Consider the following 56501-nt stretch of genomic DNA (forward strand, 5'->3'; position numbering starts at 1 on the left):
AATTCCTCGCGGAATTCCACAAGACCTATCCGCGCGTGGATTTGCAGATCGAAGTGATGCGCTCGTCGGACATCATCTCGTCACTGCTGCAAAAAACGGCCACTGCGGGCCTCGGTCTATGCCGAACGCCCGTCGACAAACTCGAACAACGTTGTTTTCTACGGCAAAGGTATGCGCTTTTTTGCGGGCGGCATCATCGGCTGTTCGGGCGGCATGCGCTGTCGATCGATCAGTTACTCGCGGAAAACTTCGTGTCGTTCACCAGCGACCAGATCGGCGACAGCCTCTCGCCGCTCACCGTGTTTCGCGATCAGCGCGGCTTTACCGGACGTATCGTGGCGGCTTCGCCGAGCCTCGACGAAGTGCGCCGGCTGATCTTTGCCGGATATGGCATCGGCTGCCTGCCCGAGCACATCGTGCGCGACGACCTCGCGCAGCAACGGCTATGGCGCCTGCCGCCTGAAGAGGGGTTGGTCGACGTCGACATCGATCTGCTGTGGCTGCGCGCACGCAAGATGAACGCGGCCGAACACGCCTTTCTCGACGGCATGGAGCGCACGATGCAACGCTACGCGCTGCCTGAGCGGCTCGCGCCGCGTTGACTGAGGATTGGCCCCGCGGTTCACCGATTTCCGCGTTTGCGGAGCAATGCGATCTGCGCGGCCACACTTGCCAGCACGGCCAACGCGCCCAGCGTATCCAGAATAGTCGACCACACGATCCAGCCCTCCTTGATTCGCTCCCGGCACTTCCTGATCAAACGAAGATGCGCGCCAGCAACTGAATGCCGAGGCCGAGCAGACAGATAAAAAACCAGCGACGGAAGGTCTCCGGACTGATGCTCCCTCGCACCCGCTGCCCGATCCCCATGCCGATCAGGGCGGGCACCACGGCGAACAGGGATTCGCCCAGATCGCCGACGGCAAACGCGTGCTCTCGCGCGAGTCCGATGGCGAGCGCAATGGTGGATACGGTGAAGGACAAACCGAGCGCCTGAACCAGATCCTCTTTCTTTAACGCAAGTCCCTGAAGATACGGGACCGCCGGCACGACGAACACGCCCGTGCCGCCGGTGACCAGGCCGGTGAGCGCGCCGATCGCCGGCGACAGCCAGTGCTCATGCCGCGCCGGTACCGAGAGGCGCCACGCCATCAATCCGGCCACGGCGTAGAGCGTCAATGCAGCGCCCAAACCCGCGACGGCCCATTGCCCGCCCCCGCCGGCAATGAACGACGCAGCCGCCACCGTCCCGGCGACAATGCCGGCCATCATCAGCCACAGACGCTTGACCAGCGCCCGCACGCTGGGCCCCGCGAACAGTTGCCAGACGTTCGTCACGAAGGATGGCAGCAGGAGTATCGCGGCGGCTTGCGCCGGCAGCATCAGCGTGCCGAGCACGCCCATGGCGACGGTCGGCAGACCCATGCCCGTCACGCCCTTGACGAAGCCGGCCACGACGAACGTCGCGGCAACCACGCTCACGCGCATAGCAAAGGAAGAGATCATCGGGACGGTGTTCTGAATGTTATGTCCACGATTTTCGATTGCCGCTGCGTCGCGCACAATGCGTAAGATACGTACTGTGACTTAGGCTATGCCTAAGGCTCAGACTCAGTTGCAGTTGTACGTCCAACTCAAACCCGACTCCATGCGCTTCGATCTGATCGATCTCCGTCTCTTCCTGCACATCCTCGAAACCGGCAGCATCACGCATGGCGCGGCGCGTGCGAACATGTCGCTGCCTTCGGCCAGCGCACGTTTGCGCGGCATGGAGGAAGCATTGGGCGTGCCGTTGCTGGAGCGGGGCCGGCGCGGCGTAGAGTCCACCGCGACAGGCGATACGCTTGCGCATCATGCGAGACTCGTGCTCGGCCAGATCGGCCGGATGGAAGGCGAGCTCGGCGAACATCAGGCCGGGCGCAAAGCGTGCATCCGTCTGTGGACCAATACTGCTGCGATCACCGAGTTTTTGCCGTCCGCGATCGGCCTGTTTTTGCGCGATCACCCCAACGTGCAGATCGATCTGAAAGAGCGGCAAAGTACCGAAACCGTGAAGGCGGTGCTGGCCGGCACGGCGGAGATCGGCATCATCTCGGATGCCGTCGAACACGGCGCGCTGCAGACACTGCCCTTCGCCGTCGACAAACTCGTGCTGGTCACAAGCCGTGACGATCCGCTGGGCGCGCGGCGCCGCGTAACGCTTGCAGAAGTGGCTGACCGTGAATTCATTGGCTTGAGTACGAGCAGCGCGTTGCACGCGTACCTTGGCGAACGCGCGCTGCTATCCGGGCAGCCGCTGAGCGTCCGTGCCCACATGCGAACCTTCGACAGCATCTGCTGCATGGTCGAACAGGGCGCGGGCATCGCCATCGTGCCGGCCACCGCCGCGAAACGCTATCGCAGCACGCCAGGCATTCGCACGATCGAACTGACGGACAGTTGGGCCACGCGTCAGTTGCTGATCTGCATGCGCGACCTGAACACGCTGAAACGGCCCGAAAAGGCACTCGTCCGGCATCTGGCAGGGGTCTGAGGATCGCGAGGTGGCTCGGTTCGCGTCCAATTATCAATCAGACTTATTTCGTAGACGATTTTTAATCGATTTGCCTGATTGATCGTGGTTTCTTATCCTTGAAGCACAACCGGACACCGTGCAATGCATGCGACGTCCGCTCTGCTCCTCTCTGTCCTTTTGACGGCAAGATCATGGAAAGAACCACCCTCAACGTACGTGTCGACAGCGTGCGTGACGAAGCGCACGGCGTGCGCTCGTTCAGCGTATCGCGCCTGGACGGGCAACCGTTCGACCGCTACGAACCCGGCGCGCACATCGACGTTACCGGCCCCTCGGGGGTCACTCGGCAATATTCGCTATGCGGCGACCCGGATCATCGTGAAGCACACCTGTTTGCCGTCAAGCGTGAAGACACGTCGCGTGGCGGCTCACGCTCGCTGCATGAGGACGTGACTGTAGGCTGCGAACTGACGATCGGTGCGCCGCGCAATCTGTTCCAACTCGCGGCAGACGCAAGCGACCACATTCTGATTGCGGCGGGCATTGGCGTGACGCCGCTGCTGAGCATGGCCTATCGCCTGCTCAAACAGAAACGGCCCTTCGTATTGCACTATTTCGCGCGCAGCGCGGAGCATGCGGCATTCTTGCCGCTGTTATCGCGCGCACCGTTCACTGATTTCGTGCGATTTCATTTCGGCGTTGAGCGTGAGCAACTGGATACGGTGCTGGCCGAATGCGTCGCAAACTCGCACGAAGGCACGCACCTCTATACCTGCGGCCCGGCGCCCTTCATGGCGCGTGTGGTGACGGTCGGCGAAACGCGTGTCCCTGCCGAGGCGATACATCTCGAACGTTTCGCCGCCGAGCCCGCTTCGGCGACTAGCAGCGAATCGAACGCGCTCGATGCGTTCGACGTGCAGATCGCCAGCAGCGGTGCAACCGTACACGTGGATAAACACACGACGATCGTCGCGGCGCTGGCTTCGATCGGCATCGAAGTCGATACGTCATGCGGCGAAGGCGTGTGCGGCACTTGCATGGTCGACGTGGTAAGCGGCGCACCCGAGCATCGCGACCACTGCCTGAGCAAAGCTGAAAGGGCAAGCGGCAAGGTAATCTGCTGCTGCGTCTCGCGCGCCACGTCACCGTTGCTGGTGCTCGATCTCTGAGACTCAATCTTTAATGCAACCCGGTGCTGCATTCGCAGCACCTTCTCCGCCGCCCTTAGCGGTCGTCGTCGCGAATCGACGACGCATGCCGGCACAGCGCACGCACCTCGACGTCCATATACGGAAACAGCGGCAACTGGCTCAGCACGTCATGCAGGTGCGCGGGGCTATCGACATCGAACACGCTGATGTTTGCATAGCGGCCGGCGATGCGCCAAAGGTGACGCCATACGCCCTCCTGCTGCAGCTTCTGCGACATCGCTTTCTCATCGGACTTAAGACGCGCGGCGCGTTCCGCGTCCATCTCGGGCGGCAGGTTGACGGTCATTTCAACGTGAAACAGCATGCTTGCTCTCCTTTTCTGATCGGTAATAAAAAACCCTGACTACCCGGCAAACTACGCCGCGCAGCCAGGGTTATTAGATCCATGTGGTACGTCTATGCCTCTAAGGCATCAGAGCGACAACGCCTCAGGCTTCGGCGCGCGGACGTTCCACTTCTGCGCCCGGCAGATTGTCGCGCTCCTTGAATAGCGTGAAGTCGAAATCGATCAACGCAAACTGGCCTTCCACGCCATAGGGCTTGCCTTCCGCACCCTCGGCCTGCTTGACGGCCGGCACGAGGCCGTCGCGCGTGGCGAACGCGAAGTCGTCCCACAGATACGGATCGCCGTCGATGTTGATCTGTGTGGTCAGCTTGCGGAAGCCTGGCGTCGAAACGAAGAAGTGGATATGCGCCGGACGATGCCCATGACGGCCCAACTGATCGAGCAGCAACTGCGTCTGCCCCTGCGGCGGCACCGAGTAGCCCACCGGCACCACGCTGCGGAAACTGTACTTGCCTTCGGCATCCGTGCGAATCGAGCGGCGCAGATTGAAGGCCGGCTGCGATTTGTCGAAGTACGAGTAGTTGCCCAGGTGATTCGCGTGCCACACTTCAACCAGCGCGTTCACCAGCGGCTTGCCGTCTTCGCCGAGCACGCGGCCGCGCATCACCAGCGTCTGACCGGGATCGGTGCCGTCATCGAGGCGTGCATGCCCCTCGGACACCGGTGCGCCCGCCACATACAACGGACCTTCGATGGTGCGCGGGGTGCCGCCTTCGATGCCGGCCTTGGCTTCCGCTTCGTCCAGACGCAGGTCGAGAAAGTGCTCGAAGCCCAGGCCCGCTGCCAGCAGACCGAGTTCGCCGCTCTTGCCCGCGTCGCCCAGATAATTCAGCGCGGTCCAGAACTCGGCCGGCTGCACGTCGAGGTCTTCGATCGTATAGAACAGATCCTGAATGATGCGGTTGACGATCTGCTTGGTGCGCGGATTGCCTTCATGGGTGGCGCTGTCGTTGATCTTCTGCAACAGTGCGTCGATGGATTGCTTGTTCATGGGGTATCTCCTTCGTTTGATGTGCTTGGCGGCTAGCGAATGAGCCGTCAGTTCGTGGTGACGCTTGCGCCTTTGCGCGTATCGCGCCGCAAGCGGTCGATCTTGTTCCAGTCGAGCGTGATGCCAAGACCGGGCCCTTGTGGCAGATGCAAAGCAAAATTCTCGTAACGCAGTGGTTCCGTGAGAATCTCTTCGGTCAGCAGCAACGGCCCGAACAGTTCAGTGCCCCACTTCAGTTCGCCGAAGGTGCTGAAGAGTTGCGCCGAGGCGATCGTGCCCACCGCGCCTTCGAGCATCGTGCCGCCGTACAGGTCGATGTTCGCGGCGAGCGCAATGGCCGCCACGTTCGCGGCGCCGGCCAGGCCGCCCGATTGCGCGATCTTGACGGCGAAGACGTCGGCCGCACGCGCACTGGCGAGGGCGAAGGCATCCGCCGGGCCGTGCAGTGCTTCGTCCGCCATGATCGGCACCTGAGCGAGATCCGTCAGACGTTTGAGGCCCGCGCGATTTTCCGCGGCGATCGGCTGCTCGATCAGTGCGATACCTGCATCGGCGAAACGCTTGCCGGCCCAGATCGCTTCGGATTCGGTCCACGCCTGGTTCACGTCGACACGCACTTCGCCGCGTCCTGCCAGCGCTTTCTGAATCGCCACGACGTGCGCAACGTCGTCCGCCACCGCGCGCGAGCCGATCTTCAGCTTGAATACGCGATGGCGCTTTGCTTCGTACACGCGCTCGGCTTCGTCGATATCGCGGGTCGTGTCGCCGCTCGCGAGGGTCCACGCAACATCCACGGAATCACGTACGCGGCCGCCGAACAACTCCGACAAGGGCACGCCGAGGCGCTGCGCCTGAGCATCGAACAAAGCGGTTTCAACCGCGGATTTGGCAAAGCGGTTGCCCTGAAACAGCGCTCGCAGCTTCGCCATCGCCGCGCCCGGACGGGTCGCGTCCATGTCTTTGAGCAGCGGCGCGAAGTACGTATCGATGTTGACCTTGATACTTTCCGGGCTTTCCTCGCCGTACGCGAGGCCACCGATGGTCGTGCCCTCGCCCACACCGACCACGCCGTCGGCGCAGCGGATACGCACCAGCACCAGCGTCTGGCAGTTCATCGTTGCGACCGAGAGCCGGTGCGGACGAATCGTCGGTACGTCGACGAGAATCGTCTCCACGCTCTCGATCTTCACGGGTGTTGCTATCATTCGTTGCCCTCCTGAACTGCTTTACCGGGAGCCCCATAGTAAAAACAAACCCGCGAAGCAGTCCAACACCGATTTCGACTACTTCCATACCTTAGGGGTATGCATGGAACTTCGCCAACTCCGCTACTTCATTGCGGTCGCGGAAGAAATGAACATCACGCGGGCCGCCAATCGCCTGCATATGACGCAACCGCCGCTTAGCCGCCAGATCCAGCAGATCGAGGAAAGCATTGGCCTCCCGCTGTTCGAACGCGGGTCGCGGCCGCTGCGGCTGACCGAAGCCGGCCGCATTTTCTATGCACAGGCCAAGCGTTTGATCGACGAAGCCGACGAACTCGCACCGCTCACGCGACGCCTCGCGCAACTGGCCGAGCGCATCGTGATCGGTTTCGTGCCGTCCACGCTCTATGGCGCGCTGCCCGCGGTGATCCGCGCGTTTCGCGAGGCGGCGCCGCATATCGAGTTGTCGCTGATCGAGATGTTCACGATCGAACAACTCGGGGCCCTCAAAGGCGGCCGTATCGACGTCGGCTTTGGCCGCTTGCGTTTCGACGATGCGCAACTGGCGCGCGAAGTGCTCGTTGAGGAACGGATGATTGCCGCACTGCCGCAAGACCATCCGCTCGCACGCCAGAAGAAGCCGCTGACGCTTGCCGCGCTCGCGCAGGAAACGCTGATCGTCTATCCGAGCACGCCGCGGCCGAGCTATGCGGACCAGCAACTATCGGCGATGCATGACCATGCGCTGGAACCCAAGGCCGTTCATGAAGTGAGGGAATTGCAAACCGCGCTGGGGCTGGTCGCGGCGCAAGTCGGCGTGTGTCTCGTGCCGGAAAGCGTGGAGGGTTTGCGCGCACATGGCGTGGTGTACCGGACGGTGCCGACCGCCAATATCGCGTCGCCGATCATCATGAGCCGCCGACTGCAGGATGAGTCGCCGACGACTACGTTGTTGTGTTCACTGGCGCGGGAGTTGTTCAAGCGGGTTTGACGGAGGCGTGCGGCCCGCAAGCGGCCAGTTGTGCGGCCTTCCGGGCTGCCCGTAAGGCCTTCGCGAAGCATACCGCGCGGGCCCATCTCAACGCTCGTCGAACCGCCGCACGATATCCGCCATCAAATTGCGCAACCACACGTTGCCCTCGTCCTGATCGAAATGCTCGTGCCAATGCATCGTGACTGCCGCCTTCGGCAACGTGACAGGCAACTCGTAGAGCTGAAAGCCACCGTCCCGATTGAAAATCTGCGCAAGACGCCGCGGCAGCGTCGCGAATAGATCCGTCACGGCCAGCACGCTCGGCAAGGCCACGAAATGCGGCAATTCCAGCGCAATGTGCCGGCCGACACCTTGGGCGCGAAACGCGTCGTCGAGCGCATAGTGGCTGTGTTCGACCGATGTGATCTGCACATGTGACGCATCCACAAACGCCTTCATACTCAGCTCTTTCGTGCGCGGCAAGCCGCGCCGCTTGCGCGTCATGCAAACGTAAGTCTCCTCGAACAACGATTGATGACGCGTGCGCGCGGTCAGCGTCGGCAGATTGCCGATTGCAAAATCGAGCCGGCTCGCGCGCAACGCATCTTCGATTTCGGCTACCGGCAGAGGCTCGATACGCAATTTCACGCGCGGCGCCTGCTGGTGCAATGCCTCACAAATCGGCGGCAAGTACGCCAGTTCGCCTGCGTCGGACAGCGATAACCTGAACGTGCGCGTGCTCACCGCTGGATCGAAGTGCTCCGCGTAACGCAGTGCCTCACGCACCGTATCCAGCGCCCGCGCGACGATGCCCGACAGTTCGAGCGCAATCGGCGTGGGCTGCATGCCGGCGCGTGTGCGAATGAACAGCGGATCGTCGAACAAGGTTCGCAAACGCCCCAACGAGTAACTGATCGCCGGCTGCGATAGCGCAAGCCGCTGACCGGCCCGCGTGAGGCTGCGCTCCTCGACGATCGCCTGGAAAACGCGCAGCAGATTGAGGTCGACGTGGTCCAGCGAGTTCATCGAGATATCCATGAGATTGATCTTATATTTTATTTTAGATCAATTTGACGCATATCAGTCGGTGGACGAGACTGTGCTTCATCGACCACCCCACCACCACAATGATGAGCGATTCCTCATATCAGACCGTTGACACGAGCGCGTTGTACCAGCGCGCGCAGGCCGACCGCGTCGCCCCGTCGCTGTACTACGACCCGGCGGTTTTCGAAACCGAACTCGAGCGCATTTTCTACAAGACGTGGATCTGGGTCGCGCACGAAAGCGAACTGCCGAATCCGGGCGACTTCCGCACCACCACGATCGGCCGCCAGCCGGTGATCGTGGTGCGCGACAAGAGCGGCGCCGTCAACGTGCTGCAAAACCGCTGCCGCCATCGCGGCGCGACGGTGTGCGAGCAGCACAAGGGCAATGCGAAAGGTTTCACGTGCCCCTATCACAGCTGGACCTATGGCCTCGACGGCGCACTGCGCGCACTGCCCTATGGCGATGGCTACGAAGGTGTGATCGACAAGGCCGAGTTGCCGCTCGCCAGTCTGCGCGTGGGGATCTATCAAGGTCTGATCTTCGCAAGCTTCAATCAGGAGATCGAGCCGCTCGACGATTTCCTCGGCGGCGCCAAGCCGTGGATCGACCTGTTCATGAAGCAAGGCGCGGGCTATCCGATCAAGGCCAACGGCGAACATCGTTTCCGGTTCAACGGCAACTGGAAAATCCAGCTCGAAAACACCACCGACCTGTATCACTTCCCGGTCGTCCACAAATCGTGGATGAAATCGATCGATGACGAAACCGCCGCCGCGATCACGAGTTTCATGACGAGCGACGAGGCGTTCTGCCGCTCACTCGGCAACGGCCATAGTCTCGCTGTGCTGGTGCCGGAACTCGTCGATCTCGACAAGGACGACGGCGCACCGATCCCCGAGCGCTTCGAAGAACTTGCCGCGACGCTCGCGAAAAAGCACACGCCCGAGGAAGTACGCCGTATCGTGCGCTCGCTGATGGGTGTCGGCTTCAACCTGAATCTGTTTCCGAACCTCGCGCTGTCGATGGCTTTTTTCCGCGTGCTGCGGCCCATCTCGGCGAATGAGACGGAAATCCGTCACGTCGCCCTTGCAATGGACGGCGGCCCCGAAGAAGCGAACCGCGTGCGTCTGCGCATTCACGAACACTTCCAGGGCCCATTCGGTTTCGGCAGCCCCGACGACGCCGAAGCATGGGAGCGCGTGCAGCGCGGCTCGCATGCCGGCCCCGATTTGCCGATCCTCGTGAACCGCGGCCTGAATCGCGAGAGCACGGCGCCGAACGGCGAAAAGACCGCCCACGCCACCGACGAAACCGGCATGCGCGAAGCGTACGCACAATGGCGCACGATGATGGAGCAAGCATGATGGACAACAGGAACACGCTTTTTTCGCAGCAGACTTTTGCCGGCGCGATCGAACTGATCTGGCGGGAAGCCGAACTACTGGACCGCAAGGACTATCGCGAGTGGCTTTCGCTGTGGGATCCCGCAGGCTTTTACGTGGTGCCGATCGATCCCGCGACGACCGACTTTGCCGCCACGCTGAACTACGCGTACGACGATCAGGACATGCGCGAAAAACGCGTGCAACGCATGACGTCCGGCTATTCGGCGTCGGCTAGCGACGCCGCCCGCACCGTGCGCACGGTCTCGCGTTTCACACTGACGAGCGATGCGAGCGACGAGGTCGAAGTGAGCTCGGCGCAAATCATCGTCGCGTACAAACGCGGCAAGTCGACCCTGTTCGCGGCGGATCTCTCGCATCGCATCAGCTTCGCGAGCGGCGAGCCGCGCATCGTGCAGAAGGTGATCCGTCTGATCGATTCGACCGAGGCGCTCAGCGCCATCGGGTTCCTTCTGTGATTGACGACGATTCGTTAGCGTCCCTTCTCCTTACAAGCGAACCAGCGAGCACGACGATGCCAAACGACACGCTTTCTCCCACGGCCGTATCATCCGCCGCGCCCGCGGCGCCTGCGACCTCGCGGACACTGCGGCGGATCATCGTCGCCTCCGTGCTCGGCAATGCGCTCGAGTGGTACGACTTTTTTCTGTACGGCACCGCCGCAGCCCTGATCTTCGGCCCGTTGTTCTTCCCGCTGCACGGCGACCCGTTGATGGGCACCCTCGCCGCCTTCGCGGGCTTCGCTATCGGCTTTCTGGCGCGGCCGCTGGGCGGTATCGTATTCGGTCATATCGGCGACCGGCATGGCCGCAAACGCGCACTTGTGGTGACGCTGATGATGATGGGCGTAGCGACTTTCGGCATCGGTTTGTTGCCGACGTTCTCGCAGATTGGTTTTCTGGCGCCCGCCGCGCTCGTCTGTTTGAGGGTCGTGCAAGGCATCGCGTCCGGCGGCGAATGGGGCGGTGGTGTGCTGCTCATTAGCGAGAGCGCACCCGCCAATCGTCGTGGCTACTACGCGTCGTTCAGTCAGTTGGGTGTGGCAGGCGGTTTCGTCCTGTCGGCAGCCGCGTTCTATCTGGTGCAGCGACTGCCGGTCGAGAGTTTCATGTCCTGGGGTTGGCGCGTACCGTTCCTCGCGAGCGTGCTGATCTTCGGCGTCGGTGTGTATATTCGCCGGAGCTTGCCTGAGAGCCGCGACTTCACCGCGGCTAAACCGAAGCACATGCCCGTGCTGACCGTGCTGCGCAATCACCCGAAGCAGGTGTTGCAGGCGATGGGGCTGCGTGTCGCTGAAAACGGCGGCACGTATATTTTCCTGTCGTTCGTACTGGTGTATGGCAAGACGATCGGCGTGCCGGTTTCGGTGATGCTCGGTGGCGTGATGATTGCCATGCTGCTCGAACTCGCCACGATCGTGCTGTGGGGCCGGCTATCGGATGTGATCGGACGCCGGCCGGTGTATATGATCGGCGCGCTCGGCCTGGTCGTGATTGCGTTTCCGGCGTTCTGGCTGATCGATACGCATGAGCCGCTGCTGGTGTTCCTGTCGCTCGCACTAGGCTTGCCCTTCTGCCACGGTGCGATGATCGGCACCCAGCCCGCGTTGATGGGCGAACTCTTTCCAACCGAGGTCCGCTATTCGGGCATGGCGCTAGGCCACGAAATTGCGTCAGTGTTCTCCGGTGGACTCGCACCTCTGGTTGCTATCGCGCTGTATTCAAAGGTACATGCGTCGTGGCCGGTCGCGTTAATGCTGATCGGTTTCGGCCTCATTACCGCGATCACGCTCGCGACCATTCCGAAGAACATCAACAGGACGCACGATTGAGATGCGATCAGCGGCCAGGTGCGACATCGAGTGGCAGCGTAAAACTGCATTGGAGCCCGCCCTGCCGTGCCGGTTTAGCCGAGATTTCGCCGCCGTGCCGCGTGACGATGTTCTTGCACAGCGACAAACCGATGCCATTGCCCCCCGCCTTCGACGAAGAAAACCCGTCGAACAGCCGGCCGTGCGCTTCGGCGGGCACGCCTGGGCCGTTATCGATCACCTGCACGAGCGCGTATTTGCCGCGCAGACTGGTGACAAGGCGCAACTCGCCGCGTCGTGCAGCGGCAGTCGTGCATTCCGTCAACGCCTCGATCGCATTGAAGGCGAGATTCAGTATCACCTGGCCGATCAGCACGCGCTCGCAATACACCGGCAGCGACTCGTTCGTCTGCTCGATCGTAACCGCTACGCCCGCCTCTTTCGCACGCAATTCGATGAAGTACGCAACATCGGCGAGCACCTCGCGCAAATCCGCGTGCGTCTCGCTCGGCTCACGCTTGACGATGTAATCGCGCACGCTCTTGATGATCACTGCCGCGTGCTCGGCTTGACGATCGGCGCTACGCAGGCCCCACAACACGTCGTCGACGGAACCGGGTTGCGCGAGCCGCCGGATCGCGCCTTCAATGAAATTGCGCACCGCGGCGAGCGGCTGGCTCAACTCGTGCGCAATAGCGGTCGCCATTTCGCCCATCGCGTTGTAGCGACCCGCGTATTCCAGCAGCCGTGCTTCGTTGCGGCGTGCCTCTTCGACAGCGACTTCGTCCGTGATGTCGCGGAAGTGCAGCAGACGGCCGTTGAGGTCGTCTTCGATCTCGATTCTCCTGCACGTGATGCGCAACCAGCCCGGCGTGCCGTCGCGTCGCGTGATGCGATAACGCTGCGGTGCCGAGGGTTGGATGCGCGGTGCGCTGGCGAGCTGTTCGAGCAGCCTGTCGCGATCAGACTCGCTGCAATAGTCGAGCACGTCGCCCATCGGCGCGCCCTCCTCCAGACCCAGCACGCGCCGGCCGGACTCACTGACGAATTCCACTTCGCCCGCGGGCGTCAGTACCGCGACGCCTTCACCAAGATCCTGCATGAACTCGCGCAGCCGCGACTCGTAGCGCCGCAGCGTCTGCTTGAGCGAGTCTTCGACGCTGATGTCGCGAAACTGCACCATCACCACCGCGCGCTCGCGCAGCGGCACATGGGTGGCAATCGCCTCGGACAGCATATCGGCCCCCGTGCGCGAGCGGTAACACCACTCGTAGACCTGCGGGCCTTCGGTGATCGCACGGTCCATTGCGCCGACGCCGACCTCGCGCCGGTACTTCGGCACCGGACGGGTCATGTCTTTCGCCTTGAGCGGCAGCAATTCTTCAAGCGTAAAGCCGAGCGCTTCGCAGGCCGCGCGATTGGCCCATACGATCGCCTTCGTTTCGGCGTCGTGCAGCAACACGCACAGCGTGAGTGCATCGAGCAGGCGGTGGAAATCTTCTTCGGCGGGGAAATTCATCGGACGAGGCGCGGGAAAAAATCGATCACGTATGGGAAGGAACATAACACCAGACCGCCCGATTCGCGTCTGAAGATTTCTTTAGATACCCCCGGCGCGCTACCTAAAAACGCATCCCGCGTCCCAATTGAAGCGTTCTTTTTGCATTTCTAGACTGGTCTCACCCTGCACGCGTCGTCGTCTGCTTCATCGCCCGCGACCGAATCGTGCCTCGTGTTTCAGCCGATAACGAATCAAGGAGAAACCCCGCCATGTCAGACACCGCTACCGACACCGCCGCAGTCACCGTCGCAGAGGCCAGCCGCGATGCAACTCGCTTGCCGCTCGCCGATGTCATCGTCGAAATCGCCGCCCGGCGCGAAGAGTTCGATCGCCTGTCGCACGTACCGCGCGAGGTCATCGCCAAGCTCAAGCGCGCAGGCGTGTATCGCGCGGCGACGCCGCGGCGTTTCGGCGGCGATGCGCTAGCGCCGACCGCGTTCCTCGACATGATCGAACGCATCGCGGTAGCGGACGGTTCGGCGGCGTGGGTCGCGAGTTTCGGCTCGGCAAACGTGTATCTCGCGGCGTTGCCACTGGCCACTCAGGCGCATATCTACGCCGACGGGCCCGATCAGGTGTTTGCAGGCGGCCTCTTCCCTGTACAACCCGCACAGCCTGCCGACGGCGGCTGGCGTGTGAATGGCACATGGAAATTCGCGAGCGGCTGCAAGGGCGCGGATTGGCTCGGCGTGGGGATCGGTGCAGCCGGCTCAGGCGCGGCCGGTTCAGGTGCCCCCGGCAAACCACGCACAGCCGTGTTCCGCCCGCATCAGGTCGAGATCGTCGAGAACTGGGATGTGGTCGGCATGCAAGGCACCGGTAGTCACGATCTGCGCGTCGCCGATCAGTTCGTCGCCGACGACTGGACCTTCGTGCGCGGCGGCGAACCGTGCGTGGACGAACCGCTGTATCGCTACCCGACTATCGCCTACGCGGCGCAAGTATTGGCCGTGGTGAACCTTGGCCTCGCACGCGCGGCGCTCGATGTCGCCAACCAGATGGCCGGTGGCCGCAAAACGACGACCGGTGCACCGCAACTCGCCGACCGCGCGTACTACCGGATCGAACTGGCGAAGGCCGAAGCGCAGTTACGCTCAGCCCGCGCATTCTTCTACGACACCACCGACACGGTCTGGCAATCGATCCTCGCCGGCAACCCCGTTACGCCTGAGCAGATCAGCTTGTTGCGCCTCGCCGCGACACAGATCGCCCGCGAAGGTGCCGAGGTCGTGCAGCGCGCCTACCGGCTCGGTGGCACGATGGCGATCTATCGCTCGCATCCGTTGCAACGCCTGTTGCGCGACTCGATGGTGGTCACCCAGCACGCGTTTCTCGGCGAAGGCAACTTCGACGGTGCCGGTGCGGTGTTCGTCGGCGTACCGCCGATTCCGGGCTACCTGTAAGCCATTTTATGCATTTGACCTTCAATCGATTTTACGGAGAACCACACGATGTCCGATAGCCCGAAGCTCCCCCTGCGCGTTCTGTTCTGTTGCGGCGTGACGCAGAATTTTTTCGACTTGCCGCGCGAGAAGATCGGTGAAGTCTGGCAGGCCTACGGCAAGATGCTGGCCGCAGTCGAATCAATGGACGGCGTCAGCGTGCTCGGTATCATGGACGACGACCGCCTCACCGTCGGCAATGCCGACAACTCGCCGTGGACCTTCTACATCATGGCCGACGTGCGCGACTTCGACACCGCCGTGGCGGTGTGCAATCTGTATCGCACCACGCCGGTCGGCGAGTACAACCTGTGGCGCTACGGCAAGATCGAAGCGCGAGTCGGCCGCGCGTTGCAAGTGCCGCCGCAACATGCCAACGCGGCCTGAGCGTGCCGGAGCATAACGCGATGAACGAGACCCCGGATATGCTTGCTGTGTTGACCGAACGGCTCGCCGCGCTCGAAGCCGAATCCGCGGTGCGCCGCACGATGGCACGCTATATGGCGCTGTGCGATGTCCCATCCGGCGCACTCGAAGGCGAGACGCTCGCGGCGCTGTTTGCCCCCGACGCGATCTGGGAAGGCCTCGGCCCGCAGTACGCGAGCAAGTTCGGCCGCCTCGCCGGCCACGCGGAAATTCTCGCGATGCTCACACGCTACTTGCCGCCGTCGCCGCATTTCTCGGTGAACGTGCACTTCCTCACGTCGGAAACCATCGAGGTGCACGGCGCCACCGCGAAAGGACGTTGGATCATGTTGCAAGCATCCGGCTATGTCGACGCGCAGGCGGAGTTGATCTCGGCGCGCCTCGAAGTGGATTTCGCGCCCGCCGGCAATGGCCGTGACTGGCTTATCACGCACTTTCGCACCGAGCGTCTTTTCGATGCACCCTGGCAAGTCAATCCAAGGAAACCGAAGCCATGAACGAGTTTATCCAGACCTTGTCGATAGGCGGCACGGGCCCGACTATCGCGATCAAGGACACGATCGATATCGCCGGTTACGCGACCACCGCCGCGAGCCGCTCGTTGGCGGACGCGCCACCCGCCAAGCAGCACGCGGAAGTTGTGGAACGATTGCTCGATGCCGGCTGGCATATTGTCGGCAAGGCGAATATGCATGAACTGGCGTTCGGCATGACCGGTATCAACGACTACGCCGGCACGCCGCAAAATCCCCAAGACGCTTCGCGCATTCCCGGCGGCTCGTCGAGCGGTTCGGCGGCCGCCGTTGGTTTGAAGCTTGCCGATGCCGCGCTCGGCACGGACACCGGCGGGTCGATTCGCGGCCCCGCTGCTTGTTGCGGTGTGATCGGATTGAAGCCGACTTACGGACGCGTGTCCCGGCGCGGCGTGGCACCGCGTGAATCGACGCTCGATTGTGTCGGGCCGTTCGCGCGCGAGATGCAGGTGATCGTCGCCGCGATGCAGGCGATCACCGCCGACTTCGACATGCATGCCGCCTGCACGTCACAAACAGGCGCGTGGAACGTTGGTATTGTTCAGGTCGACGCCATGCCGGAGATCCTCAAGGCAGTTGCGCGCGCGGCAGACCAGACCGACTGTGTCTCACGCACAGTGGAACTCGCAGGGCTTGCCGCCGCCTTCGAAGCCGGCCTCTCGATCATCAACGCCGAAACCTCACATGCGTTCGGTCACCTGGTGGCAACCGGCAAGCTCGGACCCGATCTCGACGCACGGCTGCGCGCCGCTGCGAAAACAACGTCGGCGCAATGCGATGCGGCGGAGTCGGTACGCCGGCAATTCACCGCGGCCGTCGATCATGCCCTTGAAAGCGTGGACGTACTGATTCTTCCCACACTGCCCGGACTGCCGATCACGCTCGACGAGGCACGCGGCGGCACCCCGGTCATCGCCATGTCGTCGTTGATCCGGCCGTTCAATCTGAGCGGCCATCCGGCACTGAGCTTGCCCTTGCCTATCGATGGCTCGCCGCTCAAGGCCGGATTGCAGATCGTCGGTCGCAAGGGTGCGGATGAACAGATCTGCGCGATTGCGGCACGCTTCGAAGCGGCTCTTGCCGCTTAAGGTACTGCAGTTTTCTCATGGAGTAGAAGCAATGCAGAAAAGAGTCGTACTCGTCACCGGCGCCGCGCGCGGTCTCGGCGCCGCGATTGCCACACGCTTTCATGCGGCGGGTTACGCAGTCGCCGTCGGCGACATCGCGTTCGATGCCGCACAAGCCATCGCCCGCGAACTGAGCGCCGACGGCTCGAGCGCCTTCCCATTGAATCTCGACGTCACCTCGAAGACTTCGTTCGAATCCGCACGCGATGCGATCCTGCACCGCTGGGGCCGCATCGACGCATTGATCAACAATGCGGGCGCATCCAAAGTCGTACCCGTGATGGAGATCACCGCCGAGCAATTCGACCAGGTGATAAACGTCAATCTGCGCAGCGTGCTGTTCGGCTGCCAGGTGTTCGGCCAGCACTTCGCCGACACCGGCGCCGGCCGTATCGTCAACATCGCCTCGCTGGCAGGACAGAATGGCGGATCGGCCACCGGTGCGCATTATGCAGCGGCCAAGGGCGGCGTCATCACGTTGACCAAGGTGTTCGCGCGCGACCTGGGCGCAGCAGGCGTGACCGTCAACGCGATTTCGCCCGGGCCGATGGACCTGCCGATCGTGCACGAGAGCGTCGCGGCCGACAAGCTGAAGGCTGTCATCGCCAACATTCCGGCAGGACGTCTGGGTTCAGCGGATTATGTCGCTGAAGTCGCGGTGATGCTCGCAGCGGAGAACGCCTACTTCGCGAACGGCGCGTGCTGGGATGTGAACGGCGGCTTGTTCATGCGCTAACGCTCGGCTCTGGCTCACACGGCGGCGGTGTGCCTCAACGAGGCACACCGTTCGTGGACGTGTCCTGATCCCACACCGCCATTACGTCGCGCACCAGCATGGCGATCGACGCCGCGCCGAGCTTGTCCTTGATGCTCGCACGATGCACGTCGACAGTCTTCACACTGATCGACAGATCGGAGGCAATACGCTTGCTGCCGTTGCCGTCGATCACGCCGCGCAGCACTTCTTTTTCGCGCGCCGTCAGCGACTCCAGGCGCTTTTTCAAATCACGCTGCTTCTGATTGGCGGCGTGACGTTGCGCGGCAAGTTTCAACGCACGCTGCACGCGGTCGAGCATCTGCTGCGAGTTGTACGGCTTCTCGACGAAATCGATCGCGCCGTTCTGCAAGGCGCGCACCGACATGGGAATGTCGCCGTGACCGCTGACGAAAATGATCGGCAGCGTCGCCCCTTGACGGTTCAGCTCCGCTTGCACGTCGAAGCCGCTTTGTTCCGGCATCCGCACATCGAGCACGAGACATGCGGGCACGCCGGGATCAAAAGCGTTCAGAAATTCGCTTGCGTTGGCGAAGCCCGCCGACTTTACGCTGACCGATTCGAGCAGCCACGCAAGCGACGTACGCATGCCGTTGTCGTCGTCGACGATATAGACGATCGGCGCGAGGGACGGTGCGGACTGCGGCGCGTGGGACATGGAGTAAGTGGAAACTGTTCGGGGGTGGGCGATTCGAAGTCTATTGCCGCTTCATCATAACCACTGAAAAACGCCCTGAAAAGCGATAGTTACCCTGTAGCGCGGATTAATGCCCGTCGCGCGCTCGCCGTACAGAATCGCATTGGGGAAAGCTTTAGACGGATTGGGAAAGACGCCCTCATGCTCACCGCTCGCGCGGATTTTTTTCCGTACGTGGATTGATTACGCTTGAATCCAGACCCCCACCGCGCCCAAAGGAACCCAGACATGAAGCCGAACCAGCAATCGACTGCCGCAACCGCCACCGACGCGGCGGCAAAACAGCAATTCCGTCAGGCCATGGCGCATCTGTCCGCAGCGGTGAACGTCATCACGACAGCCGGTCCGCACGGACGCTGCGGTGTCACCGCAAGCGCAGTATGCTCCGTCACCGATACGCCGCCCACCCTGCTGGTCTGCCTGAATCGCTCGAGCGCGATGCACGCCACCTTCGAACGCAATCGCTACGTTTGTATCAACGTTTTGCCCGGCGAGCACGAATTGCTCGCGCGTCACTTCGCAGGCATGACACAGGTGCCGATGGAAGAACGCTTTGGCTGGCCGATCTGGGACGACGGCACGCACGGCGTGCCTGTATTGCGCGACGCGCTCGCGAGCCTGCAGGGCGAGATCGTCGATCTGAAGGAAGTGGGCTCGCACTCGGTGATGTTCGTCAAAACCACATGCATCAGCGTGCGCGCGGACGGCGATGGATTGATCTACTTCGATCGAAACTTCCACCGTATCAAGCGCTCGGCCTCGCATTGAGGGTGCCAGGAACAACTGCGTGGAGCCGCCGCGCGAGGCCCGCTTAAATCACGCCGGCGCTATCGGTATCGAACTGAAACTGCGGCACAGCCGCGACGGCTTCCACGAAACAGTCGATCAGATAGTCGCAGGCCGAGGTGTTCAAGGCGTCACGCCGCGAGATGATGCCGACCGACACGCGCGGCAATACTTCACGCACGGGTACCGAAACAATCCGCTCGCGAATCCAGTCGGTTTCCAGAAAGCTTTTCGGACAGCATGACAGCAGATTGCTATTCACCGACAGCGAAAAGCTGGCACTGAACGAGCTGCACTCCACAACCACATGCGGTACGCTTGCCCCATGCCGCACGAAGAAATCCTGAAGCGACTGACCGATGCTTTCAGGCGTGGTGTTCAGCATCCAATCCGCGCCTTCCAGATCCGCAATTGATTCCGCATGCGCCAACGGATGTCCCTTGCGAGCGGAAATGATCAACTCGCCTTCGAGCAATGAGCGGAACACGAATTCCGGCGCAAGTTTCTTTTCATCGACGATGGCGATCACAAAGTCGAGCGAGCCATCGCGCAGACGGGCCAACGCAGCCGTCAGAAAACCCTCCTGAACCGAGAGCCGCGTCTTCGGCATGCGCTGCCGGAACGAGTGAATGGCACGCGACAGAAACTTCAACGACACCAGCGGTGTGACCGCACACGACACGGTACCGCCCGCCTGACCGGACAGCTGGATCACATCGTCTTTCGCATGCTGCATCTCCGCGAGGATGAGCTTCGCCCGCGCACACACGGCCTGGCCGAACTGCGTGAGTTGCGCGCCGCGCGCGCTGCGTGACACCAATGGCACACCCAATTCCTGTTCAAGCTCACGAATCGCCTTGGTCAAAGCGGGCTGAGACAGACACACCGTTTTGGCCGCGGCGCGAATGCTGCCGTGCTGGGCAATCGCCACTAAAGCGCGCAACTGGTTGTATTTCACGGGTGAGCGGTCGGTTAGGCAGTTGGAGAAAGAGGGATCACCGTCGGCTTCAGACAAAGGCTGACGGCTTGAATCGATGGTACACCGCGAGAAAAGCCCCGGCCATGCTCCCAAATACCCATTGCCGTACGGGTCGCGGCAACGCCAACTCCAGCCCCACCGGGCGCGATAACCCAGCGTTATCACAATAAGAAAAAGCAAATCCAGAACGCTTTTTTGACTCCCTAGACTTTTCCTGTCGTCGTCATTGAAGGCGCTCCGCTCGTTCAACGCGCTTTCGAACCGATATTGAAGCGCTCTCGAAACGATATCGAAGCATCACGGATTGATTCACCTCCAGAGGAATCCCGTTCATGAAGTCACCTTCACTCAGTTCTTCGCTGCAGGATGTCAGTCAACGCGCGAGCCATGGCACATCGACCCGCGGGCTGATCGTCGCGACGACGATCGGCAACGCATTTGAATTCTTCGATCTCACCGTCTACAGCTTCTTTGCCGTGCTGCTCGGCAAGCTGTTCTTCCCGCTCGCTTCGTCGCAACAGCAACTCCTGCTCTCGGTCGGCACGTTCGGCATCGGCTTCATCGCACGGCCGCTCGGCGGCGTGCTGTTCGGGGTGCTGGCAGACCGCTTCGGCCGCATTGCCGCGATGAATCTCACGCTCGTGACGATGGCGGTCGGCACTGGCCTCATCGGCGTGATGCCCACCTACGCACAAATCGGCATCGCGGCGCCACTCGCGATCGTCGCCGCGCGTTTGCTGCAGGGCTTTTCCGCTGGCGGCGAAGTCGGCGTCGCGACTACGCTGCTCGCGGAACGCGCCCCTTCCTCGCGACGCGGCTATATCACGAGCTGGCAGTTCGCGAGCCAGGGCGCGGCGGCGCTGGCCGGCTCGCTGGTGGGTTTCCTGTTGTCGCACTACCTCGACAAGGCTTCGCTTGAAGCCTGGGGATGGCGTATTCCCTTTCTTGCGGGCGTGCTGATTGCGCCCCTCGGCCTCTATCTGCGTTCGCGTCTGGGCGGTGAAGCCGATGCGCCTGCCGACGCTGCGCGTGATTCTGCCGGCGTACTGACCACTGTTCTGCAACGCGACTGGCGTCTCGTCCTGGTCGCGCTTTTTCTGGTGGTCGGCGGCACGTCGGCGCATTTCATCGTGATCTACTACATGTCGACGTATGCGATCAAGGTGCTGCATCTGCCGATGGATGCCGCGCTCTGGTGCGGGATTCTCGCAGGCGCAGTGATGCTGGTGATCTCGCCAGTGGGCGGCATCTGGTCCGACACGTACGGCCGCAAACGCGTCGCCTGCATCTCGCGCGTGCTTCTGACCGTGCTCATTCTGCCAGGTTTCTATCTGATCCAGCATTCGCCTTCGGTCAACACCTTGTATCTGGTGGTCTGCGCACTCGCGGCGCTGCACTCCGTCAACGCAGGCGCGACCGGTTCGATGCTGCCGGAGATGTTCCCGCGCAGCACCCGCGCGACGGGACTCTCGATTGCGTACGCCGCAGGCGTGTCGATCTTCGGCGGCTTTGCACAATTCATCGTGACGTGGCTGATGCAGGCGACCGGGAATCCGGCAGCGCCCGCATGGTACGTGATCGTCTGTGGCGTGCTCTCGCTGGTCGCACTGCTGTTCGTGGTCGATCGCACGCGTCAGGACATCTAGGCCGCCGCACACGCGCCATTCACTCTCCAACTTCGCAAAATTCTCATGTCAGACACTCTTCATGCCGATGTACCGCTCGCCGCTAACAGTGAACTCTGCGACCTGTCCGCCCTTACGTTGCTCGATCTGCAGCGCAGGAAAAAGGTCAGCGCGGTCGACATTCTGAATTCGCACCTCTCACGTATCGAGGCCGTCAACCCGCAGGTCAACGCACTCGTGACGATCGCCGACGAATCGGCCTTGCGCGGCCGCGCCGCCGAGATCGATGCGCAATGGGCACGCGGCGTCTGGCAAGGTCCGCTGCATGGCCTGCCTGTTTCGCAAAAGGACCTGACCGCGACACGGGGTGTGCGCACCACATTCGGCTCGAAAACCTTCGAACATCACGTGCCGCAGCAGAGCGCACTGATCGCACGCCGCTGCGATGCCGCGGGTGCGCTGATGATCGGCAAATCGAACACCCCTGAGTTCGGCGCCGGTTCGCACACCTTCAACGACGTGTTTGGCGTGACGCGTAATCCGTGGGATCTGAGCAAATCCGCCGGCGGCAGTAGCGGCGGCGCGGCGGCATCCGTTGCGTGCGGGATGAATCCGCTGGCTTGTGGCAGCGACATGGGAGGCTCGCTGCGCAATCCGGCCGCGTGGAATGCGGTGGTCGGTTTGCGCCCCTCGCCGGGACGCGTGCCACGCGCGCCAGATTTGAACGGCTGGGCGACGCTCGGTGTAGATGGGCCGATGGCGCGCGATGTCGCCGACACCGCCTTGCTACTCAGTGCGATCTCCGGTCCCTCCGGCGAAACCGCGACCGAAATCAGCGAACCTGGGTCACGCTTTGCACAACCGTTGCAACGCGACTTTCGCGGCACACGAATTGCCATGTCGGTCCAGCTCGCCGGTCTTGCAGTCGATCCCGAGATTCAACGCGCCGTGCAGGCCCAGGCCGCGGTATTTGAATCGATGGGTTGCCAAGTGGTGTTCGCCGACCCCGATCTCGGCGATGCCGAGGACGTGTTCCGCATGGAGCGAGCGTGGATGATCGGCAGCCTGGTCGATCGGCTCGATGCCGATGCACGCGCACAACTGAAGCCGGAAATCGAAGCCGAGTGTCGTTTGCACCGCTCGCTATCCGCAGCGGATCTGGGCGATATGTTCGTGCGCAAGACAGCCTTGTTCGAGCGCATGCGCCGTTTCATGGACGAGCACGCGTATTACGTGCTGCCTGCCACGCAGATGCTGCCCTTCGACGCCGACTTGCGCTGGCCCACTGAATTCATGGGCACACGCTATGACTCGTACATCGACTGGATGCGCATCTGTTGGTATCTCTCCTCTACCGAATCGCCGGTGCTCGCTTTGCCGTGCGGCTTTAGCGCTTCCGGCTTGCCGATCGGCCTGCAGATCGCCGGACGCTTTCGCGACGACTGGGGTCTCCTGCAGTTCGGCCACGCCTACGAGGCCGTCGCGGCGCACGGCACGATGCGGCCACCGCTTGTCGCCGGACGCCGTTAAACACTGCTAATTCCGAGGTTCTTCCAGTAGCCGGTTCGCCGCCGGCTGCTTGCAGACAAGCAACGCGTGGCTCGCGGGAGCGATCACGTCCGTCACTTTTCGTACTTTCTCTAACTTGAGCGTCAGACAACATGAAAAAAACGCTACTGGCAGTAAGCCTCGCCGCAACCTTTCCGGCAGTGGCACATGCACAGAGTGCCGTCACGCTATACGGCATTATCGATGAAGGTTTGAGTTATACGAGCAATGCGGCGACGGCCAACGCCAACGGCAGCGTCTCGGGCCACAGCGCGGTTCGTCTGCTGAGCGGCGTGATGCAGCAAAGCCGCTGGGGCATGCGTGGCGCGGAGGACCTTGGCGGCGGCATGAAAGCGATCTTCATGTTGGAGAACGGCTTCGACGCCAGCACCGGCAAGCTTGGCCAAGGCGGGTTGCTATTTGGCAAGAAGGCTTGGGTGGGCTTGTCGGGTCCGTTCGGCACCGTGACGCTCGGCCGTCAGTACGACACGAACGTCGATATCCTTGGCCCGTTTGAGGTCGGTGATCAATGGGGTGGTTATATGGCGGCGCATCCTGGCGATCTCGACAACATCAATAACACGAATTCGACCAACAACGCGATCAAGTTCACTAGCAATACTTACGGCGGTTTGACCGTGGAAGGGATGTACAGTCTGGGCGGCGTGGCGGGTGATTTCTCGCGTAACCGGATCTGGTCCGTGTCGGCGGGGTATGTGAATGGACCGCTGGCGCTGGGTGTAGGTTATCTCGATGTCGCCAACCCGAATACATCGTTCTTCGGTAGTACCGGGAGCCCTGCTGCTACTGTGAATGGCGTGCCGGGCAGCAATATGGCGTCGCCGGTTTATTCAGGGTATGCGTCGGCGAAGTCGCTGCATGTGATTGGTGCTGGGGCGTCTTATCTTTTCGGTGCTGCGACGTTTGGTGCGACTTATTCGAATACGAGTTTTCGCGATCTTGGGGATTTTTCTTCAGGGCCGAATCCGGCTGGCCTGAGCGGCAATGCTACGTTGAATAATGCGGAAGTGAATTTCAAATATCAGATCACGCCTGATTTGCTGTGTGGTTTGGCGTATGACTATACGAAGGGGAGTTCGGTTAAAGGCATGACGGGGGCGACCTATCAGCAGGTCGCTTCGGGGATCGACTACTTTGTTTCCAAGCGTACTGATGTGTATCTGATCGGGGTTTATCAGAAAGCCTCCGGAACGGATTCGACTGGGAAGCAGGCTGTCGCTGCTATTAATGGGCCTTCTGCGTCGGCCGATGATAAGCAGGCTGTTTTGAGGATTGGGATGCGGCATAAGTTTTGATTTTTTTTTGCCTGCGCGGCGCTTATGTTGGTATGCCTACGGTGTTGGCCTTTCCTTGATCTGGCTTTTTTGCCTTTCCTTGATTTGTTAGTGGTCTATTAGCGTCGCCCCTGTGCGGGGCAGGCACCTACTTTTCTTTGCATGCCGCAAAGAAAAGTAGGCAAAAGAAAGCGGCTCAAACCGCTAATTCTTAAGTGGATCCCCTGGCTTGGAGGGGATAGTGGTGCATCTGGAATCCGTGCCCTCGCACATTCGGCGCAAGTGACAAAGCCATCATACTTCCGGTGGCGCTACGCGCGCCGAAGAGTACTTCATAAAACCATCCACTGCGTCTTGCCTCTCCTATTTTTCTCAGCACCACCACTCGCCGTTGCATCGCCGACGTCACTCTAGCCTCAACCGCTGTAGCAGCACCAACAGCGACTGTGGCTGTGGCTGTGGCTGTGGCTACGATCGCGGTTGCGGTTGCGGTTGCGGTTGCGGTTGCGGTTGCGGTTGCGGTTGCGGTTGCGGTTGCGGTTGCGGTTGCGGTTGCGGTTGCGGTTGCGGTTGCGGCAAATCGAATTTTCATTCGAAGCGGGGTTCACCCATCAGTGCAGAAACGCCCACACCGAGGCAAAGCCGAGGGTCCCACCATACACGAACGAAGCCCCTGGTTTCCCAGGCAGACCCATCCGCGACGCACGTAGTGCGGAGTGGGAGCTGACGAGCCCTTTGTCACTAACGCTGAAGGTGCGAGAACACGGATTCCAGATGCACCACTATCCCCTCCAAGCCAGGGGACCCGCTTAAGAATTAGCGGTTTGAGCCGCTTTCTTTTGCCTACTTTTCTTTGCGGCATGCAAAGAAAAGTAGGTGCCTGCCCCGCACAGGGGCGACGCTAATAGACCACTAACAAATCAAGGAAAGGCAAAAAAGCCAGATCAAGGAAAGGCCAACACCGTAGGCATACCAACATAAGCGCCGCGCAGGCATATAAATCAAAACCCCAACCGCGTCACACGAATCCACTCATACCATGCCTCCATCCCCTCTCCGCTCTGCGCCGACACCTGCAAAATCTCAATCTGCGGATTGACCCTCCTTGCATAATCAACGCACCGCGCAACATCAAACCGCAAATACGGCAACAGATCTATCTTATTCAGCAACAACAACGAACAAGCCCGAAACATATGCGGATACTTGATTGGCTTATCCTCACCTTCCGTGACGGAAAGAATCAAAACCTTAGCCCCTTCACCAAGATCGAACAACGCAGGACACACGAGGTTGCCTACATTCTCAATCACCACAACCGAATGCATCGGCGGATCGAGTTGCGTCAGAGCACGTGAAGCCATCTCCGCATCCAGATGACAGCCCGTGCCAGTGTTGACCTGAACGACACGCGCGCCAGTAGCGCGAATCCGTTCGGCGTCGTTAAGCGTCGCCTGGTCGCCTTCAATCACCGCAAGCGGCAACGTCGCACCGAGATCGTGGATCGTGCGCTCAAGCAGCGTCGTCTTGCCCGCACCCGGCGAACTCATCAGGTTCAGCGCGAAAATAGAGCGGCCCGCCAGCCAGCCGCGATTGCGTTCGGCCAGCAATTGATTCTTCGCCAGAATGTCACGCTCCAACGTAATCGAAGTGACACGTTCGCTCTCGTGGTTATGCGAGTGATCTTGTGCATGGGCATGATCGTGCAAGTGGTCGCCGTCATGTGAATGCTCATGCGGATGCGAATGCGCAAGAACACCGTCGTGCGAATGGTCATACGCCGGATCACCATCAGGTAAATGCTCATGAGGGTGCGGATGCGGGTGGCCATGCGAACGGGCATGCTCGTCCGAATGCAGTGATTCGTGCGAATGTGACTGGCCGTGCGCATGCGAATGGCTGTACGGATGCCGGAGTCCATGGCCCTGCTCATATTCGCTCACTCGCCGATATGCCGGTTCACGTGCTCCGGGTGCAGCGTGATCCTGCGCGGCTTGCGATTGAGATTGTGATTGCGTTTCCGCCTGCGCCGCCTCCTCCGCGTCCAGATCGGTCACCGCCACGCCCTGCGTATTCGAGCATCCGCATGTCGTACACATCACACCACCTCCATCTGCCGGATCTTCAACTGCTGCCCTGAAATCAGTTCGAGATTTTCGCTCCCGCATTCGCACTGGCCAAACGGCACATCGATCTCAAGTGTCTCACCACACGCAAGGCAGCGTGCCTGCCCGGGAATTTCGATGATCTCCAGGGTCGCGCCCTCCACCGCCGTATCCTTCGCGCAGACATCGAAGCAAAACCGGATGGCGTCCGGCATCACCGCCGACAATTGCCCAATCTCCAGCGTCACACTTCGCACGCGAGCGCCCTTGGCCTGTTCCGCGCATATCTCGACGACGCTGTTGGCAATACTCAACTCATGCATGGCGCGTTCCTCCATCGGTCAGCAGATGCGCGGCAGTTGCTCGCCCACCAGCATGTCGACGATACGCTGCCCGCCGAACACGGTCTGCATGACGACAAGACCAGCCGCGCCCGCTTCGCCCATTTCCACCGTGCCGATTGCTGCCGCCTCACGTCCCGCCGGATGCGCGCGCATGGCAGTCAGTACCCGCTCCGCAGCAGCGGCGGGCACGACGGCTACGAGCTTGCCTTCGTTCGCCAGATACAGCGGATCGAGGCCGAGGATCTCGCACGCGCCCTTGACCTGCTCGCGCAACGGCAGGTCCGCTTCACGCAACCGTATCGTCACGTTCGAACTCTGTGCGAACTCGTTCAACACGGTCGCGACGCCACCGCGGGTCGCATCGCGCAAACAATGAATCTGCGGACACGCGTCGAGCATTGCCGCGATCAGGCTATTGAGCGGACAGCAGTCACTTTCAACGTCGGCTTCCAGTGCGAGTTGCTGGCGCGCGACCAGAATCGCCGCGCCGTGATCGCCGAGATAGCCGTTGACAATCACGATGTCGCCAGGACGCGCGTTGCGTGCCGAAATCGACACGTCGCGGCGCACCACGCCGATGCCGGCGGTGTTGATGAAAAGTTTGTCCGCACAGCCGCGCTCGACCACTTTCGTGTCGCCCGTCACGATTGCGACGCCCGCTTCGAGCGCGACCCGTTGCATGCTCGCGGCGACGCGTCGCAAGATATCGACAGCGAGGCCTTCCTCGATCACCACCGCGCACGAAAGATATAAAGGCGTCGCGCCGCATACGGCCAGATCGTTGACCGTGCCCGCTACCGCCAACGTGCCGATATCGCCGCCCGGAAAGAACAGTGGATCGACGACGTAGCTGTCGGTCGTAAAGGCCAGCCGGTCACCACGTGTGGCGAGATCGGCGAGCGCGAATACGGCCTGATCTTCCAGCGCTGCGAGCGTGGGATTGTCGAAGGTCGAAACGAAGACGTCTTCAATCAGATCGCGCATCGCGCGGCCGCCGCTGCCGTGCGCCAGATTGACGGACACGTCGCGTACGCGGGCGACGCGGCGAGGTGCCGCGGGCTGCAGAGGATCGGACGCCCGGTCGTTCATGAACGGCCCCGCGTAGTGGATGCACAGGCTGCATCGGCTACAACGGCCGCGCCGCTGGCACCCAGGCATACCGGCGCCAACGCATCGGGTGATTTCACGTTCTGCCGCGCAATACGCCGCTCATCGATCCGCGACGTATCGATGCGTCCATAGTTGTAGTAAGCCGCACACGCGCCTTCGCTCGACACCATCAGAGAGCCGAGCGGCGACTCCGGCGTGCAGGCGGTGCCGAACACCTTGCATTGATGTGGCTTGATCACCCCCTTGAGCACCTCGCCGCATTGGCATGCTTTCGGGTCGGCGATCTTCAGGTTCGGCACATCGAACTTGCGCTCCGCGTCGAACGCGGCGAACGCCTCACGGACCCTGACACCCGAGTGATCGATCGAACCCAATCCGCGCCATTCGAAGAATTCACGCGTCTCGAACACGCGCATCACCGCGGACAAGGCCTGCGCATTGCCGTCCTCAGTCACGACGCGGCCATACTGGTTCTCCACTTCGCAGCGCCCGTCTGCAATCTGCCGCAATACCATCCACATCGATTGCAATACGTCGAGTGGCTCGAATCCCGCCACCGTAATCGGCTTGCGATAGTGCCGTGCGATGAAATCATAGGGTCGTGTGCCGATCACCATGCTGACGTGTCCCGGACCGAGAAAGCCGTCGAGATGCAAGTCGGGGGAATCGAGAATCGCCTTGATAGTCGGGATGATCGTGATGTGATTACAGAACAGCGAGAAATTGTGGACCTTTTTCGCGTGCGCCTGCAGGACCGTCATCGCGGTGCTGGGCATGGTCGTCTCAAAGCCGAGTCCGAAGAAGATCACCTCCCGGTCAGGATTCAGTTGCGCGAGCTTCAATGCGTCGAGCGGTGAATAGACCATGCGCACATCGGCGCCATCGGCTTTCGCTTTCAGCAGGCTCTTTTTCGAACCCGGTACACGCATCGCGTCGCCGAAGGTCGTGAAGATCACTTCCGGACGCTCGGCCAACGCGACACAATCATCGACGCGGCCCATCGGCAGCACGCACACCGGGCAACCTGGGCCGTGCACGAACTCCACCGTGTCGGGCAGCAATTGCTGAATGCCGTAGCGGAAAATCGTATGGGTATGACCGCCACACACTTCCATGATTTGCAGCGGCCGCTGTTTGGCGCGTTCGATGCGGGACACCAGCGCGCGGATTTCCTTCTCCAGCGTTTTCGCTTTGTGCGGGTCGCGAAACTCATCGACGTATTTCATGGCGCGCCTCCGTCGGGCGAGCTTGCCAGTCCAGCCGGACCGGCGAGGCCGCCGCGGTCGTCGGCAAGCAGCGTATGCACGAGGTCCCACAGAATGTGATAAATCGCGACGTGGGTCTCCTGCACGCGATGAATGCTGTCGCTTCTCACCACGAGGCAATGATCGACAGCGGCGCTGGTCGCCATGCGTCCACCATCGTGGCCTGACAGGCCGATGGTCAGCAGGCCCATCTCTTTCGCCTTCGTAAAGGCAGTCAGCAGGTTTTCGGAATTTCCGCTGGTCGACACCCCGATCAGCGCATCGCCACGCCGGCCTTGCGCCACCAGTTGCCGCACGAAAATATGACTGAAGCCGACATCGTTGCCGACCGCCGTCAACATCGCCACGTCGGCCACCAGATTGATCGCGGTGAGTGCCGGCCGGCCCGTGGTCACCGGATGCAGAAACTCGACGGCAATATGTGCGGCATCGCAACTCGAACCGCCATTGCCCATCGTGAAGAGCCGGCCGTCGCGGCGGTACATCTCGGCTAGCGCATGGGCGACCCGCACTACCGCCGGACCGTTTTCGTCGAAGAAACGTCGTTTCGTGTCGACGCTGTCGTAGGCTTTCAGACGTACTGAATCGAGCAGCGCAGCGTCGAGCTTGTCTGCGTCCTGGTGAGCGCCGTGCAGGAACGGATACAACGCCTGCAGCGATTCATGTTCGGGCATGGCGGTCTCCGTTGGCTTCTGGTCGCTCGTTCATGGCGCACTGCGCAGTTCATCGCGCAGCCCATCCATATCAGCCATGTCGTCCATCTCGCCCTGCGCGACGCCCAGTTCTTGCAATAACGCGAGCGTGCGCGCGGCTTCCTGCTCGTCGAGCCGGCTCATCGCGAAGCCCACGTGCACCAGGACCCATTCGCCGACGCACGCGCTCGCCGGTCGTCCCTCGTCGATTATGAAGGCGATGTTGATCACGCGCCGCACACCGCCGACGTTCACGAGTGCGAGATCGTTCGCCGCATCGGTCACTTCGACAATCTGTCCTGGGATGCCCAAACACATGGTGTTCTCCCCTTAACCCGCTTTTGCGCCGCGATTTCTGTACTGCGACTTCCTCACCACCTTCACACCGCGTTCAAATGCCGTTGCATTGCTGCGCCGCCGCGACGACCGCCTGGCCTAGCGACAAACCGCCGTCGTTGGCCGGTACCTGCCGATGCGTCAGCACACGAAAACCCGCCGCACCAAGCCGCCCAGCAACCTGTTCGAACAGAATGCGATTCTGAAAAACACCACCGGACAACGCGACACTCCGCGCATCAACTGATCCTGTCAGCAGGTCGGCCAGACATTCGACCATCCGCACGATCGCGATGGCCAGCCCCTTGTGAAACCGCGCCGCGACGACCGGCACGGACGTGCCGCGCAACACGTCGCCGAGCAAGGCCTCCCACATCGGCCGAGGCTCGATGCAACGCAAACCGTCCGGCATGATGCTGACGATTTCGAACGGATACGCGTGGGCGTCGCTGTCGTCTCGCAACGCCTGCCAATCAACCAGCGCCTCCAGTTCGATGGCGGCCTGCCCTTCGTAAAGCACGCGCTCCCGGCACACGCCAAGCGTGGCCGCCACGGCATCGAACAAGCGGCCCACGGAGCTTGCCAGCGGACTATTGACGCGCTGCGCGATCATCTTATCGAGCGCGGCGCGCGGCCGGCTGCTCAGGAACTGCTGGACGTCGAGCCCGGCGTATTGGCGCGTAAAGCCGCGCCAATCGAATGCCGCCATCAGATGCGCGTAAGCGCTGCGCCACGGTTCGTCGATGGCGCGGGTGCCACCGGGCATCGCAACCGGTTTGAATGTGCCGAGGCGCGTGAAGCCGCGATAGTCCGCCAGCATGAATTCACCGCCCCACAGCGTGCCGTCATCGCCGAAACCAAGACCGTCGAGCGCGATACCGAGCATCGGCAGCGCATCGAACGCAACACCATTTTCGGCCATGCACGCGGCAAGATGCGCGTGATGATGCTGCACCTCGACCACCGGAGCCTGCCACGTTTGCGCGAGGTCGTAGCCGATTTTGCGCGACAGATACTCGGGATGAAAGTCGACCGCTATCGCCTGCGGCTCATGCTCGAACAGTCGCAGATACTGCGCCACCGAGCGGCGATAGTCCGCATACGTCAGCGCGTCTTCCAGATCGCCGAGATGGTGCGAGACGATCGCCCGAGCGTCGCGCGTGAGGCAGAATGTATTCTTGAGCTCGCCACCCATTGCCAGCACCGCCGGCGTCTCGGCGAAACCCTCCGGCAACAGCAACGGCGCCGGCGCATAGCCTCGTGCGCGCCGCAACACGCGCGGTTCGCCCTGCACCACGCGAGCCACGGAATCGTCGACGCGGCGTGCGATGTCGCGATCGTGCATCAGGAAAACATCGGCGATGCGGCCAAGACGCGCGCGGGCATCCGCGTTGTCGATGCACGGCGGCTCGTCGCTGGTATTGCCGCTTGTCACGACGAGCGCTGAATCGATCGACTCCATCAGCAAGCGGTGCAGCGGCGTAGACGGCAGCATGAAACCGAGCGTGCCTACACCCGGCGCAACGCTTGGCGCGACACACTCCGCTCCGTCGGCACGCAGGATGACGATCGGTCCGGCTGCGCTATGCAGCAGAGCGAGTTCTGTCTCGTCCGGCGTGCAATAGCGGCGTACCGCCTGCAGATCGCGCGCCATCAGCGCGAACGGTTTGCGCTCCCGCCGTTTCAACCGACGCAAACGCGCAACCGCGACTTCATCGCCAGCGTCGCAGGCGAGCTGAAAGCCACCCAGCCCTTTGATCGCGACGATCGAACCGTGCCGCAGCAGCAGGCTTGCCGCGCGACAGGGATCGTCACGATCGGCACGCGCGCCATGCCGGTCTTCCAGCCAGACACGCGGGCCGCATACCGGACACGCGACCGGTTGCGCGTGAAAGCGCCGGTCGGCGGGATTTTCATATTCTGTGCGGCATGCGTCGCACATGTCGAACGTGGCCATGGTCGTATTGGCGCGATCGTAGGGAATGGCCTGAACGATCGACAGACGTGGGCCGCAATGCGTGCAGTTCGTAAACGGATAGCGGTAACGTCGGTTCGCCGGGTCGGCGATCTCCGCCGCACAGTCCGCGCAGATCACTGCGTCAGGCGTGACACCCGTCTGTACATGGCCGCTCACGCTCGGCACGATGCGGAAATCGCTGGCCTCGGCCGCTTCGCTCATTTGATGCCGTTCGATGGCGTCGATTCGCGCGAGCGGCGGACACTCGGTGCTCAGGCTTTCGATGAAACGTTGCAGCGTCCACGCATCGCCCCACGCATGAATCAGCACACCGTCGCTATCGTTGCGCACGTCACCGACCACGCCGCACGCATGCGCAAGCCGCCAGACGGTCGGCCGGAAGCCGACGCCTTGCACCAGTCCGCGTACACGAATTTCCTCGCCGACCGGGCCGGGGATCGCCGAACGTGGAGGCGAAGACTGTCCTGCAGGCTGTGCGTGCGTGCTCATGGCAAACTCCCTCGCTGCTTACCGCCTACATGTTGCGGATACGGATGTAGCGCTTGATGTCCTTCAAATTCGCCATCACGCCGACTATCAACGCCGGCAACAAGAGGTACTTCAGAAAACCTTTCATGACGCCTCCCACTTCCGTTATCTCACTCCGTATCCGTGACGGCCTGCCGCCTGGATGCCCAGTTGCTCAACCGTTGCTGAGCCGTTCGAACGGTGCATGCGAAATGCAACTCAGCCACCTGCCCGTCCGGCCTCTCAAGCCGCACGTGCGGACAAGCGCTCCATCCTCGCCATCACCAGCTTCACGGCCAGTTCAACCGCCTGCTCGACCGCCGCGGCCACCGCGCCGCTCAAACCCATCCTTCCTTCTTCGCCATTCTCGAACCCGAAGTCATGCGGCTCGCAACCGAGCACAACGATATCCTCGCAACCGCCGCCCAACATCCGCACCGTTTGCAGCACTTTGGCCGGATCCATCTCATGCGGCGACATCAGGATCGGCACCGCATACGGATCGCCGGGTTCATCGCCAGCGGAGTCTTCCATTGACGGCTCGATCACATACAACGTGCCCGGCGCACCGCCGCGCTGCGTCGTGTCGATCAGAATCGCGCTGTCCACGCCATCGAGCAGCGCATAGCAAAGGTCGATGCCGCGAATGCCGAAGTCCGCAACGCTCACGTCGTCGGCGAACGCCGGCAACTCACCGGCCGCAAGTTTCTCCCGCAGACGGCGCACCACTTCGACGCCGAAGCCGTCGTCACCGAGAAACACGTTGCCGATGCCCGCCACCAGAATCGTGCTCACGCATGGCCTCCTTTACGACTGGACAGACCGGATCGGCTGGTCCCATTGACCAGCGGCTCGATCTCGTCCGGGCCGAAGAAGAAGCGATGGCCGGGCATGCGCTGCATGCCGAAATCTTTGCCAGGGTCGTCGTCGACTGTGACGGCAACGTGCACGTGATCGTCGAAGTCGCGCTCGATCGATTCGATCGTGGCAACCATCCCGCTCAACGCGATATCGAAGATGTCCGCACGACCGCGTGGGTGCAAGCGCACCTGATCGCCGATCCGAATTTCGACGCCCGCCACCCGCACGCAAGCGAGATGGGGCCGTGCGTCGAGTTCCGCCCATGGCGACACCGGCATGGCACGCTCATCCAGCGGCGAAAATGCGCCGACACTGGCTACGTCGAGCGCGCGCACCTGGCGCAAGGTGCCATGCAGCTTCTCCATCTGCTCGGCGCCGAGACTTTCGGTACGTGCAAGCAAGGCCCGCGCACGCTCGTCCGTGGCGATCATTTCGCGCTTCTCGTCGTCGGTCATGGTGAGAATGCGCAGCGTGAGGATTTCGTCGATCTCCGTAGAGTCGAATAGATCGCCGGCGCTTTCGGGCGCGATCTGCGGGAAGTCGTAAAGAATGATCGGCGACGCGAGCATCGTGTCGGGCTGTTGTTCGTCGCCCACCAGGACAGGCCACACGCCGATATTGCGGCTCGCGGCAACCGCCGCCGCCAGTTCGGCAGGCGGATCGATCGACGAGATCCACGTGCCGCCCTCGACGGTCAGCACCGTATGACAGGACACCAGCGCGTACAGCGAAGCGGCATCGCGCTTCAGGCCGCGGGCATTGTCGAGCGGCGTCTCGTTGACGATACGCACCTTCAAGCGATAAACCCCGGCCGCCACGCTAGCCGCGCTCAATTCGACGTGACCTTGCAGCGAAGCGCGGGTACGGCGCAATCCGCCACGCAGCGTGCCTTGCTTGTCGGCGAGCGGTTCGAGTTCGCTGGCCGCATCGAACGAAAACGCAATCTGCAGCGGTGCGTCAAGCAATTCGCCGACGACCAGGACGGGCACGGCAATGTGCCGCTCGGCCGCTTCCTGCCAAGGCGTGTAGCGCCGCTCGTCGATATCGAGCACGGGCACGGTCCGCCAGGCCGGCTCCCCTGACTCCGGGCGCGCGGCGGAACCCTCCGACACATCCAGCACCATTCGCTCGATCACCTGCAGAAAACCAGGCCGCACGGCCACGCGGGTGCGCTTGTCGCCGCGCAGCAGGCACTCGGTCTGCGTCACCCACGGGTCGCTGCCGGATGCCTCGGCATAGGCGCGCGGATACACGCCGCCGAAGGTCCAGCGTTGCCGGTTCTTTACCGAGGTCGGCCGGTACGGATACAGCATGTAGCCTTCGTACAGCACCGCCTGAACCACACTCTCGACCGCGTTCACGATATGTCCTCCTCGACGCCATCGAGCAGGCTCGTCACCGCCTGCTCCCAGCTCGTGAGCCCCCGTCTGCTTTTGTAACGCGAGAGGCGATCGAACACTTCCCGGTGCAAGCACAGCCAGGTGCCGTTCGGGTAGTAGCGGATCATCATGTCTCGCCATAGCGTCACGGGTAACCGGTACGCCGCTTCCTTGTGCCAGGGAATCGGCGCGGCCTGCAAGGCGCCGTCGGCTTCGCGATAGAACACCGTGCCGCTGAACTGCAGCATCAACGGAATTTCGCCTTCTTCAAGGCCGTGAAAAAATTTGGTTGCGGCGACATTGAAATCGTAGCTGCACGGCACCGGCAGATCGAGCGTGCATTCGCCGGTGAACGGTGGCGTGATCGCCGTCGTATGCGTCCATAGCAGCGTGCGCAGCGTTTCTCCCCAGCGCGGCGGAGCGCCGAACAGGTCCTCGAGTCCGTATTGCTCGGCGGGCGCATAGCGGCGCTTCGTCGCTTCGATCTGGATCTGACATTGCAACGTGATGCTGGCAATCTCTTCCTGCACCGGCGTATTGACGATACGCAGCCGGAATGTCAGCAGCGGCGCTGCAGCGAACGGCACGACTTCCGCCGACTCGACAGTGAACCCGAGATCAGGCATGGAGCAAACCCTCCGGCACCCGGCCATGGCGCTTCAACGCGGCGAAGAAGCGATGAATCGAATCCCACGCCTCCCGCCCGCCGGACAGTCCGCGCCAACGTGCGCGGATCACGCCGGTCAGCGCGTAACACTGGTCAATCGGCACGCGGTAATACTCGCGCGCGCCTTCGCTGCGATTGACCAGCAGCGCTTCGACGTCGGGTTGCAGTTGCGCGAGTAATGGATTCTCGGCGACGAGTTCGTCCCACGCTTGCAACGCCAGTAGCGATTGCGTGCCACCGGCCGGTCCGGGATACAAGGCCACGACACGCTGCGCCGCGCTGTCATGAAAGAAGAAAGCGATATCGATTGGAATCGCCAATGCATCCCATTGAGCGTCGCTCATGCGGAAACCGGCGAGATAATGCGCATCGCGCGGCACCGGACGATAGCGCGCATTTTGCTGACTGCCGAACAGCAGCGCGCACGCACGGCAACAGCAGAAGAGCTGCCGTTTGGCAGTTTCGAACAAATGGGGATGATCCGGAAGAAGCGGCAGGCCGCACAACTCGCACTGCATGTCGTCGGCTTTACGGACGAAATGGCGCAACCGCGCGACCCAGCCGCGTGTCTGGGCGGCCGGTGTCATTGCGCGCCGGCCTCGGTCCGGCTTGCTACCTCGTTTGCTACCTCACTTGCCACCTCGTTTGCTGCATCGCTTGGTGCCTCGGTGCGATGCGGCACGAAGCGCAGTTCATGCACATTGACGTCCGGCAGACCTGCAATCTCGACACGCATTGCTTCGGGCGCCGCTTCGAAGATCGAGCGTTCGATTTCCTGCTGCAATTCACCGACCGAGTTGTGCTTGCCCTGCAGGCGGCCGGCCACGCGCACACGCACGGCTTCTTCCGCGGCGTCGAGCAGTTCGATCTGGATGCCCTGTGCGCCCAGCAGCGGCCGCATCTTCTCCACTGCACGCGACACGCGCGTCGGCAGATCCTGTGGATGCAGGCCGTGTAAAAGCAGCAACGCCGACACGCCCGCGTCGCGCTCGAATGCTTCGACCATGGCGTCGTCCAATGCGCCCGCCTCCGAAACGATCTCCATCAACCGTGCGAGCCCGTTCGTATGCAGATCGAGAACGACCTGCAGCAGTTCCTTGGCAGGCTCACGCGCGCGCGGATCGTCGAGCGCTTCCAGCGCCGCAATCAATTCGTCGATGCGGCGTTGCTGGGCGGCGACCGCGCTCTCGTGGCTCACTTGTGCGCTCCCTGCATCACGCCGAATGTCGGCGAGTGCGACGTGTCGATCGTCTTGCCATTGCCGACATACATATGCACGCCACACGGCAGACACGGGTCGAAGCTACGCACCGCGCGCATGATGTCAATGCCCTTGAACTTGTCCGGCCCGTTTTCTTCGAAGATCGGCGTGTTCTGCACCGCGTCCTCATAGGGTCCAGGCGTGCCGTAGATATCGCGTGGATTGGCGTTCCACGGCGTAGGCGGATACGGGTGATAGTTGGCGATCTTGCCGTCGCGGATCACGAGGTGATGCGAGAGCACGCCACGCACCGCTTCATGGAACCCGCAGCCAATGCCCTCTTCCGGCACTGTGAAATCGCTGAACGTGCGGGTGCGTCCGGCGTGCAGTTCGGCCAGCGCCTGCTCGGCAAAGTACAACGCCGCAGCCGCTGAATACGCCTGAAAATACGTGCGTGCCCGATCGCGTTCGATCGCATTGCTCCACTTCGGAATCTTCCATTCGAATTCGACTTCGGGCTTGAGCGCGGTCTTCGGCAGATAGATCTTCACGCTCTGACCGGTCGCCTTGATGTAGCCGATATCGACCAGACCCGCCAACGCCGTCGCCCACAAGCGTGCGATCGGTCCACCGCCGGTATCGAGCGCGAGATGATCGCCCGTACGTTTGTCGAGCCAGCGCGGCGACATCACCCACGTGTAGTTGCCGTCGAATTTACGCTTCTGCGGACGCGGCAGCGTGGTCTGGTTCCACGGATGCTTGCGGTCTACCGGATTGCCGAGCGGATCGTTCTTGACGAAAGTCTCTTCGTGGTCCCAGTCGTCGTAATAGGAACTGCCCAGCAGGATGCGGATGTTCAGGTTGATATCGACGAGATCGGTCGTCACCAGTTCGCCGTCCACCACCACGCCGGGTGTGACGAACATGCCGCGGCCCCACTGGGTCATCGTGTTGTAGTTGTAGTCGCACACGTTCGGGTCCTGGAACGAACCCCAGCAACCGAGCAGAATACGGCGGCGTCCGACTTCCTCGTAACCCGGTAGCGCGTCATAGAAGAAGTCGAACAGATCGTCATGCAGCGGCACAACCTTCTTCATGAATTCGACGTACTTCATCAGACGCGTGATGTAATCGGTGAACAGCTGAATGGTCGGCACCGTACCCACACCGCCTGGATAGAGCGTCGACGGATGCACGTGGCGCCCTTCCATCAGGCAGAACATCTCGCGCGTATAACGGCTGACCATCAAGGTCTCGCGATAGAACTCACCGGTGAACGGATTGAGCGCGGTCATGATGTCCGCGATGGTTTTATAGCCGTGCTTGTCCGCATTCGGCGCGGGCGTTTTCTGCGCCTTGTCCCATACGCCGGGATTGGTCTCCTTGACCATCCTTTCGCAGAAATCCACCCCCACCAGGTTGTCCTGAAAGATGTTGTGGTCGAACATGTATTCGGCCGCTTCGCCCAGATTAACGATCCATTCCGCAATCGCCGGCGGTTTCACGCCGTATGCCATGTTCTGCGCGTAGACCGAACAGGTCGCGTGATTGTCGCCGCAGATCCCGCAGATGCGGCTCGTGATGAAGTGCGCGTCGCGCGGGTCTTTGCCCTTCATGAAAATGCTGTAGCCACGAAAGATCGACGATGTGCTGTAGCACTCCGCCACACGGCGGTTCGCAAAATCGATCTTGGTGTAAATCCCCAGACTGCCGACGATCCGCGTAATCGGATCCCAATTCATTTCGACCAGCTTGCCCGGCGCTGCCTGGGTGCTTGTGGTCGCTTCAGGTGCGGTACTCACGGCCATGACCTTCTCCCTGCTGACAAGTCGAATTCCGCCAACTACGCCGCCCGATCAGCGACGGTAGCCGGTGGTGAGTTTCGAACCGTTATGACGCCATTTCGGCTCGTCGTTGAGCGTGTTGTTGGTCAGCTTGCGCAAGCTGCGAATCAGCGGACCGTAGCTCTTGATCAGATTCGACGACAGCACCGATCCCGGTGGCTGATCCATGAACGGCATGAACTTGTCGGGAAAGCCCGGCATCGTGCAGCCGATGCAGATGCCCCCCACGTTCGGACAGCCGCCAATGCCGGCCATCCAGCCGCGTTTGGGCACATTGCATTGCACGACAGGCCCCCAGCAACCCAGCTTGACGATGCAATTCGGGCTGCCGTACTCGGTGGCGAAGATCGCCTGTTCGTAGGAGCCCGCACGATCGCAACCGTCGTGCACGGTGCGCGTGAACAGCCACTTCGGCCGCAATGCGTCGTCGAGCGGAATCATCGGCGCGAGGCCCGCCAGTTGATACAGCAGGTAGAGCAGCGTCTCCATGAAGTTGTCCGGCTGTACCGGACACCCTGGCACATTGACGATCGGCAGGCCCGCTTTCGACTTCCAGTCCCAGCCGAGATAATCGGCGAGGCCCATGCAGCCGGTCGGATTACCTTCCATCGCGTGAATGCCGCCGTAGGTCGCGCAGGTGCCCGCGCCGACTACCGCCAGCGCGCGCGGCGCGAGCCGGTCGAGCCATTGCGGAATCGTGATCGGCTCCTGGGTATCGGGGTCGGTGCCCAATGCGGCCCAATAACCCTCGCGATTGATACGCTCGTTTGGAATCGACCCTTCCATCACCAGCACGAAGTTCTCGAGTTCCCCGCGGGCGGCCTGGTGAAACGGCTTGAGAAACTCGTCGCCGTTTTCATAGGCCAGTACGGGGTTATGCAAATGCACCTTCGGCAAGCCGGGGATCGCGCCGAGAATGACGTCCTCGATGCTCGGCTGAGTCGCCGCGGTAATTGATACCGAATCGCCGTCACAGCCGAGGCCCGCGGTGATCCAGATGATGTGCACTTCCTTGAGAGCAGGCGCGTGCTGAGTCTTGCGCCCATAGGGGACGTTGTCTGCTTCTGCCATGATGTGTGTCTCCACTACGAACCACGTTCTTTTTAGGTCAGGCAAAGATACGTGGCGAGTGCCGCACGGCAGTCACGTGTCCAGCAATCGATCGGCAATAATTCCGCACAATGCGGTTAAAAGGATCGGATTTGCTGCATGTATTGTTTGAGAATGGTGCCCACCGTGATGAGCCCGAAAAACTTTTTTGAGTATAGTTCAGCGATGCGAAATACCCCAGTTTCGCAACTTGTTCACGAAACATGGGGCAGCATATTGACGCCGATCGGCGGGTCTTCTGCAATTCTCTGACAATAGCCTTTAAGGGTTCGGTTGATTCACGAACCAATCTCGAGTTCTTCGAATCGCATCCATTTGTAGACCGCGACCGACAATAACCAGCCAGCCAGAAATACGCCGATAATCGCGTAGCCGATCATGCCGAAGTTGTCGTTCAGACTGCCTACCGCCTGCCAGAATCCGCCGCTCAGATGCAGCTTGCCGGCCAGTAATCCGAGACCTTCTACGCCGCCGACAAAGAGCGCCACGAGCACCGAGATCGTCGTGATGGTGATGTTGTAATAGAGCTTGCGGACCGGCTTCACGAAAGCCCAACCATAGGCGCCTAGCATCAGGATGCTGTCGGTGGTGTCGATCAGTGTCATGCCGGCCATGAACAGCACCGGAAACACCAGAATCGACCAGATCGACATACCTTGCGCGGCGCCGGCGGCGGAGATGCCGAGCAGCCCGACTTCGGTTGCGGTATCGAAACCCAGGCCGAACAGGAAGCCGAGCGGGTACATGTGCCAGCTCTTGCTGATCAGCCGGAACAGCGGCCGGAAAATGCGGGCGAGAAAGCCGCGATCGGCGAGCAGCATGTCGAGATCTTCATCGACGTAAGGCTCGCCTCGGCGTACACGCTGAAAAGCGCGCAGTACCGAACGCAGCACGATCAGGTTCAGCAGTGCAATGGCAAACAGGAAAAAGGTCGATACCAGCGTGCCGATCAGTCCGCCGATTTCCTTCAGGCCGCTCATCTGGCTTTGCAAGGCCATGGCGGTCGCCGCAATGCCGATCGTCGCCAGCACGACGATGGTGGAGTGCCCGAGCGAGAACATCAGCCCCACGGTTACCGGGCGCTGGCCGGACTGCATCAGCTTGCGCGTGACGTTGTCGATGGTCGCGATATGATCCGCGTCCACCGCATGCCTCAGACCAAACGAGTAAGCAAGCAGGCAGGAACCCATCAGCAGCGGATAGCCGCGAAACGCCACGAAGGCCGCCACCCATGCCGCGATATTGAAACTAAGTAGTAACGCGTAGAGCCATGCGATTTCACGGCGCTGGCGGCCGCGTTGTGTCCCGAGGAGTGCCTTCACGAACTCCGTCACGTGCTCTCTCCCGGGATGCGAAGGGCTATTGGTTCGCGCGGAAAGGCGCTCAATGCCTGTTTCGGATCATAGTACTTTTCACGCCAACGCGATCCACTTCGCGGTCCTGCCAATGTCTGGCACGCTGCATCGTCGCTCACGCGATGATGCAGCGCGTCACCATGCCGGACTACTTCACGTCGAACGCGTAATCGCCATGCGTGCGATGTCCGTCGGAAGCGACCGCCACCCAATGCACGGTGTAGTGACCGGCGGTGAGTGCCGGCAGTGGCACGGCGATCGCCGCCGCTTCATGAGCGTCGACTACGGCCTTCTCCGTGTTGATCTGCTTGCCGCTCGCGTCGGTGACCGTGAGCGAACTGAAGGCCGGTTCGAGCGGTCCGTCGAAAACGATCCTGACCTGCGCGGGCGACGCCACTGTGGCGCCGGCCCCCGGCACCTGCTTCTGTGGAAACACATGCGCAAAAGCCACGCTTGCGAAAGCGAGCCCGGCAATGAGCATTGGCAATTTCGCCGCTGTACGCATCCAACCCTGTCGATCGTGATTCATCACGTGGCTCCTGTGTTACTGGAAGAAAGGTTTGCCGATCGTGGTCGGCGCGACGTCATCGAAGAAGACGTGGGCCTGCACCAGAATACCCACGTGCGAGCCGCTTGCATGGTTGATCGGAAGTTGCGCTTCGACGCCGAACTGGCCATAGCGGTTGATCCAGATGAAACCCGGATTGACCGTGCCGGTTGTCTGCCCCTGGCTTCTGGAGAGTGGAATCTCCACCAGCGGAATCACGTTCGCCAACGGTTGAGGCAGCCCGATGTCATGCACGTGCTGCTGCAGATACGGCAAGCTGTATTGCACCGTGAAGCCGTAATTGAACGCGTTCGGCTGTCCCGCGCCTGTGGTCAACGCCGGCCCGGCTTCGCCCGTGATGGCGATCGGGCGCAGATACGCAAGTGATGCGGGAAGATCGCCCAAGCCCTTGCCGGCGTAGATCGTGGGCGAGATCGTCGAGAAGTTGCTGGCAATCGCACGGCTTCCCGTGCCGCCGAGTTCAGCATTCACGCCGACCGACGTCATGAACTCGTGTTCATCGTTGACGTACAGCAGGTACTTCAACCCGACGCCGAAATTGTCGAAGCCGCGCGCCGTCGGATTGTTCTGCATCGTATAGGTGCCGTCGACGGACACCGCCAGTCTCGGCGTGATCAGTTTGTCGTATTCGAAATCGAAGGTGTTGATGCTTTGATCGCCGTTATCGCCGGGCACGCGCTGATGGCCGTATTGCAGGTTGGCTTCGTCGCCGACGCCGGGATCGTCGACAGCCATCGTCGACGGGAAGACGCGATCGCCCGCGATCGCGTGAGCGCTGGCGAGCGAAGGAGCGAATAGCAATACGCTGGCGGCAGCCGCAACGAGCGACGCCGCGCACAACGGTTTGCCGTTGCGCGTTGCTGAGGTTTGCATGGTTCATCCTGTTCATGGGTCGTGACAATGCCGGCGCGCGCCTCTACCGACGGAGATGCGGCGGCATCGCGATGCAGTCAAGACATCGCAACGGTGTGACTCGAATCAGGATGCGAACGGAGGGGCGCGCGGCTGCGCGAAAGTAAGCGGTTCAACGCGGTGAACGCTTTCGAAGCGGGTGGCGACGGTATGCTGCAGCGCGCGGACAGTGACGGAGAACAACGCCTCGACACTGGGCACCACGGGCATATGAGCAAGCAGGCTGCAATAGCCGCAGGCGTCGCCGCCGGACATTGCAGCGTGTTGGGTGTGCTTGCCGGTGGGTTCGTCCGATGCTTCGTCCTGCATGGAGGGCATCGAAGCCATGGAGTCCATTGCCGGCATGGAAGCCATCGAGGGCATCGAACAATGTTCGCCTTGCATTTCGCTTTCGCCGCCACTGCGTGCGGCGAGCGAGTGCGAGATCGTCGGGGCAAGCGTTGCCATCAGGATCGCAAACAATCCCAGCCAACTGCCGATCTTCTGATGAAAACGACTCAAGATGCGCCCGACGACACGATTGGAAGCTGTCGCGGATTATGCCATGGCCCACCGCCCATCCTGCCCGGCAAGGCGCCGGTTATGCCGGAGATTTCGCCTAATCGCCGCGGACAGTAGACAATGCCTCATCCCGCCTATCGGCACGGAGTGTCCTTGACGTTCTCCCCTAACTGAAGGCCGAGGTTTCTCGGAGACACTGATGAAAGAGCCTCGCTCGCGTCCCCCGCAGTTTCCCGGCGATCATTCGCATGCGGAGTGGCGCGATCACACCGTTCCTTACGCCATCGTGGCCGCGCTTGTCGTGCTGATGGTCACGCTGATCGTCTGGCTGGTCGATCCGGCGCCGCCGAAAACCATCACGATGAGCGCGGGCCCTCACGACAGTTCGTTCTTCGTCGCCGCCGATCAGTACAAGAAGATCCTCGCGCGCAACGGCATTACGCTGAACGTGCTGGAGTCCGATGGCTCGGTGCAGAATCTGCATCGGCTGCTGGACCCGAAGCAGCATGTCGATCTCGCGCTCGTGCAAGGCGGCGTGGCCGATGGACTCGATACATCCTCGCTGATGTCGCTCGGCAGCGTTTTTTATATTCCGGTGGTGGTGTTCTATCGCGGCACGGGCGTCGGTGAGCTTTCAGAACTGGAAGGTAAGCGGATTGCGATCGGCCGCGAAGGCAGCGGCACGCGTCTGCTCGCGCTCAAACTGCTGCAAGCCAACGGTATCGAACCGGGCGGCGACACCGTGCTGGTGCCGAGCGACGGCTTGCAGGCCGCCACACAACTCGTAGCGGGCGACGTCGACGCGGCGATCCTGAACGGCGACTCAGCCACGCGCGGCTTGATGCTGCGGCTCCTGAAAGTGCCCGGCATCTCCGTGATGGATTTCGACGAAGCCAACGCCTATACGCGCATCTTTCCCTATCTGGACGAGATCGACCTGCCGCCCGGCGTGCTGGATCTCAAGCGCAGAATTCCGCCCAACACTGTCCATCTGATCAGCCCGACGGTCGAACTCGTGGCCCGGACCAATCTGCACCCGGCCATTTCCGACTTATTGATCGAGGCCGCGCAGGAGGTGCACGGCATGCCAGGGCTATTGCAGCACGCGGGGGAATTTCCGAGTCCGGTCGCCCATGAATATCAGATCAGCGAAGACGCGCAGCGCTACTACAAGACCGGCAAGAGTTTTCTATACCGCACGCTGCCGTTCTGGCTCGCGAGCTTCGGCGACCGCACGCTCGTTCTGCTGCTGCCAATGGCGGTGCTGCTGTTTCCGGCGATGCGTCTGATCCCGGCACTGTACCGGTGGCGCGTGCGCTCGCGCATCTATCGCTATTACGGGGCGTTGATCGCGATCGAACGCGGCGCGCTCGCCGATTCGAGCGACGAGGAGCGCAAGCAGCTTTTCGCGAAACTCGATCATATCGAGGCGTCGCTTAACCGCTTGCGCATGCCACTTGCATACGCCGACGCGTTCTATGTGCTACGCGAGCACGTCGGCTTCGTGCGCGGCCGGCTGACGGCGGCGCAAGGCAGCCGCCCCTAGACGGGGCAGCGGACCGTTTTACGCTTCGGCGGTGGCCGAAGGTGCTGCCGGCGGCGTGGCCGATTCTGCTGCGGCCGGGGTATCTGTCGAGGCGGCTTGCGGCTGGCTCTCGGCGTCACCTTGCGGCGTGGCCGTTGCTTGCGCAGTTGCGTCGGCAGAAACGTCCGAAGCGACAGAAGCATTGGCGGACGCGTCAGCCGCCGAAGCCGCTGCTTTCGCCGCGCCCCTGCTCGCACGATGCGCTTGCAGACGCTGCGCGCCGGCCGATTCCTGCGCCGTGACTTTGCCTGCTTCGCCGCCCGTCAGATCGACGCGCGCGGCGCCATCGACGAGACACTTCCAGTAGCGACTGCCGCGGCACCACGTCTTGATGGCGTCGCGCAACTCGGCTTCGCTCAACGACAGTTCCTTCGCGTGAAGCACGAGGTCCTCGAAGATGCCGACTTTCAGCGGCAGTTTCGGGGCCGGATTCTTCGGGAACGCGTTCGGGAAGCGCTTTTGCAGCTTACCGATCGATTTCACCACCGGGTCCACTGGCCGTGCGTCGGCCTGGGGCTTGGCGTTGGCCGCTGGCTTGGGAGCGGGCGCGGCACGGCGCGGCGGCGACGGCTTGCGGGGAGGCTTCGCGCCGGCCTTGGCAACGGGCTTGGCCGCAGGCGCAGCTTCGGCGCGTGCCGCTGCCAGTTGCTTCTTCAATTCAGCAAGTTGTTCGAAACCCATAGCGCACAATCGATCGAGAAAGACAAGATTGTAGCAGCGAGTTGGAGTGCGCTCATGGCGCGTGGCTTTGCGATGTGCGCCGGTGGCGGTGAACGTTCTGTTGTGGTGCGATTAAATTGGCGATTTTCTGTCCCGATTTCGCGTTTTCTCGCTTTCGTGCTTCGGGTATTTCAAGCAAATTTTGCCTCGGCGGCGCTTTTTGGTTGTGCCCTTACGGTGTTGGCCTTTCCTTGATCTGGCCAACCCCATAGACACACAGACAAACAAAGCGCCCCGCAGGTAAACAATTCAACCTTTACCAGAAACAGAACCATCAACCTGACACGCCGCAAGGCCAAAAACAGAAACACACAACCCACCCCGCCCAGCGTTATTCCGCAGAGAAAGCGCCAGTTGATGCCGCGCGGCGATCCGCGACACGATCGCCAAACCAAGCCCGCTGCCCTCGCCCCGGGCTTCCTCCCCGCGATAAAACCGATCGAAAACCCGCTCGATTTCAGCCTCTGGTATTCCGCTCCCGCTATCCACCACATCAAACCCCACCCGCTCGCCAGAGCGCTTCAGAATCACATCTACGCGCCCACCTCGCGGCGTATGCCGGATCGCGTTGTTGAGCAGGTTCCCCAACAGCACACTCATGCCGTGCGGCTCAGCCAGCACCGTATAGGCATCGTAGTCCGCGCGAGCGTCTTCACATTCAAGCCCGAGATCGATCTCTTTCGTCTCCGCAAGCAGCGAAAGATCCCCCACCGCCTGCTCGCCGATCCGGCGCAAACTCACCGGCACCATCGACGTCACCGGATGCGCATCCTCACGCGCCAGCGTCAACAACTGCTGCACCAGGTGAATGATCCGGTTGACCCGTCCCTCGACACGCTCCAGCGCTTGTCCCTCTCCCTTTAACGAGCCATCGCGGGAAGCCGCCTGCAATTGCAGCTTCAGCGCGGCAAGCGGCGAGCGCAACTCATGCGCGGCATCGGCGATAAACGTGCGCTGCGCCTGCGAAGCAATGTTCAGCCGCTGCAGCAGATCGTTGAGCGCTTCCACCAGCGGTTTGATTTCGACCGGCACGGCGCCGTCCAGACGCAAAGGCTCCAACGAATCGATCGAACGGGTCGACAGCGCGCGCGTCAGCCCGCCGATCGGTGCCAGTCCCTTTGCCACCACCAGCAGCACCAGCACGATCGTCACCGGCACCAGCACGCCGAGCGGCCACAGCGTATGCAGCGCCAGTTGCAACGCGAGGTCTTCGCGCACGGAGATCGGCTGCGCAACCTGGATATAACGGTCCCGTTGTTCCAACCCAAACGTGCGCCAGTGGTACTCGCCGCGCTCGACCGTGCTGAAGCCCGCAGGCAAACGCGAGAATACCGGTGCCTGCATCGAGTGATAGACGAGCTTGCCGGACCTGTCCCAGATTTCGATCACGACCCGGTCGTCAGCCAGATCGCCCAGGTCGGGGTTGCGATGCTCGCCGTCGCCCGCACCGGACAGATTCGACGGCAACGACAGCGCCACCGTATGCAGCTCGTAGTCGAACAGTTCGCTCGCTTCTTCGCGCGCGGTGTGAAAAATGCCGAAGGCGGCCACGCCCGAGGCCGCGGCCAGCCCGAAGATCAGCCAGCCCAGCAGCCAGCGGCGAATCGACGTCATCAGCACCTCTTCAGACGGTAGCCCACACCGCGCACGGTCACCACCTGCTCGGCGCCGATCTTGCGCCGCAAGCTGTGCACGTGCACTTCAATGGTGTTGCTGCCCACCTCCTCGCCCCAGCCGTACAGCTTCTCTTCGAGCTCAGCCTTGGTGAACACGCGCGCGGGCTCTTCGATCAGCGCCTGCAGCAACGCGAACTCGCGCGGCACGAGCGGCAGCACTTCGCCGCATTTGGTGACTTCGTGCGCCGCCGGATCGAGGGTGAGCTCGCCGTGCGCATAGATAGGTTGCTTCTGGCCGGTGCGCCGCCGCAATAGCGCGCGCACTCGCGCGGCCAGCTCATCGAGGTCGAATGGTTTGATCAGATAATCGTCGGCGCCCGCATCGAGACCGCGAATCCGATCATCGACCGCGTCACGCGCGGTCAGGATGATCACCGGCGCAGCACCCCCGCTCTTGCGGTAGGCATTGAGCACGTCAATACCGTCCTTCTTCGGCAAGCCGAGATCGAGCAGCACGAGGTCGTACACGCCGTTACCCAGCGACAGTTCCGCCGCGCGGCCGTCTTCGGCCCAGTCGATCGCGTAGCCCGAGCGGCGCATCGCGCCCAACACTGTCTCCGCAATCATGTCGTCGTCTTCGACGAGTAGCAGACGCATGGCCTCTCCTCTTTCCAGTTTGCCCGCATTGTCCGGCCCGTTAGCTTAACGCTTCCTTATGTCCTCCTTAAGGGAAGCTTAGGCGACGCTGAAGGGAAGCTTATGGGACGCTTAAATTCCGGTTAAGCGTTACTTAAGCTCTCCATGAGCAGAATCGGCACCTGTTCTGCGACATCCGCTCGCGGCTGTCCCATCTTTGTTCAGGAGCCGGATTTTGCCTGTTTTCAACGCCGCCACAGCAGCTATCTCCACGGCTACCTCGGCAGCGAGGCGCCCGGCCAGCCTGGCCGCCGTGCTCGCCGCCAAATCGGCGGCTGCTCCTGCGGCACGGTTGCGCGTACTCGTGCCCCTCTGCGCGATGCTGCTAGGCGGATGCACGTGGTATCACCGCGAACCGCTTGCGCCGCAGGATACGTCGACCTCGGTCCACTCACTCGAGCGCATCCAGATCGATCCGTCCACCATGCCGCTGCCCGAACTGGCCGCGCATCGCTTCGATCCGTCCGACGGACTCGACATCGACGAAGTCGCGATGCTTGCAGTAGCGAACAATCCCGACCTGAAGCTGGCCCGCGACGATCTCGGCATCGCCCGGGCTCAGGCTTACTCGGCTGGACTTCTGCCCGACCCACAACTGAGTGTGTCGAGCGATTACCCGGGCGCGGCCGGCACCACGCGCGCGTTCAATTATGGTCTGAGCATCGACGTGATGGCGATCGTGCTGCGCAGCGCGAACAAGCAATCGGCCGACGCGACGGTGGCCAAAACCGATCTTGGCCTGCTGTGGCAGGAATGGCAGATCGTCGCGCAGGCACGGCAGTTGTTCATCAAGACACGCTTCCAGCAGGACACGCTGCCACTGCTGCAACAGCAGCGTGACCTCGCGCGCACGCGCTACGAGCGCATGGCCGAAGCGCATCGCGACGGCAATCTCACCGCCGACACGCTGACCGCAGCGCTCACCGCATACAGCGATGCGCGCAAGCAGTACACGGACGCCGAACGCGCCGCGGAACAGACACATCACGATCTGAACGCACTGCTCGGCCTCTCACCTGAAGTGCAACTGCAACTCGCCGGCAGCGAAGACACGACCGAACTGCCCGACGCGACGCTCGATGCAGCGCTCGCCAAACTCGCGCAGCGCCGTCCGGACCTGATCGCACTGCAAGCGGGCTACGAAGCGCAGGAGCAGAAATACCGCGCGGCGATTCTCAGCCAGTTCCCGAGCCTCTCGGTAGGTTTCGTGCGCGCGCGAGACACCTCGAACATCTACACCAGCGGCTTCCAGATCAATCTGAGCCTGCCGATCTTCAACCGCAATCAAGGCAACGTCGCGATCGAAAAAGCGACACGTCAGCGCCTGCGCGACGAGTATCAGTCGCGCCTGAATCAGGCTTATGCCGATGTCGCCCATATGCGTGCGGACAGCGTGATTCTCACGCGGCAGTTGCAGCAGACCGAAGCCGCGCTGCCCGATGTCGACCTCGCCGCGCAGCATGCGGCTGCGGCCTACGCGCAGCACAATCTCGTGCTCGGCGCATACACCGATGCACAAAGCGCCGCGCTCACCAAGCGTGTCGACGTCGCCACACTGCGCGAATCGCTCGCCGAACAACGCGTCGGCTTGCAGGCGCTGCTCGGCAGCGCGATCCCCGACGCCTTTTCCTCCGCTCAGACCTTCACCGAAACTCATGCGAAATAATCCACTTTCGGCGCAGCGGCTACGTATCGCCTCTTATGCGATGTCCCTTGCCTGCGCTGCGCTGATGAGCGCCGGCGTCCATGCGGCCGGCGCTGCCAGTGCTTCCACCGGCGACGATGCGGCCGACCAATCCGTCGTATCCGTGCAGACCGTGCGGGTGCAGCGCGGCATCATTGCGCAGCCGGTGCGTGCATATGGCATCGTCGCGGCGTCCGCGTCGAACCTGACTACGGTTAATCTGCCGTACCTCGCACGTATCGTGCAGATGCGCGTGCAGGCCGGCCAGAGTGTGACGCGCGGCACGCCGCTGTTTGTCGTGCAAGCTGACCCTGCCGCAGTGCTCGCCGCCAACCAGGCAAAAAGCGCCGTGACGCTCGCGCAAGGCGAACTGACGCGCACGCAATCGCTATACGACAAAGGGCTCGCCACGCAATCGCAACTCGCCACCGCCCGCAAAGCCGTCGAGGACGCACAGCAGGCGCTCGCCGCGCAAAACCAGACGGGGGTGGCGAACGGCAACAAAGTCATCGCGGCACCAATCGACGGCGTGGTTCTACAGGTATCGGCGGCACAGGGCGATCAGGTGCAGCCTGGCGTCGCAATCCTGCAACTGGCCGGCGGCAATGGCCGTGACGCACGGGCGAACGTCGCGCTCGGCGTCGAGCCGTCGGACGTTCCCGCCATCCATGCTGGCGACACGGTTACGTTGCACGGCCTGTCCACCTCGCTCGCGAAGGCCGCGGCGGACGGCCGCGTGGTGCTGGTCGGGGCATCGGTCGATCAGCAAAGCCAGCTCGTCAATGTTGGCGCGAACGTCCCGCTCGGACAGAGCGCGTTCATTCCAGGCACGCGTGTCAGCGCCGATATCGCGACTCGCAGCGGCACGCATTGGGTCGTGCCGCGTGCCGCCGTCCTGAAAGACGACAAAGGCGCGTACGTCTTCCAGATCACGCCGCAAAACAAGGCGCACCGCGTGGCGGTGGTCACACAGGTCGAGAACGGCGACCGCTACGGCGTGGACGGCCCGATAGACGGCACGCAAGGCCTCGTTGTCAGCGGCAACTATGAGTTGAAGGACGGCATGGCGGTGCGCGCCAGCGGAGGCGCGCCGCGATGAATTTTGGTCAATGGATGCAGAAGCACCGGCGCTCGCTGCTGTTCGTGATCGCGTTGCTGGCGATCGCCGGCGCGCTGACTGCGTTTCGCCTGCCGATCTCGCTGTTCCCGAACGTCGCGTTTCCGCGCGCCGTCGTCTCGCTCGACGCGGGCGACCGCCCCGCCGAACAGATGGCCACGCTCGTCACGATGCCGGTCGAAGAGGCACTGCGGCGCGTGCCGAACGTACGCGACGTCGAATCGACCACGAGCCGCGGTTCGGCGGAAATCTCGATCAATTTCGACTGGGGCACCGACATGGCGCAAGCCACGTTGCAGGCGCAGTCGGCCATCAGCGAGATTCTCGCGACGCTCCCACAGGGCACCTCGATGCAGGTGCGGCGCATGGACCCGACTGTGTTCCCCGTGCTCGCGTATAGCCTGACGTCGAAACAGCAGTCGTTGTCGGCGTTACACGATCTCGCGCAATTCCAGATGCGGCCGTTGCTGTCTTCGGTGGAAGGCGTGGCGCGCGTCGAGGTGACGGGTGGCGCGCAGGACGAACTTGAAGTCGCGATCGATCCGGCACGCCTCGCCGCCTACAAGATCTCGCTCCCGGACGTGTCGAAAGCGATCGGCGCGAGCAACGTACTGATGGCCACTGGCCGCATCGAGGATCACTACAAGTTGTACCTCGTGATTGCCAACAGCACGATCACGCAACTCGACGACCTGCGCAACGTGGTGGTGTCGACCAACGGCGCGACGCAAATCCGCCTCGGCGACATCGCGACAGTCCACCAGGGTGTCGTGCCGCAATGGATGCGCGTGACGGCCGACGGCCAGGACGCCGTGCTGCTCAACGTCTACCAGCAGCCCGGTGCGAATAGCGTGGCGATGGCCAAGGCGATCCGCGCGAAGCTCGCCGACTTCCAGCATCAGATGCCGGCGGGCGTACATCTCTCGAACTGGTACGACCAGAGCGAACTGGTGATCGCCTCGGCGACCAGCGTGCGCGACGCGATCATGATCGGCGTCGTGCTGGCCGCGTTCACGCTGTTCGCGTTCCTGCGCAACTGGAAGATCACCGTGATTGCCGTCGCGCTGGTGCCTGTCGTGATGGCCGCGACGATTCTGTTGCTCGACGTGTTCGGCATGGGTTTCAACATCATGACGCTCGGCGGGATGGCCGCCGCGGTCGGACTCGTGATCGACGACGCCATCGTGATGATCGAACACATCGTGCGACGTATGCGCGAAGGCGGTGCCCACAAGTTCCACGGCCGCGTGATGGCGGCGGCGCTCGAATTCACACGACCGCTTGCCGGTTCGTCGGCGGCGACGCTGATCATTTTCGTGCCGCTCGCGTTTCTATCGGGCGTGACGGGCGCGTTCTTCAAGGCGCTCTCGGTGACGATGGCAAGCGCCCTGTTCATTTCATTTCTCGTCACGTGGCTCGCCGTGCCGATTCTGTGCGACCGCTGGCTGAAGCCCAAAGACGCCGAGGAGCACAAGGAAACCCGCTTCGCTTCTGGGATGAACCGGCGCTACGGCTATCTGATCGAGCACGGGACGGCACGCCCGATTCTCGTGCTGCTCGGCTTGCTGCCGCTGATCGTGGTGGCCGCGTTCGCCTTCACGCGAGTGGGCAGCGGTTTCATGCCGAGCATGGACGAAGGCGGTTTCGTACTCGACTATCACACCGATCCTGGCACGTCCGTGACCGAAACCGATCGATTGATGAAGCAGATCGAGGGCATCATCCGCGCGAATCCGAATGTCGCGACTTACTCGCGCCGCACCGGCGCGGGTCTCGGCGGCGATCTGAACGAACCGAACAAGGGTGACTTCTTCGTGCGGTTGAAATCGAGCGGCCGCGAGCCGATCGAAACGGTGATGGAAGAGATCCGCTCGAAGATCGAGACGCAGGTGCCGGGCGTGAACATCGAGCTTGCGCAACTGATGGAAGACCTGATCGGTGACCTGACCGCGGTGCCGCAACCGGTCCAGATCAAGATCTACTCCGACGACCAGAACACGCTCGATACCACCGCGCGCAAGGTCGCCGCGCAGATCGGCAAGATCCAGGGCGTGGTGGACGTCAACGACGGCATCAACCCGGCGGGCGACGCACTCGAACTGCACATCCGCCCTGAGGCCGCGGCGGCCGAGGGCATGGACCCACAGTCGATTGCGCAGGCCGTTTCCGACATGGTGGAAGGCAACGTTGCGACGCAATTCCAGACTGGTCCGAAGACGGTAGGCGTGCGGGTACGCGTGGCCGGCGCACTGAAGCTAACCGATACGCAACTGGGGCAGTTGCAGATTCGCGCACCGGACGGCCATCTGTTCGCGTTGAATCGTGTTGCCGATCAGGTGACGGTGACCGGTCAGCCGGAAATCAGCCGCGACAACCTCAAGCGGATGGTGGCCGTGACCGCGCGAATCGACGGCCGCGATCTGGGCTCGACGATCGCGGACGTGCAGAAGACGCTGAGTGACAAGAGCTTGTTGCCGACTGGCGTGTATTACGAGTTGGGCGGTTTGTACCAGCAACAGCAGATTGCCTTCAAGGGGTTGTTGACCGTGTTCGGTGCTGCGATTGCGTTGGTGTTTGGGTTGCTGCTGTTTCTGTATGAACGCTTCCGCGTTGCGCTGGCGGTGATGGCGATGCCGTTGCTGGCCGCGGGCGCGGTGTTCATAGGCTTGTGGCTGACCGGCATCGAGTTGAACATCTCCGCGATGATGGGGATGACGATGATTATCGGTATCGTGACTGAGGTGGCGATTTTTTATGTATCGGAGTTGCAGGGGCTGATTCGGGATGAAGGTATTGAGTTTGAGGAAGCGCTGATCGCGGCTGGGAGAAATCGGTTGCGGCCGATTGCCATGACGACTGTTGCAGCGATCCTGGCGCTGATGCCGTTGGCTTTTGCCCTCGGGCAAGGGGCGGCTATGCAGCAGCCTTTGGCGGTTGCCATTATTTCTGGGTTGATTGTGCAGTTGCCATTGGTGTTGTTGCTGTTGCCTGTGGTGTTGAAGGTGTTGATGAAGAGGGAGGCTATATAAAGGTTGGGTTTTTGCTTGCGCGGCGCTTTGTCTGTGTCCTTACGGTGTTGGCCTTTCCTTGATTTGTTAGTGGTTTATTAGCGTTGCCCCTGTGCGGGGCGGCACCTACTTCTCTTTGCTGCTGCAAAGAGAAGTAGGCAAGAGAAAGCAGCTCACACCGCCAATTCTTAAGCGGGTCTCCCGCACAGCCACGGAAGTGGTGCATCTGGATCCGTGCCCTCGCACATTCAGCGCTAGTGACCAAGGGCTCATCAGCGCCCACTCCGCACTGCGTGCGTCGCGGATGGGTCTGCGTGGGAAACCCGGGGCTTCGGTTGCGCGTGGCGGGAGCCATCAGCTTCGCCTCGGCGAAGTGCCGAATGAAGCGCGAGTACAAAACGTGGTGGTCGGTTTTATGGAGTACGCTTCGGCGCGCGCAGCGCCGCCGGAAGTATGAATGCCTTGTCACTCGCGCTGAATGTGCGAGGACACCGATTCCAGATGCACCACGATCCCCTCCAAGCCAAGGGACCCACTTATGAGCTGGCGGTTTGAGCTGCTTTCTCTTGCCTACTTCTCTTTGCAGCAGCAAAGAGAAGTAGGTGCCGCCCCGCACAGGGGCAACGCTAATAAACCACTAACAAATCAAGGAAAGGCCAACACCGTAAGGACGCAGACAAAGCGCCGCGCAGGCAAAAAACTCAACCCCTCAGTACATCCCCAAACCCGCCCACCCGGGCACCCAAATCCCGAATAGCATCAGCGACCCGAGGCGACAAGAGCGCCTCCAACTCATCAGCATGCCGATACTCCCGCATCCCGTGACTCAAAACCCGATCACCGGCAAAAGCAGGATGACAATAAATCTCCCCCACGCCAGTGGGCAAATCGGCAAGCGCAGCAAGCCACGCCGCCTCATCCATCCGCCCACTTTTAGCAATCCCAACAACATAATCGTTATGCACGATCCCAGCCCGATCCAGTCTCGCCCGCACCCGTGAGATCCACGGCCGCAACCACAGCGGCGCGTTAATCTCGAACGGCAAACGCATCGCCCGCATCCCATACTCGCGGCCAATCTCCAGAATCAACCCAAGCACCGTCGGATGCAAATGGAAATGCTTGTGCGTGTTGACGTGATCGAGCGTCAACCCCGTCCTCGCAAACGCCTCGAACTGCGCGCGAATCTCGCGCGCCAGCTGTTTGCGAACATGCGGCAAAAAGAAAAACCGCACGCCGTCCCGTACCATGTTGTCGCCAAAGCGGCCATGCTCGTCGAGCAATGCGGAAATCCCGGCGCGCGGCGTCACCGCGTCGCCGTCGGCAAGCACCAGATGCAGGCCGACCCGCAGCTCCGGAAGTGTCCGAGCACGCCCCACCGCGTCTGCTGCGGCAGGCGCGCCGATCATCAGGCTCGCGGCCGTCAACACGCCGTGCCGGTGCGCCTGCTCGACCGCCAGATTCACCCGCGAATGCAGGCCGAAATCGTCAGCAGTGACGATCAGCCCACGTCGTGGCTTAGCCGCCATCCGAAGTCTCCATGACATCCATCACACCCAAGGCCGCATCCTGCCTAGCCGCCGCAGAGGCCACAACCGGCATGCGCGCGCCACGCCACACCACATGCGAGCCGAACGCGCCCGCGATCCATTGAAATGCCAGCAAGGTATCGCGCAATGGCACGAGCGGCAAGTCACGCCAGAACGTGCGCTCATGACGCGCGGAACGCAGATGCAGCAGCATACGCGCGGCAAAACAGGCCGCCGTGCTCGCGCCGCTCGCCAGGGCGGCCCACAGGTGCGCGCCGTCGAACGGACCTTCAGCGAGGCCGGCGGTGAGCCATGCGCCGGCAACGAGCCACGGCGTCGGGAACGTGATGAACAGAAACGCAAAGCCAAGCGGGTTCAGCGAGCGGATCGTGCGCAGCCAGCGCGTTTCACGTTGCCACAAGGCGGAAAAAGTCGGCTCGATGACATCGGTGGCCACCATTACGCGCGAAAGCACCGTGCGAAGGCCGAGCGCGCGCACGTGTTCGGCGAGCCAGTAGTCGTCCGCGAGACAGTTTTTCAACGCGTCGAAACCGCCGATGCGCTCGAGCGTGGCGCGGCGCAAAGCGAGGGTCGCGCCGAAACCGAAGCGGCGCGATCCCGCGGCATGCGCGACGCGCACTGAGGGAGCGAACCACTCGTTGATAAAGAGCGCACCAACCCGCGGCCAGAAACCGCCGATGCTTTGCGCGACATAGAGACAGGTCACCACCCCCACGCGCGGATCGGCGAGCGGCGCCGCCACGGTGTCGAGATAATCGGCTTCGACTGCGATGTCGCTATCGGCAATCACGATGACGTCATGGCGCGCCCGCTCCGCCATGTTGATCAGATTGCTGACCTTGAGATTGCTGCCGTGCACGCGCGTATCGACCGCTAGCTCGATGTCGTGCATCGGATAGGCGGCCTGCAAACGGCGCACCACGGCAATCGCGGGATCGTCCGGAGAAGACACCCCGAGCACGAGTTGGAAATACCCGTGGCGCTGGTCGCAAAAGGTTCTGAGATTCTCATAGAGACGCGGCTCGGCGCCGCATAGCGGTTTGAGCACGCTGACGCCGACTTTCGCAAAAGGAGGCAGAGGATGCGGAGCCCGGACGGCAACACTCGCGCCACTCCCGCGGCGCACCGCGAAGAACGGCATCGCTACTGCAGCCACGATTGCATAGAGCGAAGCCGAGACGCAACCGGATAGCAGGATCCATTGGCATGCTGTCAATGCGTGTGCCGCCATCGCCTGCGTCCGTCAGTGCCCGACCAGCACGAACGGTCTGCCCGTAAAGCGTAAATGCAGAACGACGAACCAGCGCCGCGGACAATCCGCTTCAATCAGAAAGGGCCGACCGGCACGCGTTGCGTGGTGGTCCTGAATAGCGAGGTCGAAAGCGGCGTGCGCGATCTGGCGCATCACGATCACGCCGCTCACGATCAGCGCGAGCGCAAGGAGCTGAAAGCGTGTGGAACTGAAGACCTGCTGCGAAACCGGCAGGACCAG

At 62.0% G+C, this 56501-nt stretch carries 55 protein-coding genes (2 of these 55 only partly in view); 21 read left to right on the top strand and 34 right to left on the bottom strand.

Going from position 1 to position 56501, the window contains the following annotated elements; translation table 11 throughout:
• Positions 1 to 602 carry the 3' portion of a LysR family transcriptional regulator gene (locus KHO31_RS07415; protein ID WP_201084109.1) on the top strand. It extends 358 nt beyond the left edge of the window, so the window shows 602 of its 960 coding nt (coding positions 359-960); its start codon lies off the left edge, out of view; the stop codon is at positions 600 to 602.
• Positions 603 to 756: 154 nt separating this feature from the next.
• Here the strand turns inward: KHO31_RS07415 and KHO31_RS07420 are convergent, their stop codons facing one another.
• Positions 757 to 1506, bottom strand: a complete 750-nt coding sequence (locus KHO31_RS07420) for a sulfite exporter TauE/SafE family protein (RefSeq protein WP_236071115.1) — start codon at positions 1504 to 1506, stop codon at positions 757 to 759.
• Between the two features lie 142 nt (positions 1507 to 1648).
• Between KHO31_RS07420 and KHO31_RS07425 the strand changes: the two genes are divergently transcribed.
• Together KHO31_RS07425 and KHO31_RS07430 are read left to right on the top strand one after the other, a co-directional pair.
• The gene (locus KHO31_RS07425; protein WP_201086251.1) at positions 1649 to 2533 is read left to right on the top strand and encodes a LysR family transcriptional regulator; all 885 of its coding nucleotides are present in this window, start codon (positions 1649 to 1651) and stop codon (positions 2531 to 2533) included.
• 173 nt (positions 2534 to 2706) lie between these two features.
• Positions 2707 to 3684: a PDR/VanB family oxidoreductase gene (locus KHO31_RS07430; protein WP_201084088.1), complete on the top strand. Its 978-nt coding sequence runs from the start codon at positions 2707 to 2709 to the stop codon at positions 3682 to 3684.
• 55 nt (positions 3685 to 3739) lie between these two features.
• On the opposite strand, the gene catC is transcribed toward KHO31_RS07430, so the two are convergent.
• The 3 genes from catC to catB2 form a co-directional block, all read right to left on the bottom strand.
• Positions 3740 to 4030 (bottom strand): muconolactone Delta-isomerase, encoded by a 291-nt coding sequence (gene catC / locus KHO31_RS07435; RefSeq protein WP_201084089.1) that lies wholly within the window; start codon positions 4028 to 4030, stop codon positions 3740 to 3742.
• 124 nt (positions 4031 to 4154) lie between these two features.
• Positions 4155 to 5063 (bottom strand): catechol 1,2-dioxygenase, encoded by a 909-nt coding sequence (gene catA / locus KHO31_RS07440; protein WP_201084090.1) that lies wholly within the window; start codon positions 5061 to 5063, stop codon positions 4155 to 4157.
• Positions 5064 to 5110: 47 nt separating this feature from the next.
• A complete protein-coding gene (catB2, locus tag KHO31_RS07445) occupies positions 5111 to 6268 on the bottom strand; it encodes a muconate cycloisomerase CatB2 (RefSeq protein WP_201084091.1) in 1158 nt (385 codons plus the stop codon).
• Between the two features lie 103 nt (positions 6269 to 6371).
• Between catB2 and KHO31_RS07450 the strand changes: the two genes are divergently transcribed.
• On the top strand, positions 6372 to 7259 hold the full coding sequence (locus tag KHO31_RS07450; protein WP_201084092.1) for a LysR family transcriptional regulator: 888 nt from the start codon (positions 6372 to 6374) through the stop codon (positions 7257 to 7259).
• A gap of 87 nt (positions 7260 to 7346) precedes the next feature.
• On the opposite strand, the gene KHO31_RS07455 is transcribed toward KHO31_RS07450, so the two are convergent.
• Positions 7347 to 8267 carry a LysR family transcriptional regulator gene (locus tag KHO31_RS07455; protein ID WP_201084093.1) on the bottom strand — a complete coding sequence of 307 codons (921 nt, stop codon included), beginning with the start codon at positions 8265 to 8267 and terminating at the stop codon, positions 7347 to 7349.
• Positions 8268 to 8371: 104 nt separating this feature from the next.
• Between KHO31_RS07455 and KHO31_RS07460 the strand changes: the two genes are divergently transcribed.
• Genes KHO31_RS07460 through KHO31_RS07470 form a run of 3 tightly spaced genes read left to right on the top strand, consistent with a single transcriptional unit; the run spans position 8372 to position 11525 of the window.
• Positions 8372 to 9655: an aromatic ring-hydroxylating oxygenase subunit alpha gene (locus KHO31_RS07460; RefSeq protein WP_201084094.1), complete on the top strand. Its 1284-nt coding sequence runs from the start codon at positions 8372 to 8374 to the stop codon at positions 9653 to 9655.
• Positions 9652 to 10152: an aromatic-ring-hydroxylating dioxygenase subunit beta gene (locus KHO31_RS07465; RefSeq protein ID WP_201084095.1), complete on the top strand. Its 501-nt coding sequence runs from the start codon at positions 9652 to 9654 to the stop codon at positions 10150 to 10152. The genes KHO31_RS07460 and KHO31_RS07465 overlap by 4 nt, the downstream gene beginning before the upstream one ends.
• Positions 10153 to 10208: 56 nt before the next feature.
• Positions 10209 to 11525 carry an MFS transporter gene (locus tag KHO31_RS07470; protein ID WP_201084096.1) on the top strand — a complete coding sequence of 439 codons (1317 nt, stop codon included), beginning with the start codon at positions 10209 to 10211 and terminating at the stop codon, positions 11523 to 11525.
• Between the two features lie 7 nt (positions 11526 to 11532).
• Here KHO31_RS07470 and KHO31_RS07475 read toward each other — a convergent pair whose 3' ends face one another.
• Positions 11533 to 13023, bottom strand: a complete 1491-nt coding sequence (locus tag KHO31_RS07475) for a PAS domain-containing sensor histidine kinase (protein WP_201084097.1) — start codon at positions 13021 to 13023, stop codon at positions 11533 to 11535.
• Between the two features lie 251 nt (positions 13024 to 13274).
• Between KHO31_RS07475 and KHO31_RS07480 the strand changes: the two genes are divergently transcribed.
• The 5 genes from KHO31_RS07480 to KHO31_RS07500 are packed head-to-tail and all read left to right on the top strand — an operon-like array spanning position 13275 to position 17329.
• Positions 13275 to 14468 (top strand): acyl-CoA dehydrogenase family protein, encoded by a 1194-nt coding sequence (locus KHO31_RS07480; RefSeq protein WP_201084098.1) that lies wholly within the window; start codon positions 13275 to 13277, stop codon positions 14466 to 14468.
• A 48-nt stretch (positions 14469 to 14516) separates the two neighbouring features.
• Positions 14517 to 14894 (top strand): hypothetical protein, encoded by a 378-nt coding sequence (locus KHO31_RS07485; RefSeq protein WP_201084099.1) that lies wholly within the window; start codon positions 14517 to 14519, stop codon positions 14892 to 14894.
• Positions 14895 to 14914: 20 nt separating this feature from the next.
• Positions 14915 to 15430: a nuclear transport factor 2 family protein gene (locus KHO31_RS07490; protein ID WP_201084100.1), complete on the top strand. Its 516-nt coding sequence runs from the start codon at positions 14915 to 14917 to the stop codon at positions 15428 to 15430.
• Positions 15427 to 16554: an amidase gene (locus KHO31_RS07495; RefSeq protein ID WP_201084101.1), complete on the top strand. Its 1128-nt coding sequence runs from the start codon at positions 15427 to 15429 to the stop codon at positions 16552 to 16554. Before KHO31_RS07490 ends, KHO31_RS07495 begins: the two co-directional genes overlap by 4 nt.
• Positions 16555 to 16585: 31 nt before the next feature.
• Positions 16586 to 17329 (top strand): SDR family NAD(P)-dependent oxidoreductase, encoded by a 744-nt coding sequence (locus KHO31_RS07500; RefSeq protein ID WP_201086235.1) that lies wholly within the window; start codon positions 16586 to 16588, stop codon positions 17327 to 17329.
• 34 nt (positions 17330 to 17363) lie between these two features.
• Here the strand turns inward: KHO31_RS07500 and KHO31_RS07505 are convergent, their stop codons facing one another.
• Complete coding sequence (locus tag KHO31_RS07505; protein ID WP_201084103.1) at positions 17364 to 18026, bottom strand: response regulator transcription factor; 663 nt, start codon at positions 18024 to 18026, stop codon at positions 17364 to 17366.
• 267 nt (positions 18027 to 18293) lie between these two features.
• On the opposite strand from KHO31_RS07505, the gene hpaC reads away from it, so the two are divergent.
• Positions 18294 to 18833 (top strand): 4-hydroxyphenylacetate 3-monooxygenase, reductase component, encoded by a 540-nt coding sequence (gene hpaC / locus KHO31_RS07510; protein WP_201084104.1) that lies wholly within the window; start codon positions 18294 to 18296, stop codon positions 18831 to 18833.
• A 43-nt stretch (positions 18834 to 18876) separates the two neighbouring features.
• On the opposite strand, the gene KHO31_RS07515 is transcribed toward hpaC, so the two are convergent.
• A complete protein-coding gene (locus tag KHO31_RS07515; RefSeq protein ID WP_201084105.1) occupies positions 18877 to 19809 on the bottom strand; it encodes a LysR substrate-binding domain-containing protein in 933 nt (310 codons plus the stop codon).
• A gap of 353 nt (positions 19810 to 20162) precedes the next feature.
• Here KHO31_RS07515 and KHO31_RS07520 point away from each other — a divergent pair, with 353 nt between their 5' ends.
• From KHO31_RS07520 to KHO31_RS07530, 3 genes are all read left to right on the top strand, one after another.
• Positions 20163 to 21476 carry an MFS transporter gene (locus KHO31_RS07520; protein WP_201084106.1) on the top strand — a complete coding sequence of 438 codons (1314 nt, stop codon included), beginning with the start codon at positions 20163 to 20165 and terminating at the stop codon, positions 21474 to 21476.
• Positions 21477 to 21521: 45 nt separating this feature from the next.
• Positions 21522 to 22985 carry an amidase family protein gene (locus tag KHO31_RS07525; RefSeq protein WP_201086236.1) on the top strand — a complete coding sequence of 488 codons (1464 nt, stop codon included), beginning with the start codon at positions 21522 to 21524 and terminating at the stop codon, positions 22983 to 22985.
• 131 nt (positions 22986 to 23116) lie between these two features.
• Positions 23117 to 24319 (top strand): porin, encoded by a 1203-nt coding sequence (locus KHO31_RS07530; RefSeq protein ID WP_201086237.1) that lies wholly within the window; start codon positions 23117 to 23119, stop codon positions 24317 to 24319.
• Positions 24320 to 24714: 395 nt separating this feature from the next.
• Here KHO31_RS07530 and KHO31_RS07535 read toward each other — a convergent pair whose 3' ends face one another.
• The 20 genes from KHO31_RS07535 to KHO31_RS07625 form a co-directional block, all read right to left on the bottom strand.
• Positions 24715 to 24906: a hypothetical protein gene (locus KHO31_RS07535; protein WP_201108435.1), complete on the bottom strand. Its 192-nt coding sequence runs from the start codon at positions 24904 to 24906 to the stop codon at positions 24715 to 24717.
• 393 nt (positions 24907 to 25299) lie between these two features.
• Positions 25300 to 26355, bottom strand: a complete 1056-nt coding sequence (hypB, locus tag KHO31_RS39820) for a hydrogenase nickel incorporation protein HypB (RefSeq protein WP_321207581.1) — start codon at positions 26353 to 26355, stop codon at positions 25300 to 25302.
• Between the two features lie 41 nt (positions 26356 to 26396).
• The gene (hypA, locus tag KHO31_RS07545; protein WP_201084141.1) at positions 26397 to 26726 is read right to left on the bottom strand and encodes a hydrogenase maturation nickel metallochaperone HypA; all 330 of its coding nucleotides are present in this window, start codon (positions 26724 to 26726) and stop codon (positions 26397 to 26399) included.
• Positions 26727 to 26744: 18 nt separating this feature from the next.
• On the bottom strand, positions 26745 to 27836 hold the full coding sequence (hypE, locus tag KHO31_RS07550; protein ID WP_201108434.1) for a hydrogenase expression/formation protein HypE: 1092 nt from the start codon (positions 27834 to 27836) through the stop codon (positions 26745 to 26747).
• Positions 27833 to 29083 (bottom strand): hydrogenase formation protein HypD, encoded by a 1251-nt coding sequence (gene hypD, locus KHO31_RS07555; RefSeq protein ID WP_201142047.1) that lies wholly within the window; start codon positions 29081 to 29083, stop codon positions 27833 to 27835. The genes hypE and hypD overlap by 4 nt, the downstream gene beginning before the upstream one ends.
• Entirely contained in the window at positions 29080 to 29796 is a 717-nt protein-coding gene (locus KHO31_RS07560; RefSeq protein ID WP_201084138.1) for a D-sedoheptulose-7-phosphate isomerase, read from the bottom strand. The genes hypD and KHO31_RS07560 overlap by 4 nt, the downstream gene beginning before the upstream one ends.
• Positions 29797 to 29826: 30 nt before the next feature.
• On the bottom strand, positions 29827 to 30132 hold the full coding sequence (locus KHO31_RS07565) for a HypC/HybG/HupF family hydrogenase formation chaperone (protein ID WP_201084137.1): 306 nt from the start codon (positions 30130 to 30132) through the stop codon (positions 29827 to 29829).
• A gap of 73 nt (positions 30133 to 30205) precedes the next feature.
• Entirely contained in the window at positions 30206 to 32617 is a 2412-nt protein-coding gene (gene hypF, locus KHO31_RS07570; RefSeq protein WP_201142045.1) for a carbamoyltransferase HypF, read from the bottom strand.
• A 25-nt stretch (positions 32618 to 32642) separates the two neighbouring features.
• On the bottom strand, positions 32643 to 32744 hold the full coding sequence (locus KHO31_RS39970) for a DUF6893 family small protein (RefSeq protein WP_407945925.1): 102 nt from the start codon (positions 32742 to 32744) through the stop codon (positions 32643 to 32645).
• A 134-nt stretch (positions 32745 to 32878) separates the two neighbouring features.
• Positions 32879 to 33430: a hydrogenase maturation protease gene (locus KHO31_RS07575; protein ID WP_201108432.1), complete on the bottom strand. Its 552-nt coding sequence runs from the start codon at positions 33428 to 33430 to the stop codon at positions 32879 to 32881.
• Positions 33427 to 34857 carry a hypothetical protein gene (locus KHO31_RS07580; RefSeq protein ID WP_201142043.1) on the bottom strand — a complete coding sequence of 477 codons (1431 nt, stop codon included), beginning with the start codon at positions 34855 to 34857 and terminating at the stop codon, positions 33427 to 33429. Before KHO31_RS07580 ends, KHO31_RS07575 begins: the two co-directional genes overlap by 4 nt.
• On the bottom strand, positions 34854 to 35501 hold the full coding sequence (locus KHO31_RS07585) for a DUF6084 family protein (RefSeq protein ID WP_201086241.1): 648 nt from the start codon (positions 35499 to 35501) through the stop codon (positions 34854 to 34856). Before KHO31_RS07585 ends, KHO31_RS07580 begins: the two co-directional genes overlap by 4 nt.
• Positions 35494 to 36129: a DUF5947 family protein gene (locus tag KHO31_RS07590; RefSeq protein ID WP_201084132.1), complete on the bottom strand. Its 636-nt coding sequence runs from the start codon at positions 36127 to 36129 to the stop codon at positions 35494 to 35496. The genes KHO31_RS07585 and KHO31_RS07590 overlap by 8 nt, the downstream gene beginning before the upstream one ends.
• Positions 36126 to 36740, bottom strand: a complete 615-nt coding sequence (locus KHO31_RS07595; RefSeq protein ID WP_201086242.1) for a NifU family protein — start codon at positions 36738 to 36740, stop codon at positions 36126 to 36128. Before KHO31_RS07595 ends, KHO31_RS07590 begins: the two co-directional genes overlap by 4 nt.
• Positions 36737 to 38551, bottom strand: coding sequence for a nickel-dependent hydrogenase large subunit (locus KHO31_RS07600; RefSeq protein ID WP_201084130.1), 1815 nt, complete (start codon positions 38549 to 38551; stop codon positions 36737 to 36739). The genes KHO31_RS07595 and KHO31_RS07600 overlap by 4 nt, the downstream gene beginning before the upstream one ends.
• 48 nt (positions 38552 to 38599) lie before the next feature.
• On the bottom strand, positions 38600 to 39658 hold the full coding sequence (locus tag KHO31_RS07605) for an NADH-quinone oxidoreductase subunit B family protein (protein WP_201084129.1): 1059 nt from the start codon (positions 39656 to 39658) through the stop codon (positions 38600 to 38602).
• A gap of 317 nt (positions 39659 to 39975) precedes the next feature.
• Positions 39976 to 41031 carry a HoxN/HupN/NixA family nickel/cobalt transporter gene (locus KHO31_RS07610; RefSeq protein ID WP_211622973.1) on the bottom strand — a complete coding sequence of 352 codons (1056 nt, stop codon included), beginning with the start codon at positions 41029 to 41031 and terminating at the stop codon, positions 39976 to 39978.
• A gap of 169 nt (positions 41032 to 41200) precedes the next feature.
• The gene (locus KHO31_RS07615) at positions 41201 to 41581 is read right to left on the bottom strand and encodes a copper resistance CopC family protein (protein ID WP_211622975.1); all 381 of its coding nucleotides are present in this window, start codon (positions 41579 to 41581) and stop codon (positions 41201 to 41203) included.
• A gap of 15 nt (positions 41582 to 41596) precedes the next feature.
• Positions 41597 to 42493 carry a hypothetical protein gene (locus tag KHO31_RS07620; protein WP_201084126.1) on the bottom strand — a complete coding sequence of 299 codons (897 nt, stop codon included), beginning with the start codon at positions 42491 to 42493 and terminating at the stop codon, positions 41597 to 41599.
• A 105-nt stretch (positions 42494 to 42598) separates the two neighbouring features.
• Positions 42599 to 43033 carry a DUF2946 domain-containing protein gene (locus KHO31_RS07625; RefSeq protein ID WP_236556209.1) on the bottom strand — a complete coding sequence of 145 codons (435 nt, stop codon included), beginning with the start codon at positions 43031 to 43033 and terminating at the stop codon, positions 42599 to 42601.
• Between the two features lie 199 nt (positions 43034 to 43232).
• Here KHO31_RS07625 and KHO31_RS07630 point away from each other — a divergent pair, with 199 nt between their 5' ends.
• Complete coding sequence (locus KHO31_RS07630) at positions 43233 to 44579, top strand: TAXI family TRAP transporter solute-binding subunit (RefSeq protein ID WP_201084125.1); 1347 nt, start codon at positions 43233 to 43235, stop codon at positions 44577 to 44579.
• Between the two features lie 18 nt (positions 44580 to 44597).
• On the opposite strand, the gene KHO31_RS07635 is transcribed toward KHO31_RS07630, so the two are convergent.
• Positions 44598 to 45299, bottom strand: coding sequence for a ProQ/FinO family protein (locus KHO31_RS07635; RefSeq protein ID WP_201086245.1), 702 nt, complete (start codon positions 45297 to 45299; stop codon positions 44598 to 44600).
• A gap of 54 nt (positions 45300 to 45353) precedes the next feature.
• On the opposite strand from KHO31_RS07635, the gene KHO31_RS07640 reads away from it, so the two are divergent.
• Positions 45354 to 45533 (top strand): hypothetical protein, encoded by a 180-nt coding sequence (locus KHO31_RS07640; protein ID WP_201084123.1) that lies wholly within the window; start codon positions 45354 to 45356, stop codon positions 45531 to 45533.
• Positions 45534 to 45587: 54 nt separating this feature from the next.
• Here the strand turns inward: KHO31_RS07640 and KHO31_RS07645 are convergent, their stop codons facing one another.
• Positions 45588 to 46952, bottom strand: coding sequence for an ATP-binding protein (locus KHO31_RS07645; RefSeq protein ID WP_201084122.1), 1365 nt, complete (start codon positions 46950 to 46952; stop codon positions 45588 to 45590).
• Positions 46952 to 47611, bottom strand: a complete 660-nt coding sequence (locus KHO31_RS07650; RefSeq protein ID WP_211622977.1) for a response regulator — start codon at positions 47609 to 47611, stop codon at positions 46952 to 46954. Before KHO31_RS07650 ends, KHO31_RS07645 begins: the two co-directional genes overlap by 1 nt.
• Positions 47612 to 47825: 214 nt before the next feature.
• Here KHO31_RS07650 and KHO31_RS07655 point away from each other — a divergent pair, with 214 nt between their 5' ends.
• Genes KHO31_RS07655 through KHO31_RS07665 form a run of 3 tightly spaced genes read left to right on the top strand, consistent with a single transcriptional unit; the run spans position 47826 to position 53480 of the window.
• Complete coding sequence (locus KHO31_RS07655; RefSeq protein WP_407945926.1) at positions 47826 to 49316, top strand: TolC family protein; 1491 nt, start codon at positions 47826 to 47828, stop codon at positions 49314 to 49316.
• On the top strand, positions 49306 to 50433 hold the full coding sequence (locus KHO31_RS07660) for an efflux RND transporter periplasmic adaptor subunit (RefSeq protein ID WP_211622979.1): 1128 nt from the start codon (positions 49306 to 49308) through the stop codon (positions 50431 to 50433). Before KHO31_RS07655 ends, KHO31_RS07660 begins: the two co-directional genes overlap by 11 nt.
• Positions 50430 to 53480, top strand: a complete 3051-nt coding sequence (locus KHO31_RS07665; protein ID WP_211622981.1) for an efflux RND transporter permease subunit — start codon at positions 50430 to 50432, stop codon at positions 53478 to 53480. The genes KHO31_RS07660 and KHO31_RS07665 overlap by 4 nt, the downstream gene beginning before the upstream one ends.
• 680 nt (positions 53481 to 54160) lie before the next feature.
• Here KHO31_RS07665 and hpnK read toward each other — a convergent pair.
• The 3 genes in view from hpnK to KHO31_RS07680 are tightly spaced (at most 12 nt apart) and all read right to left on the bottom strand, a layout consistent with a single transcriptional unit that may run on beyond the window.
• Positions 54161 to 54988: a hopanoid biosynthesis-associated protein HpnK gene (hpnK, locus tag KHO31_RS07670; RefSeq protein WP_201084118.1), complete on the bottom strand. Its 828-nt coding sequence runs from the start codon at positions 54986 to 54988 to the stop codon at positions 54161 to 54163.
• The gene (gene hpnI, locus KHO31_RS07675; protein ID WP_201084117.1) at positions 54978 to 56240 is read right to left on the bottom strand and encodes a bacteriohopanetetrol glucosamine biosynthesis glycosyltransferase HpnI; all 1263 of its coding nucleotides are present in this window, start codon (positions 56238 to 56240) and stop codon (positions 54978 to 54980) included. Before hpnI ends, hpnK begins: the two co-directional genes overlap by 11 nt.
• Positions 56241 to 56252: 12 nt before the next feature.
• Positions 56253 to 56501 carry the 3' portion of a hypothetical protein gene (locus tag KHO31_RS07680; protein WP_201084116.1) on the bottom strand. It continues 93 nt past the right edge of the window, so only the last 249 of its 342 coding nucleotides appear in the window; the start codon falls outside the window, past its right edge; the stop codon is at positions 56253 to 56255.

Source organism: Paraburkholderia domus (assembly GCF_905220705.1).
GTDB lineage: Bacteria > Pseudomonadota > Gammaproteobacteria > Burkholderiales > Burkholderiaceae > Paraburkholderia > Paraburkholderia domus.

What these genes read in the sequence shown, in the direction of transcription:
- KHO31_RS07420 (WP_236071115.1), bottom strand. Translation starts at nt 1,506, where the DNA reads ATGATCTCTTCCTTTGCTATGCGCGTGAGCGTGGTTGCCGCGACGTTC.
- KHO31_RS07425 (WP_201086251.1), top strand. Translation starts at nt 1,649, where the DNA reads ATGCGCTTCGATCTGATCGATCTCCGTCTCTTCCTGCACATCCTCGAA.
- KHO31_RS07430 (WP_201084088.1), top strand. Translation starts at nt 2,707, where the DNA reads ATGGAAAGAACCACCCTCAACGTACGTGTCGACAGCGTGCGTGACGAA.
- catC (WP_201084089.1), bottom strand. Translation starts at nt 4,030, where the DNA reads ATGCTGTTTCACGTTGAAATGACCGTCAACCTGCCGCCCGAGATGGAC.
- catA (WP_201084090.1), bottom strand. Translation starts at nt 5,063, where the DNA reads ATGAACAAGCAATCCATCGACGCACTGTTGCAGAAGATCAACGACAGC.
- catB2 (WP_201084091.1), bottom strand. Translation starts at nt 6,268, where the DNA reads ATGATAGCAACACCCGTGAAGATCGAGAGCGTGGAGACGATTCTCGTC.
- KHO31_RS07450 (WP_201084092.1), top strand. Translation starts at nt 6,372, where the DNA reads ATGGAACTTCGCCAACTCCGCTACTTCATTGCGGTCGCGGAAGAAATG.
- KHO31_RS07455 (WP_201084093.1), bottom strand. Translation starts at nt 8,267, where the DNA reads ATGAACTCGCTGGACCACGTCGACCTCAATCTGCTGCGCGTTTTCCAG.
- KHO31_RS07460 (WP_201084094.1), top strand. Translation starts at nt 8,372, where the DNA reads ATGAGCGATTCCTCATATCAGACCGTTGACACGAGCGCGTTGTACCAG.
- KHO31_RS07465 (WP_201084095.1), top strand. Translation starts at nt 9,652, where the DNA reads ATGATGGACAACAGGAACACGCTTTTTTCGCAGCAGACTTTTGCCGGC.
- KHO31_RS07470 (WP_201084096.1), top strand. Translation starts at nt 10,209, where the DNA reads ATGCCAAACGACACGCTTTCTCCCACGGCCGTATCATCCGCCGCGCCC.
- KHO31_RS07475 (WP_201084097.1), bottom strand. Translation starts at nt 13,023, where the DNA reads ATGAATTTCCCCGCCGAAGAAGATTTCCACCGCCTGCTCGATGCACTC.
- KHO31_RS07480 (WP_201084098.1), top strand. Translation starts at nt 13,275, where the DNA reads ATGTCAGACACCGCTACCGACACCGCCGCAGTCACCGTCGCAGAGGCC.
- KHO31_RS07485 (WP_201084099.1), top strand. Translation starts at nt 14,517, where the DNA reads ATGTCCGATAGCCCGAAGCTCCCCCTGCGCGTTCTGTTCTGTTGCGGC.
- KHO31_RS07490 (WP_201084100.1), top strand. Translation starts at nt 14,915, where the DNA reads ATGAACGAGACCCCGGATATGCTTGCTGTGTTGACCGAACGGCTCGCC.
- KHO31_RS07495 (WP_201084101.1), top strand. Translation starts at nt 15,427, where the DNA reads ATGAACGAGTTTATCCAGACCTTGTCGATAGGCGGCACGGGCCCGACT.
- KHO31_RS07500 (WP_201086235.1), top strand. Translation starts at nt 16,586, where the DNA reads ATGCAGAAAAGAGTCGTACTCGTCACCGGCGCCGCGCGCGGTCTCGGC.
- KHO31_RS07505 (WP_201084103.1), bottom strand. Translation starts at nt 18,026, where the DNA reads ATGTCCCACGCGCCGCAGTCCGCACCGTCCCTCGCGCCGATCGTCTAT.
- hpaC (WP_201084104.1), top strand. Translation starts at nt 18,294, where the DNA reads ATGAAGCCGAACCAGCAATCGACTGCCGCAACCGCCACCGACGCGGCG.
- KHO31_RS07520 (WP_201084106.1), top strand. Translation starts at nt 20,163, where the DNA reads ATGAAGTCACCTTCACTCAGTTCTTCGCTGCAGGATGTCAGTCAACGC.
- KHO31_RS07525 (WP_201086236.1), top strand. Translation starts at nt 21,522, where the DNA reads ATGTCAGACACTCTTCATGCCGATGTACCGCTCGCCGCTAACAGTGAA.
- KHO31_RS07530 (WP_201086237.1), top strand. Translation starts at nt 23,117, where the DNA reads ATGAAAAAAACGCTACTGGCAGTAAGCCTCGCCGCAACCTTTCCGGCA.
- hypA (WP_201084141.1), bottom strand. Translation starts at nt 26,726, where the DNA reads ATGCATGAGTTGAGTATTGCCAACAGCGTCGTCGAGATATGCGCGGAA.
- hypE (WP_201108434.1), bottom strand. Translation starts at nt 27,836, where the DNA reads ATGAACGACCGGGCGTCCGATCCTCTGCAGCCCGCGGCACCTCGCCGC.
- hypD (WP_201142047.1), bottom strand. Translation starts at nt 29,083, where the DNA reads ATGAAATACGTCGATGAGTTTCGCGACCCGCACAAAGCGAAAACGCTG.
- KHO31_RS07560 (WP_201084138.1), bottom strand. Translation starts at nt 29,796, where the DNA reads ATGCCCGAACATGAATCGCTGCAGGCGTTGTATCCGTTCCTGCACGGC.
- KHO31_RS07565 (WP_201084137.1), bottom strand. Translation starts at nt 30,132, where the DNA reads ATGTGTTTGGGCATCCCAGGACAGATTGTCGAAGTGACCGATGCGGCG.
- hypF (WP_201142045.1), bottom strand. Translation starts at nt 32,617, where the DNA reads ATGAGCACGCACGCACAGCCTGCAGGACAGTCTTCGCCTCCACGTTCG.
- KHO31_RS39970 (WP_407945925.1), bottom strand. Translation starts at nt 32,744, where the DNA reads ATGAAAGGTTTTCTGAAGTACCTCTTGTTGCCGGCGTTGATAGTCGGC.
- KHO31_RS07585 (WP_201086241.1), bottom strand. Translation starts at nt 35,501, where the DNA reads ATGCCTGATCTCGGGTTCACTGTCGAGTCGGCGGAAGTCGTGCCGTTC.
- KHO31_RS07590 (WP_201084132.1), bottom strand. Translation starts at nt 36,129, where the DNA reads ATGACACCGGCCGCCCAGACACGCGGCTGGGTCGCGCGGTTGCGCCAT.
- KHO31_RS07600 (WP_201084130.1), bottom strand. Translation starts at nt 38,551, where the DNA reads ATGGCCGTGAGTACCGCACCTGAAGCGACCACAAGCACCCAGGCAGCG.
- KHO31_RS07605 (WP_201084129.1), bottom strand. Translation starts at nt 39,658, where the DNA reads ATGGCAGAAGCAGACAACGTCCCCTATGGGCGCAAGACTCAGCACGCG.
- KHO31_RS07615 (WP_211622975.1), bottom strand. Translation starts at nt 41,581, where the DNA reads ATGAATCACGATCGACAGGGTTGGATGCGTACAGCGGCGAAATTGCCA.
- KHO31_RS07620 (WP_201084126.1), bottom strand. Translation starts at nt 42,493, where the DNA reads ATGCAAACCTCAGCAACGCGCAACGGCAAACCGTTGTGCGCGGCGTCG.
- KHO31_RS07630 (WP_201084125.1), top strand. Translation starts at nt 43,233, where the DNA reads ATGAAAGAGCCTCGCTCGCGTCCCCCGCAGTTTCCCGGCGATCATTCG.
- KHO31_RS07635 (WP_201086245.1), bottom strand. Translation starts at nt 45,299, where the DNA reads ATGGGTTTCGAACAACTTGCTGAATTGAAGAAGCAACTGGCAGCGGCA.
- KHO31_RS07640 (WP_201084123.1), top strand. Translation starts at nt 45,354, where the DNA reads ATGGCGCGTGGCTTTGCGATGTGCGCCGGTGGCGGTGAACGTTCTGTT.
- KHO31_RS07645 (WP_201084122.1), bottom strand. Translation starts at nt 46,952, where the DNA reads ATGACGTCGATTCGCCGCTGGCTGCTGGGCTGGCTGATCTTCGGGCTG.
- KHO31_RS07650 (WP_211622977.1), bottom strand. Translation starts at nt 47,611, where the DNA reads ATGCGTCTGCTACTCGTCGAAGACGACGACATGATTGCGGAGACAGTG.
- KHO31_RS07660 (WP_211622979.1), top strand. Translation starts at nt 49,306, where the DNA reads ATGCGAAATAATCCACTTTCGGCGCAGCGGCTACGTATCGCCTCTTAT.
- KHO31_RS07665 (WP_211622981.1), top strand. Translation starts at nt 50,430, where the DNA reads ATGAATTTTGGTCAATGGATGCAGAAGCACCGGCGCTCGCTGCTGTTC.
- hpnK (WP_201084118.1), bottom strand. Translation starts at nt 54,988, where the DNA reads ATGGCGGCTAAGCCACGACGTGGGCTGATCGTCACTGCTGACGATTTC.
- hpnI (WP_201084117.1), bottom strand. Translation starts at nt 56,240, where the DNA reads ATGGCGGCACACGCATTGACAGCATGCCAATGGATCCTGCTATCCGGT.